Origin of the sequence: Kitasatospora sp. NPDC004745 (genome assembly GCF_042873275.1) — a bacterium.
Taxonomy (GTDB): domain Bacteria; phylum Actinomycetota; class Actinomycetes; order Streptomycetales; family Streptomycetaceae; genus Kitasatospora.
The window spans coordinates 575,936-633,606 of sequence record NZ_JBIALK010000001.1; the positions used below are offsets into that span (position 1 = coordinate 575,936).

At 76.0% G+C, this 57,671-nt stretch carries 48 protein-coding genes (2 of these 48 running past the window's edge); 27 read left to right on the forward strand and 21 right to left on the reverse strand.

The annotated features are described in order from the left end of the window. The 7 genes from ACFYUY_RS02625 to ACFYUY_RS02655 form a co-directional block, all read left to right on the forward strand. Positions 1–946, forward strand: the 3' portion of a protein-coding gene (locus tag ACFYUY_RS02625; RefSeq protein ID WP_360214018.1) for a substrate-binding domain-containing protein. 74 nt of this gene lie to the left of the window's left edge; the window shows 946 of its 1,020 coding nt (coding positions 75–1,020); its start codon lies off the left edge, out of view; it ends in the stop codon at positions 944–946. Beyond that, positions 943–1,974, forward strand: coding sequence for an ABC transporter permease (locus ACFYUY_RS02630; protein ID WP_360214020.1), 1,032 nt, complete (start codon positions 943–945; stop codon positions 1,972–1,974). Before ACFYUY_RS02625 ends, ACFYUY_RS02630 begins: the two co-directional genes overlap by 4 nt. Continuing rightward, entirely contained in the window at positions 1,971–2,786 is an 816-nt protein-coding gene (locus tag ACFYUY_RS02635; RefSeq protein ID WP_360214022.1) for an ATP-binding cassette domain-containing protein, read from the forward strand. The genes ACFYUY_RS02630 and ACFYUY_RS02635 overlap by 4 nt, the downstream gene beginning before the upstream one ends. After that, a complete protein-coding gene (locus ACFYUY_RS02640; protein WP_387897258.1) occupies positions 2,783–3,892 on the forward strand; it encodes an ROK family glucokinase in 1,110 nt (369 codons plus the stop codon). Before ACFYUY_RS02635 ends, ACFYUY_RS02640 begins: the two co-directional genes overlap by 4 nt. Before the next feature lie 256 nt (positions 3,893–4,148). Further along, positions 4,149–5,936, forward strand: a complete 1,788-nt coding sequence (ggt, locus tag ACFYUY_RS02645) for a gamma-glutamyltransferase (protein WP_387897260.1) — start codon at positions 4,149–4,151, stop codon at positions 5,934–5,936. Positions 5,937–6,032: 96 nt separating this feature from the next. Continuing rightward, on the forward strand, positions 6,033–6,836 hold the full coding sequence (locus tag ACFYUY_RS02650) for an exodeoxyribonuclease III (protein WP_387897262.1): 804 nt from the start codon (positions 6,033–6,035) through the stop codon (positions 6,834–6,836). A 262-nt stretch (positions 6,837–7,098) separates the two neighbouring features. After that, positions 7,099–7,686, forward strand: a complete 588-nt coding sequence (locus ACFYUY_RS02655; RefSeq protein WP_363362972.1) for a hypothetical protein — start codon at positions 7,099–7,101, stop codon at positions 7,684–7,686. A gap of 83 nt (positions 7,687–7,769) precedes the next feature. Here the strand turns inward: ACFYUY_RS02655 and ACFYUY_RS02660 are convergent, their stop codons facing one another. Next, positions 7,770–8,528 carry a lysoplasmalogenase gene (locus ACFYUY_RS02660; RefSeq protein WP_360219896.1) on the reverse strand — a complete coding sequence of 253 codons (759 nt, stop codon included), beginning with the start codon at positions 8,526–8,528 and terminating at the stop codon, positions 7,770–7,772. A gap of 311 nt (positions 8,529–8,839) precedes the next feature. Between ACFYUY_RS02660 and ACFYUY_RS02665 the strand changes: the two genes are divergently transcribed. Next, positions 8,840–10,744: a DUF2398 family protein gene (locus ACFYUY_RS02665; RefSeq protein WP_387897265.1), complete on the forward strand. Its 1,905-nt coding sequence runs from the start codon at positions 8,840–8,842 to the stop codon at positions 10,742–10,744. 148 nt (positions 10,745–10,892) lie between these two features. Here the strand turns inward: ACFYUY_RS02665 and ACFYUY_RS02670 are convergent, their stop codons facing one another. From ACFYUY_RS02670 to ACFYUY_RS02685, 4 genes are all read right to left on the reverse strand, one after another. Then, positions 10,893–11,072, reverse strand: a complete 180-nt coding sequence (locus ACFYUY_RS02670; protein ID WP_387897267.1) for a hypothetical protein — start codon at positions 11,070–11,072, stop codon at positions 10,893–10,895. A gap of 120 nt (positions 11,073–11,192) precedes the next feature. Next, positions 11,193–12,836 (reverse strand): BCCT family transporter, encoded by a 1,644-nt coding sequence (locus ACFYUY_RS02675; protein WP_387897268.1) that lies wholly within the window; start codon positions 12,834–12,836, stop codon positions 11,193–11,195. 134 nt (positions 12,837–12,970) lie between these two features. Next, positions 12,971–13,354 carry a MerR family transcriptional regulator gene (locus ACFYUY_RS02680; RefSeq protein WP_360219884.1) on the reverse strand — a complete coding sequence of 128 codons (384 nt, stop codon included), beginning with the start codon at positions 13,352–13,354 and terminating at the stop codon, positions 12,971–12,973. Between the two features lie 81 nt (positions 13,355–13,435). Then, positions 13,436–14,206 (reverse strand): alpha/beta fold hydrolase, encoded by a 771-nt coding sequence (locus ACFYUY_RS02685; RefSeq protein WP_360219881.1) that lies wholly within the window; start codon positions 14,204–14,206, stop codon positions 13,436–13,438. Positions 14,207–14,672: 466 nt separating this feature from the next. Between ACFYUY_RS02685 and ACFYUY_RS02690 the strand changes: the two genes are divergently transcribed. After that, on the forward strand, positions 14,673–16,022 hold the full coding sequence (locus tag ACFYUY_RS02690; RefSeq protein ID WP_387897270.1) for a sulfite oxidase: 1,350 nt from the start codon (positions 14,673–14,675) through the stop codon (positions 16,020–16,022). A 186-nt stretch (positions 16,023–16,208) separates the two neighbouring features. Here the strand turns inward: ACFYUY_RS02690 and ACFYUY_RS02695 are convergent, their stop codons facing one another. Further along, positions 16,209–16,868 (reverse strand): TetR/AcrR family transcriptional regulator, encoded by a 660-nt coding sequence (locus ACFYUY_RS02695; protein WP_360219875.1) that lies wholly within the window; start codon positions 16,866–16,868, stop codon positions 16,209–16,211. Positions 16,869–17,025: 157 nt separating this feature from the next. Continuing rightward, on the reverse strand, positions 17,026–17,925 hold the full coding sequence (locus tag ACFYUY_RS02700) for an acyl-CoA thioesterase II (protein WP_360219872.1): 900 nt from the start codon (positions 17,923–17,925) through the stop codon (positions 17,026–17,028). 136 nt (positions 17,926–18,061) lie between these two features. On the opposite strand from ACFYUY_RS02700, the gene ACFYUY_RS02705 reads away from it, so the two are divergent. Together ACFYUY_RS02705 and ACFYUY_RS02710 are read left to right on the forward strand one after the other, a co-directional pair. Further along, positions 18,062–19,477 carry an SWIM zinc finger family protein gene (locus tag ACFYUY_RS02705; protein ID WP_387897272.1) on the forward strand — a complete coding sequence of 472 codons (1,416 nt, stop codon included), beginning with the start codon at positions 18,062–18,064 and terminating at the stop codon, positions 19,475–19,477. A gap of 65 nt (positions 19,478–19,542) precedes the next feature. Next, positions 19,543–22,272, forward strand: a complete 2,730-nt coding sequence (locus ACFYUY_RS02710; protein WP_387897274.1) for a DUF6493 family protein — start codon at positions 19,543–19,545, stop codon at positions 22,270–22,272. 84 nt (positions 22,273–22,356) lie between these two features. On the opposite strand, the gene ACFYUY_RS02715 is transcribed toward ACFYUY_RS02710, so the two are convergent. From ACFYUY_RS02715 to ACFYUY_RS02725, 3 genes are all read right to left on the reverse strand, one after another. Next, positions 22,357–23,559 (reverse strand): MBL fold metallo-hydrolase, encoded by a 1,203-nt coding sequence (locus ACFYUY_RS02715; RefSeq protein ID WP_387897509.1) that lies wholly within the window; start codon positions 23,557–23,559, stop codon positions 22,357–22,359. 398 nt (positions 23,560–23,957) lie between these two features. Further along, entirely contained in the window at positions 23,958–24,410 is a 453-nt protein-coding gene (locus ACFYUY_RS02720) for a MaoC family dehydratase (RefSeq protein WP_360219863.1), read from the reverse strand. 194 nt (positions 24,411–24,604) lie between these two features. Then, positions 24,605–25,048: a pyridoxamine 5'-phosphate oxidase family protein gene (locus ACFYUY_RS02725; protein WP_360219860.1), complete on the reverse strand. Its 444-nt coding sequence runs from the start codon at positions 25,046–25,048 to the stop codon at positions 24,605–24,607. 198 nt (positions 25,049–25,246) lie between these two features. Between ACFYUY_RS02725 and ACFYUY_RS02730 the strand changes: the two genes are divergently transcribed. From ACFYUY_RS02730 to ACFYUY_RS02795, 14 genes are all read left to right on the forward strand, one after another. Next, complete coding sequence (locus ACFYUY_RS02730) at positions 25,247–26,101, forward strand: hypothetical protein (protein ID WP_360219857.1); 855 nt, start codon at positions 25,247–25,249, stop codon at positions 26,099–26,101. Between the two features lie 281 nt (positions 26,102–26,382). After that, positions 26,383–26,862, forward strand: a complete 480-nt coding sequence (locus tag ACFYUY_RS02735) for a hypothetical protein (protein ID WP_360219855.1) — start codon at positions 26,383–26,385, stop codon at positions 26,860–26,862. After that, positions 26,856–27,830: a hypothetical protein gene (locus tag ACFYUY_RS02740; RefSeq protein ID WP_360219852.1), complete on the forward strand. Its 975-nt coding sequence runs from the start codon at positions 26,856–26,858 to the stop codon at positions 27,828–27,830. The genes ACFYUY_RS02735 and ACFYUY_RS02740 overlap by 7 nt, the downstream gene beginning before the upstream one ends. 180 nt (positions 27,831–28,010) lie before the next feature. Continuing rightward, on the forward strand, positions 28,011–28,958 hold the full coding sequence (locus ACFYUY_RS02745; protein ID WP_387897277.1) for an SAF domain-containing protein: 948 nt from the start codon (positions 28,011–28,013) through the stop codon (positions 28,956–28,958). After that, a complete protein-coding gene (locus ACFYUY_RS02750; protein WP_360219847.1) occupies positions 28,958–30,595 on the forward strand; it encodes a hypothetical protein in 1,638 nt (545 codons plus the stop codon). Before ACFYUY_RS02745 ends, ACFYUY_RS02750 begins: the two co-directional genes overlap by 1 nt. Next, entirely contained in the window at positions 30,585–32,240 is a 1,656-nt protein-coding gene (locus ACFYUY_RS02755; protein WP_387897279.1) for a CpaF family protein, read from the forward strand. Before ACFYUY_RS02750 ends, ACFYUY_RS02755 begins: the two co-directional genes overlap by 11 nt. Next, positions 32,240–33,199, forward strand: coding sequence for a type II secretion system F family protein (locus ACFYUY_RS02760; protein ID WP_360219841.1), 960 nt, complete (start codon positions 32,240–32,242; stop codon positions 33,197–33,199). Before ACFYUY_RS02755 ends, ACFYUY_RS02760 begins: the two co-directional genes overlap by 1 nt. Further along, positions 33,196–34,077 (forward strand): hypothetical protein, encoded by an 882-nt coding sequence (locus tag ACFYUY_RS02765; RefSeq protein WP_360219838.1) that lies wholly within the window; start codon positions 33,196–33,198, stop codon positions 34,075–34,077. The genes ACFYUY_RS02760 and ACFYUY_RS02765 overlap by 4 nt, the downstream gene beginning before the upstream one ends. A gap of 49 nt (positions 34,078–34,126) precedes the next feature. Further along, the gene (locus ACFYUY_RS02770) at positions 34,127–34,411 is read left to right on the forward strand and encodes a hypothetical protein (RefSeq protein WP_360219835.1); all 285 of its coding nucleotides are present in this window, start codon (positions 34,127–34,129) and stop codon (positions 34,409–34,411) included. Between the two features lie 35 nt (positions 34,412–34,446). Further along, positions 34,447–34,824: a TadE/TadG family type IV pilus assembly protein gene (locus ACFYUY_RS02775; RefSeq protein WP_360219832.1), complete on the forward strand. Its 378-nt coding sequence runs from the start codon at positions 34,447–34,449 to the stop codon at positions 34,822–34,824. Further along, positions 34,821–35,312: a TadE/TadG family type IV pilus assembly protein gene (locus ACFYUY_RS02780; RefSeq protein ID WP_387897280.1), complete on the forward strand. Its 492-nt coding sequence runs from the start codon at positions 34,821–34,823 to the stop codon at positions 35,310–35,312. Before ACFYUY_RS02775 ends, ACFYUY_RS02780 begins: the two co-directional genes overlap by 4 nt. A 325-nt stretch (positions 35,313–35,637) precedes the next feature. Beyond that, entirely contained in the window at positions 35,638–36,084 is a 447-nt protein-coding gene (locus ACFYUY_RS02785; protein WP_387897282.1) for a hypothetical protein, read from the forward strand. Continuing rightward, positions 36,084–40,193 (forward strand): LysM peptidoglycan-binding domain-containing protein, encoded by a 4,110-nt coding sequence (locus ACFYUY_RS02790; RefSeq protein ID WP_387897284.1) that lies wholly within the window; start codon positions 36,084–36,086, stop codon positions 40,191–40,193. Before ACFYUY_RS02785 ends, ACFYUY_RS02790 begins: the two co-directional genes overlap by 1 nt. A gap of 121 nt (positions 40,194–40,314) precedes the next feature. After that, positions 40,315–40,599, forward strand: coding sequence for a hypothetical protein (locus tag ACFYUY_RS02795; RefSeq protein ID WP_360219820.1), 285 nt, complete (start codon positions 40,315–40,317; stop codon positions 40,597–40,599). Between the two features lie 74 nt (positions 40,600–40,673). Here the strand turns inward: ACFYUY_RS02795 and ACFYUY_RS02800 are convergent, their stop codons facing one another. After that, the gene (locus ACFYUY_RS02800; RefSeq protein WP_360219817.1) at positions 40,674–41,207 is read right to left on the reverse strand and encodes an HAD domain-containing protein; all 534 of its coding nucleotides are present in this window, start codon (positions 41,205–41,207) and stop codon (positions 40,674–40,676) included. A 411-nt stretch (positions 41,208–41,618) separates the two neighbouring features. On the opposite strand from ACFYUY_RS02800, the gene ACFYUY_RS02805 reads away from it, so the two are divergent. Continuing rightward, entirely contained in the window at positions 41,619–43,784 is a 2,166-nt protein-coding gene (locus tag ACFYUY_RS02805; protein WP_387897286.1) for a hypothetical protein, read from the forward strand. 206 nt (positions 43,785–43,990) lie between these two features. Here ACFYUY_RS02805 and ACFYUY_RS02810 read toward each other — a convergent pair whose 3' ends face one another. The 4 genes from ACFYUY_RS02810 to ACFYUY_RS02825 form a co-directional block, all read right to left on the reverse strand. Then, complete coding sequence (locus ACFYUY_RS02810) at positions 43,991–45,361, reverse strand: S53 family peptidase (protein ID WP_360220731.1); 1,371 nt, start codon at positions 45,359–45,361, stop codon at positions 43,991–43,993. A 287-nt stretch (positions 45,362–45,648) separates the two neighbouring features. After that, complete coding sequence (locus tag ACFYUY_RS02815; RefSeq protein WP_360220728.1) at positions 45,649–46,428, reverse strand: beta-ketoacyl-ACP reductase; 780 nt, start codon at positions 46,426–46,428, stop codon at positions 45,649–45,651. Positions 46,429–46,441: 13 nt separating this feature from the next. Beyond that, positions 46,442–47,644 carry an acetyl-CoA C-acyltransferase gene (locus ACFYUY_RS02820; protein WP_360220725.1) on the reverse strand — a complete coding sequence of 401 codons (1,203 nt, stop codon included), beginning with the start codon at positions 47,642–47,644 and terminating at the stop codon, positions 46,442–46,444. Positions 47,645–47,921: 277 nt separating this feature from the next. Next, on the reverse strand, positions 47,922–49,085 hold the full coding sequence (locus tag ACFYUY_RS02825; RefSeq protein ID WP_360220722.1) for an acyl-CoA dehydrogenase family protein: 1,164 nt from the start codon (positions 49,083–49,085) through the stop codon (positions 47,922–47,924). A 168-nt stretch (positions 49,086–49,253) separates the two neighbouring features. Between ACFYUY_RS02825 and ACFYUY_RS02830 the strand changes: the two genes are divergently transcribed. Next, complete coding sequence (locus ACFYUY_RS02830; protein ID WP_387897288.1) at positions 49,254–50,012, forward strand: TetR/AcrR family transcriptional regulator; 759 nt, start codon at positions 49,254–49,256, stop codon at positions 50,010–50,012. Between the two features lie 137 nt (positions 50,013–50,149). On the opposite strand, the gene ACFYUY_RS02835 is transcribed toward ACFYUY_RS02830, so the two are convergent. From ACFYUY_RS02835 to egtA, 6 genes are all read right to left on the reverse strand, one after another. Further along, complete coding sequence (locus tag ACFYUY_RS02835) at positions 50,150–51,253, reverse strand: nitric oxide synthase oxygenase (protein ID WP_360220734.1); 1,104 nt, start codon at positions 51,251–51,253, stop codon at positions 50,150–50,152. Between the two features lie 399 nt (positions 51,254–51,652). Next, complete coding sequence (locus ACFYUY_RS02840) at positions 51,653–53,077, reverse strand: sugar porter family MFS transporter (RefSeq protein WP_387897289.1); 1,425 nt, start codon at positions 53,075–53,077, stop codon at positions 51,653–51,655. Positions 53,078–53,250: 173 nt separating this feature from the next. After that, entirely contained in the window at positions 53,251–54,222 is a 972-nt protein-coding gene (gene egtD, locus ACFYUY_RS02845) for an L-histidine N(alpha)-methyltransferase (RefSeq protein ID WP_387897291.1), read from the reverse strand. Between the two features lie 44 nt (positions 54,223–54,266). Next, entirely contained in the window at positions 54,267–55,016 is a 750-nt protein-coding gene (gene egtC / locus ACFYUY_RS02850) for an ergothioneine biosynthesis protein EgtC (protein WP_360220710.1), read from the reverse strand. After that, positions 55,016–56,368, reverse strand: coding sequence for an ergothioneine biosynthesis protein EgtB (gene egtB, locus ACFYUY_RS02855; RefSeq protein WP_387897292.1), 1,353 nt, complete (start codon positions 56,366–56,368; stop codon positions 55,016–55,018). The genes egtC and egtB overlap by 1 nt, the downstream gene beginning before the upstream one ends. Beyond that, positions 56,365–57,671, reverse strand: the 3' portion of a protein-coding gene (gene egtA, locus ACFYUY_RS02860; protein WP_387897294.1) for an ergothioneine biosynthesis glutamate--cysteine ligase EgtA. The gene runs 46 nt beyond the window's last position; 1,307 of the gene's 1,353 nt are visible here — the last part of the coding sequence; its start codon lies beyond the right edge, outside the window; its stop codon occupies positions 56,365–56,367. Before egtA ends, egtB begins: the two co-directional genes overlap by 4 nt.

Genomic DNA, 57,671 nt, shown 5'->3' on the forward strand with positions numbered 1-57,671 from the left:
GGCCGGTTGCAGCAGTACCGGAGGCAGACGCGCCGAGGAGGCCCGCGCCAAGGCGGCGGCCGCCGCCGGCAGCGCCGTCACCACCCCGCGCTGGAAGGTCGCCATGGTGACCCACGCCGGAGCCGGCGACGCCTTCTGGGACAGCGTGCGCAAGGGCGCCGAGCAGGCCGCCGCCAAGGACAACATCACCTTCCTGTACTCCAACGACGCGCAGACCCAGAACCAGGTCCAGCTCGTCCAGGCGGCCATCGACCAGAAGGTCGACGGCCTGCTGGTCACCCTCGCCAAGGGCGACGCGATGGCCGACGTCCTCGGCAAGGCCAGGGCCGCCGGCATCCCCGTGATCACCATCAACTCCGGCCAGGAGTTCTCCGCGAAGTTCGGCGCTCTCACCCACATCGGCCAGGACGAGTCCACCGCCGGCCAGGCCGCCGGCACCGAGCTGGCCGGCCGCGGCCGCAAGAACGTGCTCTGCGTCATCCACGAGCAGGGCAACGTCGGCCAGGAGCAGCGCTGCGCCGGCGCCCAGGCCAAGGCCGGCGGCACCTTCCAGGTGCTCTACGTCGACGGCGTCAACATGCCCGACGCCCGCGCCGCGATCTCCGCCAAGCTCCAGGCCGACCCGTCCGTCGACACCGTCCTGACCCTCTCCGGCCCGATGGCCGCCACCGGGCTGCAGGCGATCCAGGACGCCCGTCGCCCCGTCGAGCTGGACACCTTCGACCTCGGGCAGCAGGTCGTCGCCGGCCTCAAGTCCGGCAGCGTCGGCTTCGCCGTCGACCAGCAGCCCTACCTGCAGGGCTACGAGGGCGTCGACCTGCTCTGGCTCTACCGGAGCAACCTCGACATGCTCGGCGGCGGCAAGCCCGTCGCGACCGGACCGCAGATCCTGACCAGGGACGACGCCGACGCGCTCGCCGAGTACGTCGCGAGGGGGACGCGGTGACCGCCACCGACGTCCTCGCCCAGGACCGCCCGGCCGCGCTGCGCCGCCTGCTCGCCCGCCCCGAACTCGGCTCGCTGATCGCCGCCGTCGCGGTGTTCCTGGTCTTCGCCGCCGCGGCCGGGCCCTTCCTCCAGGTCTCCTCGCTGGGCACCGTGCTCTACGCGGCGTCCACCATCGGGATCATGGCCGTCCCGGTCTCGCTGCTGATGATCGGCGGCGAGTTCGACCTGTCGGCCGGCGTGCTGGTCACCACCGCCGCGCTGACCTCCTCGATGGTCTCCTACCAGTTCACCGCGGTGACCTGGGTCGGGGTGGCCGTCTCGCTCGCCGTCACGCTGGCGGTCGGCGGCTTCAACGGCTGGATGCTCGGCCGCACCCGGCTGCCCAGCTTCATCGTCACCCTCGGCACCTTCCTGATGCTGACCGGTGCCAACCTGGGCGTCACCAAGCTGGTCTCCGGCACCGTCTCCACCAAGCCGATCTCCGACATGCAGGGCTTCGCCTCCTGCCGCTGGCTGTTCGCCTCCGAGGTCACCGTCGGCGGACTGACCGTCAAGGCCACCGTCTGGTGGTGGCTGGGCCTGCTCGCGGTCGGCACCTGGATCCTGCTGCGCACCCGCTTCGGGAACTGGATCTTCGCCGTCGGCGGTGACGCGGCCGCCGCCCGTGCGGTGGGCGTGCCGGTCGCCCGGACCAAGACGCTGCTCTACCTCGGCGTCGGCTTCGGCGCCTGGGTGCTCGGCCAGCACCTGCTGTTCTCCTTCGACACCGTGCAGTCCGGTGAGGGCGTCGGCAACGAGCTGATCTACATCGTCGCGGCCGTCATCGGCGGCTGCCTGATCACCGGCGGCTACGGCTCGGTGGTCGGCTCGGCGCTCGGCGCGCTGATCTTCGGCATGGTCAGCAAGGGGATCATCTACGCCCAGTGGAACCCGGACTGGTTCAAGTTCTTCCTCGGCGCGATGCTGCTGCTCGCCGCCCTGCTGAACGCCTACGTCAAGCGCCAGGCCGAACGGGGGCCGCGATGAGCAGCGAAGAACTCCTCGCGCTGGAGGGCGTCGGCAAGACCTACGGCACCGTCCGCGCCCTCCAGGACGTCTCGCTCACCCTGCACGCCGGCGAGATCAGCTGCGTGCTCGGCGACAACGGGGCCGGCAAGTCCACCCTGATCAAGATCATCGCCGGACTGCACCAGCACGACGAGGGCACCTACACCGTCGGCGGCGAGGAGGTCCGGCTCACCTCCCCGCGGCAGGCCCTGGACCTCGGCATCGCCACCGTCTACCAGGACCTCGCCGTCGTCCCGCTGATGCCCGTCTGGCGCAACTTCTTCCTCGGCTCCGAGCAGGGCCACCGCCGCTGGGGCGGGCTGCGCCTGGACGCCGAGGGCATGCGCGCCACCACCCGCGAGGCGCTCGCCCGGATGGGCGTCGACCTGCACGACGTCGACCGCCCGATCGGCACCCTCTCCGGCGGGCAGCGCCAGTGCGTGGCGATCGCCCGCGCCGTGCACTTCGGCGCCAGGGTGCTCATCCTGGACGAGCCGACCGCCGCGCTCGGCGTCAAGCAGTCCGGGGTGGTCCTCAAGTACGTCACCGCAGCCCGCGACGCCGGGCTCGGAGTCGTCCTGATCACCCACAACCCGCACCACGCGTACCTGGTCGGCGACCACTTCACCCTGCTCAAGCGGGGCCGGATGGCCGGCAGCCACCCGCGTGCCGCGATCGGCCTCGAACAGCTCACCACCGAGATGGCCGGCGGCTCCGACCTCGCCGAACTCTCGCACGAGCTGGCCCGCCCCGACCCCACCACCCCTCGTGAGGAGCGTCCGCAGCCGTGAACAGCCCCCAAGGCGGCACCCGGCCGGCCGTCCTGCCCACCCTGCTCGGCCTCGGCCCGCGGGCCGAGCGCCGCCGCCGTGCCCTGCCCGCCGGGATACTGCGGCTGCCCACCATCGGCGTCGACATCGGCGGCACCAAGGTGGTCGCCGGAGTGGTGGACGGCGAGGGCAACGTGCTGGAGAAGCTGCGCACCGACACCCCGGACAAGAGCAAGAGCCCCAAGGTCGTCGAGGACGTCATCGTCGACCTGGTGCTGGAGCTCGCCGACCGGCACGACGTCCACGCCGTCGGCATCGGCGCGGCCGGCTGGGTCGACGCCGAGCGCTCCACGGTGCTCTTCGCCCCGCACCTCAACTGGCGCGGCGAACCGCTCCAGCAGGCCCTCAGCGAGCGGCTGCGCTTCCCGGTGATCGTCGAGAACGACGCCAACGCCGCCGCCTGGGCCGAGTGGCGCTTCGGCGCCGGCCGCGGCGAGGACCACATGGTGATGCTCACCCTCGGCACCGGCATCGGCGGCGCCGTGGTGCGCGACGGCTACGTCGACCGCGGAAAGTACGGCCTGGCGGGGGAGTTCGGGCACATGCAGGTGCTGCCCGGCGGCCACCGCTGCCCGTGCGGCAACCGCGGCTGCTGGGAGCAGTACTCCTCCGGCAACGCGCTGGTGCGCGACGCCCGCGAGCTGGTCGCCGAGGAGTCCCCGGTGGTGCAGCCGCTGCTCGCCCGGGCCGGCGGCGCGGTCGAGGGCATCACCGGCCCGCTGGTCACCGAGGCCGCCCGGGCCGGGGACCCGACCGCCACCGAACTGCTCTACGAGGTCGGCACCTGGCTGGGCGTCGGCATCGCCAACCTGGCCGCCGCGCTCGACCCGGGCCGCTTCGTCATCGGCGGTGGCGTCTCCGAGGCCGGCGACCTGCTGCTGGGCCCGGCCCGGGACACCTTCCGCCGCACCCTCACCGGGCGCGGCTTCCGCCCGGAGGCCGCCATCGTGCACGCCGCCCTCGGCAACGAGGCGGGTCTGGTCGGCGCCGCCGACCTCGCCCGCCAGGTCGCCCGCCGCTTCCGCACGATCAAGCGGCGCCGGGTCGAGCGCAGCGCGTCGGGCTGACCGGTCCGGCGGACGGGTTTCGGCGAACAGATTTCAGCAGACAGATTTCAGCGAACAGATGACGTTATCTGTTCGCTGAAATCTGTCATCTGAACTCTGTCATCTGTTCCCTCTCCGCCCCTCTCCGCCCCTCTCCGCCCCTCTCTGCCTCGCCTCGCCCGACGCGCAGGCTACCCGCCGGTAGTGTCGCGGTGTGGTTGTCGGATCCATGTCGCCTGTGGAACAACTGAGTTGACGTCGACTCAGGAGGACTCGGATGAGGGCGCTGGCCCGTCTCGCACCGTCACTGCTGCTCGCCACCGCGCTCGTCTGGTCCACCACCGGGCCGGCCGGGGCCGCCGCGCCGCCGCCGAAGGTGCCGGAGGCGGTCGGCTGGGGAGGCGCCGTCGCGAGCGTCGACGCCGACGCCACCGCCGCGGGGATCGAGGTGCTGCGCAAGGGCGGGAACGCGGTCGACGCGGCGGTGGCCGTCGCCGCCGCGCTCGGGGTGACGGAGCCCTACTCCTCCGGCATCGGCGGCGGCGGGTACTTCGTCTACTACGACCACGCCACCGGCCGGGTGCACACCGTCGACGGCCGCGAGGTGGCCGGCCGCACCGCCGGCACCGGGCTGTTCCTGGAGGACGGCAAACCGCTGCCCTTCGCCGACGCCGTCACCAGCGGCCTGTCCGTCGGCGTCCCCGGCACCCCCGCCACCTGGGACGCCGCGCTGCGCCAGTGGGGCAGCCGCCCGCTCGCCGACGTCCTGGAGCCCGCCGAGCGGATCGCCGAGAACGGCTTCGTCGTCGACGACACCTTCCGGGGCCAGACCTCCGACAACTACAGCCGGTTCAAGGACTTCCCGGCCACCGCGAAGACCTTCCTGCCGGGCGGGAACCTCCCCGCGGTCGGTTCCGTGCTGCGCAACCCCGACCTCGCCGCGACGTACCGGCTGCTCGCCAAGGACGGCGTCAAGGCCTTCTACCAGGGCGAGTTGGCCAAGGAGATCGCCGACACCGTGCAGCACCCGCCGGTCGACCCGGCCTCCGGCCGCAACGCCCGCCCGGGCAGGGTGGACACCGCCGACCTCGCCGCCTACCAGGTCCGCCGCCAGGCCCCCACCCACGTCGCCTACCGCGACTACGACGTCTACTCCATCGCCCCCTCCAGCTCCGGCGGCACCACCGTCGGCGAGGCCCTCGGCATCCTGGAGGACGGCGAGCTCTCCGCGTACGACGGCACGCAGTACTACCACCACTTCCTGGACGCCTCCCGGATCGCCTTCGCCGACCGCAACCGCTGGGTCGGCGACCCGGCCTCCGAGGACGTCCCGACCGCGCAGCTGCTCTCCCCGCGCTACGCCGCCTCCCGGGCCTGCCTGATCGACCCCGGCCGCGCCCTCACCAGCCCGCTCGCCCCCGGCGACCCGCGCCACCCCGCCGACTGCGCCTCGGCCGGCCCCGCCGTCGCCGAGCCCTACGAGGGCCCCAACACCACCCACCTGACCGTCGCCGACCGTTGGGGCGACGTCGTCTCGTACACGCTCACCATCGAGCAGACCGGCGGCAGCGGCATCACCGTCCCCGGCCGCGGGTTCCTGCTCAACAACGAGCTCACCGACTTCGACTTCGCCCCGCTCACCCCCGGCGTCCCCGACCCCAACCTGCCCGGCCCCGGCAAGCGCCCGCGCTCCTCGATCTCCCCGACCATCGTGCTGCGCGACGGCGAACCGCTGCTCGCCACCGGCAGCCCCGGCGGCGCCACCATCATCACGACCACCCTGCAGGTGCTGCTGGGGCGGCTCGACCGGGGCCTGAGCCTGGAGCAGGCCATCGCGGCGCCGCGCGCCAGCCAGCGCAACACCGCCGCCACCCAGGCCGAGCCCGGCTTCCTCGCGCTGCCCGAGCGGCCCGCGCTGGAGGCGCTCGGGCACGTCTTCGCGCCCGTCGCCGAGATCGGCGCCGCCACCGGCGTGGAGCGGCTGCCGGACGGGCGCTGGGTGGCGGCCGCCGAGCCGGTGCGGCGCGGCGGCGGCTCGGCCGCGGTGGTGCGGCCCGCGGGCTGACCGGCCGGGGCCGTCGGTGCCGGGCGGTATGTTCGGGGTGGGCCTCCCGCGGGGCCCACCCCTGTCCGTACCGAACCACCGGGAAGGCCGCCCGCCGTGACCGTCCGCATCGCCACCTGGAACATCAACTCCGTCACCGCCCGGCTGCCCAAGCTCCTGGAGTGGCTGGAGAGCGCCAAGCCCGACGTGCTCTGCCTCCAGGAGCTCAAGTGCGCGGCCGACGCCTTCCCGCACGACGAGGTCCGCGCCCTCGGCTACGAGACGGCGGCCCACGGCACCGGCCGCTGGAACGGCGTCGCCGTCGTCTCCCGGCTCGGCCTCGAGGACGTCGTGCGCGACCTGCCCGGCCAGCCCGGTTACCTCGCCGACGGCGCCCTGCTGCCCGACGTCGAGCCGCGCGCCGTCGCCGCCACCTGCGGCCCGGTCCGGGTCTGGTCGGTCTACGTGCCCAACGGCCGCGAGGTCGACCACGCGCACTACCGCTACAAGCTGGAGTGGCTGGAGGCGCTGCGCCTGGCCGCCGCCGGGGACGCCGCCGGCGAGCGCCCCTTCGCCGTCCTCGGGGACTTCAACATCGCCCCCACCGACGAGGACGTCTACGACGTCGCCGCCTTCGAGGGGCTCACCCACGTCACCCCGCCCGAGCGGGCCGCGCTGGCCGCCCTCGGCGAGATCGGCCTGCACGACGTGATGCCCCGTCCGCTCAAGTACGACCGCCCCTACACCTACTGGGACTACCGCCAGCTGGCCTTCCCGAAGAACCGCGGCATGCGGATCGACCTCACCTACGCCAACAAGCCGTTCGTCGACGCCGTCACCGACAGCTACGTGGACCGCGAGGCCCGCAAGGGCAAGGGCACCTCGGACCACGCGCCGGTCGTGGTGGACCTCGACCTGTGAGTCGCCGACGGTGAGTCGCCGCGCGCGGGCCGCAGCAGGTGGGCCGCAGCAGGTGGGCCGCCGAGGGTGAGCCGCCGTCGACGCGCCGCAGGGCCGTCGGCGGCGGCTCACGCACGGTGAGGGGTGCTCACCCGGACGGTCCAGACCGGGTGGCCGGGCCCCGGTGGCCTCCCTACCGTCGGTGAGTAACCGGGTGCAGTCGTTCGACCACGTGGACATCGGAGTTCCCCCGGCTGCGCCCGAGAATCCCGGAGGTTCCGGCATGCGCCCCACGCGTACGGCCGCCGCCGCCCTGATCGGCGCGACGGTGCTGACCGGCCTGACGGCCCCCCTCGCTTCCGCCAGGGACGGCGCGGCCTCGGTCAGTCCGTCCCAGGCCGCACCGGGCCAGACCGTGACGGTCACGGTCTCCTGCGAGAAGTCGGACAAGCCCGACGCCAAGACCATCACCGCCCACTCGGCGGCCTTCGAGGGCGGCCCGGCCACCCTCACCCTGGGCGCCGACGGGAAGCACACCGGTTCCGCCCGGCTGGCCGGCCAGCACGCCGGGGACAGCAAGGTCGACGGCACCTGCCCGGACGGCGGCACCTTCTCCACCAGTGTCACCGTCGCCACCGTCGCGGCCGCCACCCCGGACAAGACCCTCGGCGAGTGGGGCCAGGCCGCCGGCGAGTGGGCGGGCTCGCTCGGCCAGTCCGGCGCCGGCAGCCAGCAGGTCGCCCCGCACGGCGCGGTGAAGACCGGCCTCGGCGGTTCGGTCGCGGCCGATCCGGCGGAGCTCGCCGGCGGCCTGGCGCTCGTCGCGGGCGGCATCGGCGGCTTCTGGCTGCTGCGCCGGCGAGGCGCCTGACGGCCCCGCCGCCCCGTCCGCGCGCCCCCGGACCCGTCCGCGCGCCCCCGGCCCCGACGGGTGCGGCGGCGCGCGGACGGGTCTCAGACGGTCTGCGGGGAGAACCGGTGACCGGCGGCCGTGCCGTCGCCCGCGTCGGACCGGTCGGGGCCGCCGTGCTCCTGCTCGTGCCGGAGCGTGCCGCTCGCCAGCAGGTACTGCGCCAGGACGTACGTCGCCATGATCCAGAACTGATGCCCCGGCAGCTCCTTCCACTTCGCCAGCTGGGTGGCGATCAGCGTGTCGGAGAGCAGGAACAGCGCACCGCCCAGCCCGGTCCGCCAGCCCAGGCCGGCCGAGGTGACGGCCGTCGAGGCGAGCAGCAGGCTGTAGCCGGCCACCGGCACCTGGAGGTCCCCCAGGTCCGGCCAGAGCCGCCCGATCACGGCCGCCCAGGCCGTCGCGTACGCGGCCGCCACCACCAGTGCCCGGCGGCGCTCGTTCAGCGCCCCGCGCTGGACGAACATCGTCACGTAACACACGTGCGCCGCCGCGAACGAGCCCATGCCGGCCAGGAACGCCGGGTCGGTCTTCAGCTGGAGCAGCACGTCCCCGCCCGCGCTCAGCAGCAGCGCGGGCGCCAACTGCCGCGGCGCCCGGCGCCCGGCGGCGGTGGCGGCCGTCACGCTGTGGGCGGCCAGCAGCGGCATCAGGGCCGGCTTGGTGGCGTTGCGCAGCACCGGCGAGCCGGACAGGATCGCGCCCAGGTGCGCCGCCGAGGTGGCCGCGAAGCCGCCGAGCAGGCCGGCGGCCGGGCGCAGGCGCCCGCCGAGGACGGCACGGGTGGTCGTACGGATGCTCATGCGGCTGCGGACCTCCGGGGTGGGGTGGGACGGCACGGGGGTGGGACGTAGAGGGACGGGACGTCGCGGGGTGGGACGTCGCGGGGTGGGACGTGCGGGCGGGACCGACCCTAAGCGACCGGCAGGTGTGGCGGAAGACCGGGGTTACCGGTGCGTAACCCCGGCGGGGAAGGGCGGATGACGGCGCGGCGGCGCGGCCCGCCCGGGCACGGGAGGTGGCGGAGGGCGGGCGGCCACTTTCGCGGCCGCCCCCGGCGCACGACCGGTAGCCGCCACCGGCTGCGCGGCCACCGTCTAGTCTGGTCTCCGACATGGAGCAGCAGGACTACGCGGTCGGCGCCACCCGGGTGGCCGCCGACCGGCCGGACGGGCGTGCGGGCGGAACGGGGCGGGGGAGCGCCGACGCCCTGCTCGCCGTACGCGGACCCGCTGCCGCGAGCCCCGTGGAACCCGCGGCCGCAGCGGCCGCCGCCGGCCCGCCGGCCCGCACCGGCGAGGGCCCGTCCGATGCCGTGCCCGGCCCCCGCGCTGACGCCCCGCAGGCGCCGGCCGCCGCAGGCCGCACCCCACGGCTGTCCCCCGACCCCGGACTGCTCCGGCTCGCCCACTGGTTCGCCGCCGCCGCCCCCGGCGCCGCCGACGACCTCTGCACCGCCGCCTTCGGCCTCTACCCGGCCCGCCACCTCGGCGCCGCCGCCGAAGCGGCCGCCGACCCCGGCGTCAGCTGGTGGCACGGCCCCACCGCGCACGCCGCCGCGGCTCTGCGCGCCCGGGAGGCCCGCACCGCCGGCGCGCTGCGCCGCGCCCGCCGGGACGCCTCCGCGCTGCCCGTCGTCCGGTCAGGCGCCAAGCCGGGCGGGCCCGGCCGGCACCGCAGGCCCGAACGGCCCCGCCCGGTGCCGGGCGGCCGGGACGGCGCCGGCCAGGACGCCCCCGCGCCCGGCCCGGCCGGCCCGCCCGCAGCGGACCCGCTCGCCGCCGAACGCCGGATCGCCGCACGCCTGTTGCTCGCCCACCCGCTGGTCACCGCGGCCGGCCCGCACGCCGACGGCTTCCCGCTGATCCACCGTCACCGCGACTGGCTCACCGAACGCTTCGACACCCTGCTCGGCTACCGCCTCGCCGTCGGCCCCCGGCACGCCCGGCTCTACAAGGCCGGCCTCGGCCCGGGCACCGCCCGCCGCCTCGTGCACCCCGCCACCGGCGTGCCCTTCACGCCCGCCGGCTACGCCCAACTCGCCCTCGCCCTGGCCCTGCTCGTCGACGCCCCGGGGCAACTGCCGCACGGGCGGCTGCTGGACGCCCTGCGCACCGCCGCGCCCGGGCTCGCCGCCACCGCGGCCGAGCGCGCCGCGGCCCTCGCGGTGCTGGCCGACTGGCAGGTCCTCGACGGCCTGCCGGCGGACCCGCAGGACCGGGGAGACGGCCGGGACGAGGCCGACGGGCCGGATCCGGCCGGGCCGCCGGACGGGGCCGCCCCCACTGCTGCGCGCGGGGCCGTGCTGCTCACCGTCGACCGCGAACTCGCCCGCGCCGTCCCGGTCGGCCCGCCCGCCCTCGCCGCCGACGCCGCCGACCTCGTCCGCCGGGCCGCCGAGGCCGAACCCGCCACCGCCGTGCGCCGCCTGCTCGCCGAGACCCCCGCCGTCCTCGCCGCCGACCTGCCCGAGGACCGGCGGGCCTGGCTGCACGAGCACCGGCTCAGCGGCCCGGCCGCGCTCGCCGAGTTCCTCGGCCTGGAGACCGAGCTGCGGGCCGAGGGCGTCGCCCTGCTCGACCCGGCCGGCGAACTCACCGACCTCGCCCTCCCCGGCGCCGACACCCACGCCCAGGCCGCCCTGCTGCTGCTCGAACGCCTCGTCGAGGAGGTCCGCCCGCTGCCCGGCGAGCCCACCTGCGGCGACGGAGTCCCCATCCCCGACGCGCTGATAGACGGGCTCCTCGGCGACATCGCCGACGAGTACGCGCTCCCGGCCGGCTGGCGCCGCGACTACCTCGCCGACCGCACCGCGCTGCGCCGCGACGCCCTCGACCTGCTCCACGGGCTCGGCCTGATCGCTCCCACCCCGCGCGGCACGTGGCCCCCGGGCTGGCTGCTGCGCCCGCCCGCGGCCCGCTACGCGCCCGCTCCGGACCTGCGCCCCGCCCCCGGCACCGGCCGCCACTCCCGCCCGGCCGGAGCCGACGCGGGCTGCGGCGAGGCCGACCCGGTCTGAGACGGCCGCAGCCCCCGCGGGCCTCTCCCGGTCGGGTGGCGGCGTGCGGGGGCTGCGCAGGACTGCGGCGCGTGCCCGGTGCGGAGCCCGGTCCGGGCCGGACAGCGGAGGGGACGGCCGAGGGGACGGCCAGGGGGGGGCGGGGCCGCTATCTGCTCGCGGTGGCGGTGGCCACGGTCCCGTGCGCGACGGTTTCCACGGTGGCGCCGACTCCGAGGGCGCCGAGGGTGATGGAGGCGAGGACGGCGGTGCAGGCGAGCAGGCGGCGGTGGCGCTGGGGGAGCGGGAAGCGCGGTTCCTGGTCGGGCGCCTGAGGGCTGGCGTTCATGACAGGGAGGGTTCCAGGGCGGTGTGAACGGTCGGTACGCGCGGGTGAAGTCCGGACGGGGGTTGGGCGTCGGTTGGCCGCGTACGCCCCACCGCGGCCCGGGCGGGGCGTACGGGCTGGTCAGCGGGGTGGCGTCCGTTCGGCGAGGGCCTCCCCGACGGCGACCTTGACGGCGTCCCGCAGGCCGTGCGCGGGGTGCAGCCGGGACGGCCCGGCGGCCGGGTCCTCGCGGAGCTCCTTGATCAGGCAGACGCAGAGCAGCAGCATCACCACCACGAACGGCAGCGCGACCAGGATGGTGGCGTTCTGCAGCGCGGTGAGCCCGCCGGCCAGCAGCAGGGCGGCGGCGACCCCGCCCATCAGCACGCCCCAGACGACCACCAGCCAGGTGCGCGGGTGCAGCGAGCCGCGGCTGGAGAGCGAGCCGAGCACCAGGGACGCGGAGTCGGCGCTGGTGATGAAGAAGGTCATCACCAGGAGCACGGCGACCACGCTGGTGACCGAGCCGAGCGGCAGCGAGCGCAGCATCTCGAAGAGCGAGGCCTCGGCGCCCTGCGGGATGGTCGCGACGAGGTCGGCCGCGCCGGTGGTGACCTGCCGGATCGCGGTGCCGCCCATCACGCAGAACCAGACGACGGTGGCCCCGCTCGGCACCAGCAGCACGCCGAGCAGGAACTGCCGGATGGTGCGGCCGCGCGAGATGCGCGCGATGAAGGTGCCGACGAAGGGAGCCCAGGACAGCCACCAGGCCCAGTAGAAGACGGTCCAGGACCCCAGCCAGGTCTCGTCGGTGAAGGCGCCGGTCTGGGTGGACATGACCAGCAGGTCCGAGAGGTAGCCGCCGACGGAGGACGGGATCGCGTCGAGCACGAAGACCGTCGGGCCGAACACGAAGACGAACAGCATGATCAGCGAGGCCAGCACGACGTTCGAGGTGGAGAGCCACTTGACGCCCTTGTGGACGCCGGAGAACGCCGAGAGCACGAAGGCGGCGGTGAGCGAGCCGATGATGACCAGCTGGGCGTTCTGGGTGTTGCGCACCGAGGAGATGTAGCCGAGGCCGTCGGCGACCTGCAGCGCGCCGAGGCCCAGGCTGGTCGCGGAGCCGAAGACGGTGGCGAGGACGGCGAGCAGGTCGATCGCCCGGCCGGCCCAGCCGTCGGCGCCGCGCTGCCCGATCAGCGGGACGAAGGCGGCGGAGACGCGGTTGCCGCGGCCCTTGCGGAAGGTGGTGTAGGCGAGGGCGAGCCCGCCGACCGCGTAGATCGCCCAGGGGTGCAGGGTCCAGTGGAAGAGCGAGAACTCCAGGGCCTGCTGGGCGGCGGCCGCGCTCTGCGGCTCCACGCCGGAGCCGGGCTGCGGGGCGGCGAACAGCTGGAGCGGCTCGCCGACGCCGTAGAACATCAGGCCGATGCCCATGCCGGCGCTGAACATCATGGCGACCCAGGCGAGGGTGGAGAACTCGGGCACGTCGTCGTCGCGGCCGAGCCGGATGCGGCCGAAGCGGCTGAACGCGAGCAGCACGGTGACCGCGAGGAAGACGTCCGCGGCCACCACGAACAGCCAGCCGAAGTTGTGCAGGACCCAGCCGAGCGCGGTGGAGGAGGTCCGGCCGAGGGAGTCCTGGGCGAACACGCCCCAGGCGACCACGCCCAGCACCAGGACGGCGCTGATCCCGAAGACCGCCCGGTCGGCGGGCAGGGTCGCGGCGGGCTCGTCGGGCTCCTTCACGCGCGGCGCGGACGGCGGCGACTGGCTGCTCATCGGGCGGACCTCTCGTACCTCGGGGGCGGAGCTGGGGTGCCGGCACGGTCGGAGCCGAGCCGTATGTCGCACTATGTCCAGTTCGCGCCGCGAGGGGCGGGAGGGCGCGCCGGGTGGGCGGGCCCTGCGGTCCGTCAGGCCGCCCGGCCGGCCGCGTGGTCGGCGACCGGGGCGTGCGCGGTGGCCAGGTAGCGGGAGAGCGCGCGGCGGCTGCGGCTGAGCTCCTCGATCCGGGTGTCCAGGTCGGAGAGCTCGCCGCGCAGGGTGGCCAGCAGGTCGGGGCAGGCCTCCAGGACCGGGACGGGGCCGCTGGCGCAGGGGAGGAGCTCGGCGATCACCCGGGTGGTCAGGCCCGCCCCGAGCAGACTGCGGATCTGCCGGACCCGGACGGTGTCCTCCTCGCCGTACTCGCGGTAGCCGGCCGCGGTGCGGGCGGGCCGCAGCAGGCCCTGCTCCTCGTAGTAGCGGAGCAGACGGGTGGAAACCCCGGTCAGCCGGGCGAGTTCTCCGATGCGCATGACCGGGCGAACACCCGCCGGACGTAGGGCATTCCCGCCGGTCGCGGTCCGTCCCGGCCGCCGCCGTGCACCGCCGCGGGCTCAGTCCTCGACGAACTCCAGGACCAGTTCCCGCAGTCGGGGCAGTTGCTCGACCATCGGCAGGTGCCCGCAGGGGAGTTCGACGAAGCGCGCGCCGGGGATGCCCTCGGCCAGGGCGCGGTGCTGGGACGGCGGGACGAGGCCGTCCTCGGCGGTGCCGACCACCAGCGCCGGGACGGTGACGGCGGCCAGCTCGTCGCGCACGTCGGCCCGGCCGGCCAGCCGGAACTGCTGCTTCAGGCCGGCCGGGACGGGGCCGCCGAGCGCCTCCTGGAGGGCGGCGAGCCCGTCGGCGGGCAGCGCCTCCACCCAGGTCTCGCCGAGGACGACCGTCAGCACCAGACGGGCCAGGTCGGCGGGCCGGTCGGCCAGTTCGGCGACGAGGTCGGCGAGCAGCCGCAGCCGCGCCGAGCCGCCGGCCACGCCCGAGAGCAGGAACAGCGAGCGGACCCGGCCGGGGTGGCGGGTCGCGGCCCGGACGGCGACGGCGGCGCCCAGCGAGTAGCCGGCCAGGTCGAAGGTGTCCAGGCCCTCCTCGACGGCGGTGGCGACCAGCCGGTCGGCGAGCCCGTCCAGGGTCGGCTCGTCCGGTTCGCCGGGGGTGTCGCCGGAGCCGGGGAAGTCGGGGGCGACGACGGTGCGGTGGGCGGCGAGGTCGGCGATCAGCGGGCCCCAGTTGTCCCGGGCGCTGCCGCCGGCGCCGTGCGCGAGCAGCAGGCCGGGGCCGGAGCCCTGGACGATCCGGGCGAGCGGGGCGGGGACGGACGGCATGACGGCTCCTCGGGGGCACTGTTCGGGGCGGCGGCGGACCTGCGCCGACGACGGAACGGTAGGTGTTCACACCGGTGGGAAGGTCAAGCCCCGGATCGCGGATCCGCCTGACGGGCGGTCGGCCACGCCGTAGGATCCGGGACCGTGACCGGGGGACGCCGCGCCGTGGTGCCGACCGGGCGGACCGCCGCCCGGGCCGGCGGGATGCCGCCGCGCCGTCCGCTCGGCTGTTGTCCGGGCCGCCGCGCCCGCCGCCAGGCCTGTCGATCCGGCCGCTGACCCGCTCCGGGCCCCCTCGAGGCCCCCTCGAGCGGCCCGCTGCCGAATGACCCTGCCGAACGACCCCCCGAGGGCCCTGACGCACCCCGCCGCACCCCGGGCCGGGGCGGGCCCGGCCGGCCCCGCCCCGGCCCGCCGCGCGTCCACCGCCGAACCGCCTACCCTGAGAAACGAAGGAGTGCCGCCGATGGCAGCCGAGGTCCAGACCCCCGCCACGCCGTCCGACCGGGCCCCCGCGCTCGACGAGGCCGCCTACGACCGCCTGCGCCGGCGCCAGTGGCTGGCCGGTGAGGCCCGGGCCGACGGCGTGGACCGCCGGACGCTGCTGCGGATGCTCGCCGCCGCCGGGGCGCTCGCCGCGCCCGCCCTGGCCGCCCCGGTGCTGGCCCCGGCCCGGGCAGCCGCCGAGGAGGTGCCCAGGCCCGTGCCCGGGATCGTCAAGCCGCTGCCCGCCGAGTGGTTCGTCCCGCGCGGCACCAACGCCGAGATGCGCTGGGACGCGCTGCGCGACGCCGACGGCGACGCCGCCGTCGGGCGGCACGTCCCGGTGGAGCGGTTCTTCGTCCGCAACCACACCGGGACTCCGCTGATCGACCCGGACACCTGGCGGCTGAAACTGTTCGGGACCGGCCTGCGCGGTGCCCCGGCGGCCGGGCAGCCGGTGGAGTTCGGCCTGGAGGACCTGCAGGACCTGCCGTCCACCCGGATCAGCGCGCTGATCGAGTGCGCCGGCAACGGCCGCAGCTTCTACGCGAGCCAGCAGGGGCAGGCCGTCCCGGGCACGCCGTGGACCCTCGGGGGCATCGGCTCGGCGAGCTGGCGGGGCGTCCGGCTGGCCGACGTGCTTCGGGCGGCCGGGCTGACCCGGGCGGCCGTGGACGTGCTGCCGGCCGGTCTCGACCCGCACTACGTCACCGGCGGCACCGACCTCGGGCCGGTGCGCCGGCCGCTGCCCGTCGCCAAGGCACTGGACGACGTGCTGCTCGCCTACGAGATGAACGACGAGCCGCTGACCCCCGACCACGGTGCGCCGGTGCGCCTGGTGGTGCCCGGCTGGGTGGGGATCGCCTCGATCAAGTGGGTGGGCACGATCGAGGTGGCCGACCACCCCCTGTACTCGCCCTGGAACACCGACTTCTACCGGCTCTGGGGCCCCGACTACCCGGCCGCCGGCACCGCGCCGATCACCACCCAGGTGGTCAAGAGCGCCTTCGAGCTGGCCCGGGGCGCGGTGCTGGAGGCCGGCCGCGGCCACCGGCTGCACGGGCGCTCGTGGTCCGGCGCGGCCCCGGTGCGCACGGTCGAGGTGAGCACGGACGGCGGCCGCAACTGGCGGCGCGCCGACCTGCGGGACGAGCCGCGCGCCCACGACTGGACGCGCTGGAGCGTCGACTGGCGCCCCGAGGGCCCCGGCGCGTACGAGCTGCGGGCCCGGGCGACCGACCGCCGGGGCAACGGCCAGCCGGAGCGGGCGGTGTTCAACCGGGAGGGCTACCTGTTCGGCGCGGTGGTGGCCCACCCGGTGACGGTGGCGTAGCCGCCGCGGGCGCCCTGACCGGGGTCGGGGTCGGGGTCGGACCGGGGCCGGGGCCGGGACCGGTGTCGTGCCGCGCCCTGCCGCCCGCGCCGGTTCCGGCCGGGGCGTGCCGGTTCCCGCCCGCCGCCCCGCGGCGGCCCGGTGCCGGTCGCCGGGCCGCGGCGCGGGCGGGGCCCGGCGGAGCCGTCAGGTGCGGTGGCCGGTGGGCTGGACCTCGTACGGCACCGGGTACGACGGCTCGTACGGGTTCAGCACCAGCCGCACCACGTCCTCCAGCCGCCGCCTGGCGTCTCCGAGGGTCGTGCGGCCGGTCACCCAGGCGGTCAGCTCGCCCTGCCAGGCGTGCGCGACGATGTGCCGCACCAGTTCGCTGGCCGCCGCCGGCACCTCCGTCGTCACGGCCTGGAGGGCGGTGCTGTCGGCCCGGGCCATGCCCTGCAGCGCCTCGCTGGCGAACGGGTCGGTGGAGGCGGCGACGGCCACCCGCAGCCGGGCCAGTTCGGGCTGGCGCTGGTAGGCCCGCATGCCGCCGCGGACGAAGCGCACCGCCCGGTCGGTGGCGCCGAGCCCGGCGCGCGGGCCGCGCAGCTCCGCCACCAGGTCGGCCAGCAGTCTGCGGTGCCACTCGGCGATCGCGGCCGCCAGGAGGTGGTCCTTGGAGGAGAAGTAGCGGTACGCCGTCCCCAGGGCGACTCCGGACCGCTCACAGACCTGCTTCATCTGCAGCCGCTCGACGCCGATCTCGTTCACCAGGGCGAGCGCGGCCGCGATCAGGCTTTCGCGGCGTTCGAGCTGACGCGGAGACATCGCCTCCACCGGCCGTGGTGACAGGTCAACCTTGGTCACCCGCACCATGATACGGGCCGGGGCCGCTCAGGAGTATGACGCCGACCGGCCCCCTTCCGTTCGCCGGGTGGTCACCGGCGTGCCCGGGGGGCCCGGTCGTGCCCGGGGGCGGGCCGGTTCCGCGGGCCCGCCGGGCCCGCGCCCCGGGCGGCGCGGGTCAGCGCAGCCGGCGCAGCAGCGCCTCCTGGACGGCGGAGGCGACGAGGTTCCCGTCCCGGTCGTAGAACTCGCCGAGCGACAGCCCCCGGCCGTCCGAGGAGGACGGGCTGCGCTGGGCGAACAGCAGCCACTCGTCGGCGCGGAACGGGCGGTGGAACCACATCGCGTGGTCGAGCGAGGCGATCAGCAGCCGGGGCGGCTCGCTGCGCTGGAAGAAGTTCGGCTGCTCGTGCAGCCCGGAGGTGGAGGCCAGGGTCAGGTCGGACAGGTAGGTGAGCGCGCAGACGTGCAGCAGCGGGTCGCCCTCCGGCAGCGGGGAGGCGATCCGCATCCAGACGAACTGCTGCGGCATCCCGGGCACGGCCGGCGGCACCCCGGGCGCGTCGGACGGCACGAAGCGCAGTTCGAGGTCGCGGAAGCCGCCGGTGCGCAGGATCGCCGCGCGCAGCGCCGGGTCCCAGGCCGAGAAGGCGTCCGGCAGCGACTCGGGGCCGGGCACCGGGGGGATCGCCCGGTGCCGGTCGCCGGCCGGCTCGGCGCGCTTGAAGGAGGCGGAGAGGCTGAAGATCGCGTTCTGGTTCTGCAGCGCCGTCACCCGGCGGGTGGTGTAGGAGACGCCCTCGCGGACCCGCTCGACCTCGTAGCGGATCGGCTGGGTCGGGTCGCCGGGCAGCAGGAAGTAGCCGTGCAGCGAGTGCACCGCGCGCCCGCCGTCGCAGGTGCGCCCGGCGGCGACGAGGGACTGCGCGGCGACGTGTCCGCCGAAGGCGCGCATCGGGGCCCCGGCGTGGCAGTGGCCCCGGAACGTGTTCTCGTCCAGGCGCTCGATCTCCAGCAGTCCGGCGAACGAGCCGGTGGGCCGGGTGGCGCGGATTTCCTGTTCGGTCAGGTCGGTCACGGGCCCATAGTGGCAGAAGCCAACCGTGCCGCGGTGTGACCTGGGTAACGTCCAGGGGTCCTTCCGTCGGGTAGAACCTGTTTCAGTGCGGTCGCGGGCCGACGGATTGTCAGTGCCCTCACCTAGCGTGCTCGGCATGACGCAATCCGCACACGCGTACGCCTATCTGCGTCCGTCCGCCGTCCTCGACGGCGCCGGCGGGCGGCACCTCGACCTGGCCACCTCCGGCGGCGCCACCCCGCTCGGCGCGGCGGCCAACCCGCGCTTCTTCGCGGGCTTCCTGACGGACCCGGCACCGGCCGCCGCCGCGCTGCTGGCCGTGGCCGACGTCGCCGCCGCCCGCTACTACCAGCCGCAGCTGCGCGCCTCGCTCGACCCGGTCGTGACGGCCAACGGGGACCGGCTGCGCTTCGAGTCCTTCTCCGGCTGCTGCGGCGTCTACGCCCGGCTCGACGTGCTCGGCGCCGGCCTGGACGGCGACGACATCGGGCACGGCACCACCAACGTCGACGTCAACAACCCGCTGCGCGAGGCCCTGACCAGGATCGGCCCCGCCGACCCGCTGCACCTCGCGGTCGGGCCGGACGCCCTGGAGGTCACCACCTTCGACGGGCCGCTGGTCGAGAAGAAGGTCCCGCTGCCGGAGCGCTGGCTGCGCGGATTCGCCGAGACGCAGGTCGTCGCCGCCGGCTTCGACCTGCGCGCCGAGCTGCCCGCCGCCGAGGCGGTGCGCTTCCTGCGCTCGCTCCCGCGCGGCGGCCGCAGCAGCGTGCTGCGGGTCGTCCCCGCCGGGCGGACGCTGCGGCCCACCACCCGGCCGGTGCCCGGCGCGGTCTGCCTGCCCGGGCCCGAGCGGCTCGCCGCGCTGCAGCGCGTCCTGCGGCACGCGACGGCCCTGCGGGTCTACGGGCCCGCCGCCGGCGACGCCCCGGCGGCCTCGGCCTGGGAGGTGGTGCTGCCCGGCATGCGGCTCACGCTCACCCTCTCGCCCGACGCCTCCCGGGGCTTCTCCGGCGAGGGCGGGGTGCTCGGCGCGCTCGCCACCGGCACCGTCGACCAGGACGCCGAGCTGGTCGCGGTGCTGCTCGCCTGGGAGCCGCGGATCGAGGTCGCCGACCTCGCCGAGCAGTCCGGGCTCACCCCCGCGCGGGTGCGCGCCGCTCTCACCAGGCTCGGCACCGCCGGGCAGATCGGCTACGACACCGCCGAGGCCGCGTTCTTCCACCGGCAGCTCCCGTACGACGCGGGGCGGGCCGAGGCGGCCAACCCGCGGCTGCGGGCCGCGCGGGCCCTGGTCGCCGCGGGTGCGGTGCGGCTGGAGCCGGGCGGCGCGACGGCCGTCGTCACGGTGGACGACCACATCCAGCGGGTGCGCACGGACGACACGGGGCGCGCCTCCTGCACATGCCTGTGGTGGGCCAAGTACCGGGGCGGGCGCGGGCCGTGCAAGCACGCGCTGGCCGTCGGCATGGTGCGCGAGGCGGCCGGCCGGGGCGCACAGCAGGGGCGGGCCGCCGGCGAGGCGCAGGGGGCCCGGGGGGTCCGGGCATGAGCGGGGCGGGAGGCGTGACGGTGACGGCGGACGTGGAGACGGGCGTGGCGGCAGGAGGGGCGGGCGTGACGGGTGCCACGGGGGCGGCGACGGCGGAGGCGGAGGGCCGGCCGGACGGCGTGGCGCGCCTGCTCAGGGCTGTCCGGGGCGGGCGGATGTCGCTGATACCCGCCCTGGTCGACGACCTGGACGCGGCCCAGCGGCGGCAGTGCCTGCCCGCGCTCAAGGCCCTGCGCAAGGAGCTGCGCGACGACTGGTCGAACGACGGGATCGGCGCCCGGGGCGCCCTGCTGCTCGCCGGGGCGGGCTGCCACACCGGCCCGGCCGGCGCCGCCACCTGGCTCGCCGGGCGCGACTTCACCGGGCGCGACTGGGCGCGGCACCCGGCCCTCGGCCGCCTCGTCGAGGCGCAGCCGGTGGAGTGGCAGATCGAGGTGGCGACCAGGCTCGCCGCCCGGTCGGCCTCGGGCTGGGGCCGGTCGATGTACCCGCTCGCGGAGGCCGTGGTGCGGCGCACCGGCTGTGCGGTGCCGCAGGACGAGCCCTTCGTCCGCGAGTGGGCGAGCTCCGTGCGCCAGGGCGGCGGCCCGCAGCCGACCGTCGCGGCGCTGCTGCGGGCGGACGCCTTCACCCCGGTGCTGGCGCCCCGGGTGTTCGAACTCGACGACATCGGGTGGATGCTGTCCTGGCAGCGCAGCCCCCGCCCCGGGGACTCCTGGCCGGAGGCGTTCGCCGAGCTCGCCGCCACCGGCGAGCTGGACCGCGCCGAGCTGCTCGACGCCTGCCTGGCCCGGCTGCTGCGCGGCGGGAAGTCCCCCGACCAGCGGGCCTTCCTCGACGTGCTGCGCGCCCTCGCCCCGACCCCCGAGGAGTACGCGGCCCGCGTCCGGGACGTGCTGGCGCTGCTCGACGCGCCGTCCGTGATCGCCGGACACGCCCAGGAGGTGCTGGTCGGGCTGGACGAGGCCGGGCTGACCGAGCCCGAGGTGCTGGCCGAGGCCTCGGCGGTGGTGCTGTTCCGGACGGAGAAGAAGCTGGTGCGCGCCCAGCTCGGCTGGCTGGAACGCGCGGCCAGGCGCGAGCCCGCGCGGTCCGGGCCGGTGGTGCTCGCGGCGTCCGCCGCGTTCGGGCACCCGGACCAGGGCGTCCAGGAGCGGGCGCTGCGGGTGGTCGCCAAGCACCTGCGCGCGGCGGGCGAGGCCGTGCTGCCCGAGCTCCGCCTCGCCGCCGAGGCGCTGAACCCCGCCCACCACCCGCGGGCCGGCGAACTGCTCGGCGCCCCGGTCGGCGGCGAGGACCCGGACACCGGGTGGGACGAACTCCTCCCGCCCGCCCCGCAGCCGCGCCCGCTCGGCGCGCCGATCGCCTCCGCCGCCGAGGTGGCGGAGGAGCTGTCCGCCCTGCTGGCCGCCGAGAGCCCGGACGTCGCGGTCTTCGAACGGGTGCTGGACGGCCTGGTCCGCCAGGCCCACCTGGACCGCGCCGCGCTCGCCGAGGCCCTGGAACCGGTCCGCCGGGTCCACCCGTGGAGCGGCGTGGGGCGCTGGTACGACTGCACGCCCCGCGACGTCCTCCACGTGGCGGCCGCGGTCGCCGGCGAAACCCCGCCGCACCGGGGGGTCCGGGACCTCCCCGGCGGCAAGGGCCGTTCGCCGCTGCGCAGCCAGAACAACACCGTGTACGGCACCGTCCTCGCCGCCCGGATGGAGGAGGCCGCCCGGCAGGTCGCCGCGGACCGGCCGCCGTTCCTGCTGGCCACCCCGACCGACACCACCGGAGCGGTCGCCGCCGGGGTGCTGGTCGAACGGCTCGCCGGGTACGAGGCGGCCGGCGTCACCCCGGGCCCGGCCGACCTGTGCGCCGCGCTGCTGCGGGCCGCGCCCACCGCGGACGCGGAGGTGCTGCGGGCCGCCGGGGAGCTCGGCTCGCCCGCCGGGCGGTGGGTCGCGCACTGGCTGCGCACCGGGGGCCTGCCCGACCAGCCGTCCGAGCGGGTGTACTTCGCCCCCGGGCGGGGCTCCCGGCACGGCCGGATCTACGGGGAGCGCTGGTGGGAGGACCTCCAGCGGGTGGCCGTCGCCCAGCCGGGCGCCGGCGCCGGGCCGAAGGGGCCGGACGGCGAGCGGCTCGCCCCCGAGTTCCGGGCCCTGCTGGAGGGCACCGAACCCAGCGCGGCCCGGGTCCGCAAGATCGCCGAATGGCCCTGGTGGCCCACCGCGCACTGGGCCGCGATGCTCCCGTGGCACCGGGAGGAGCTGGCCGCCCGCTGGCTCGACCACTTCGCCGGCGGCGCCGACCGGGACGCCCGGGACACCGCGCGGCTGCTGCCGGCCCTCGCCGAGGCGGGCGGCCCGGCCGGGCTGGCCCTGCACCTGGCCGTGGCGTACGGGCTGGGCGCCCGGGACGCGGAGGACCGGACGGCGGCCGTCGACGCCCTGCTGGTGCTCGCCGCGCGCGGTGAGCTGGACGGCGCGCTGCTCGGCCGCGAACTGGGCGTGCTCGTCGGCCCCGGTACGGTCAAGGCCACCCGGCTCGCCTCGGCGCTCGCCCTGGCGGCGGGCACCGGCGCCTACGGGACGGTGTGGTCGGTGCTCGGGGCGGCCCTGCCGGGGCTGCTCGGCGGCGCCGAACAGTCCGCGCGGGGCCTCGGCGACCTGCTCGCCCTCGCGGCCGACTGCGCCCGGCGCACCCGCGCCCGCGGCCCGGTGGCCGAGGTGACGGCCACGGCGGAGCGCGCCGGGTCGAGCCGGGTGGTCAAGGAGGCCCGGATCCTGCGGGACGTCCTCGCGGCGTGAGGCACTGACGGCTGGTGGCTGACGGGTAGCGGCTGACAGCTGACAACTGACAGATAACAGATGACAACTTTCAGCGAACAGATTTCAGCGAACAGACTTTGAAATCTGTTCGCTGAAATCCGTTGCCGCCGCCCGCTCGCGCACCGGGGCCGCCGCCGCCCGCCCGTCCCGGACCAGTGGCTCGACGGCGCGCGTCGCGGCGGCGACCGCGACCGCACGCCACCAGAGCCGCAGTGCCGGAGGGTCGGCTGGCTCGAAGGGCTTGCCGGGCCGGGGCACCGCCAGCCGGGCGCCGAGCGTCTGGGCGGCCGTGACCACCCGTTCGGCGGGCTCCTCCCAGGGGTGCGGCGCCAGGCTGAAGGTGCACCAGTGGATCGGCAGCATCAGCTCGCCGCCCAGGTCGAGGTGGGCCTGCACGCCCTCCTCCGGCGTCATGTGCACCTCGGGCCAGAAGTCGCTGTACGCGCCGACCTGCATCATCGTCGCGTCGAAGGGCCCGAGTCGGCGGCCGATCTCGGCGAACCCGGGGAAGTACCCGGTGTCCCCGCTGTGGAAGATCCGGTGGTCCGGGCCGGCCACCACCCAGGACGCCCAGAGGAACAGCGCGCTGGTGCGCGGTCCGCGGCTGCAGTAGTGGCGCGCCGGTGTGGCGGTCAGGGTGAGCCCGGCGACCTCGGCGGACTCCCACCAGTCCAGTTCGACGATGCGCCGGGCCGGCACCCCCCAGTGCTCCAGGTGCGCCCCGACGCCGAGCGGCACCGCGAACACCGCGTCGGTGTCGATCAGCGCGCGGACGGTGGCCATGTCGAGGTGGTCGTAGTGGTCGTGGGAGACCACCACCACGTCCACCGGCCCGAGTTCGGACAGCGGCAGCGGCATCGGGTGCAGCCGCTTGGGGCCGGTCCAGGCGAACGGGGAGCAGCGCTCGCCCCACACCGGGTCGAGCAGCACCCGCCGCCCGCCGATCTCGGCGAGCACGGTGGCATGGCCGAGCCAGGTCAGCCGCAGTCCGGACTCCGGGGGCGTGGCGAGGTCGACCGGCAGCAGCCGGTGCACCGGGACGGCGGCGGCCGGCGCCCGGCGGGTCTTGTCCCCGGTCAGCTGGGCCCGGGTGACCTCCAGCGGGCTGCGCTCGTAGACGAGCCGGCGGGTTGGTACCGGGTTGCGGAAGGCGCCGTCGGCGAACTGCGGGGAGCGGTGGATGCGGGCCAGCCGCTCGCCCTTCGGGTCGGCGCCGAAGGCCTCGGCCCGGACCCGGTGCCAGGCCGCGCGGGGCAGTGCGGCCAGTCCAGGTGCGGCGGGACCGGCGGCAGGGTCGGAGGACGGCGGGGCGAGCTGCGAGGAAAGACCGGCGAGGCGGGCGAACCAGGGGGCTGGGCGGGGCACGGCTCCTCCAAGGACGGTCACGGCTACCGGGCGTGCCGGGGCGCGCACCTCGGTGGCTGGTGAGGCCACTGCGGTACGACAACCATCTCGTCGGAGGTTACTCGCCGCAGGTCGGCCGGACCTGGTGGACGGCTCGAGGCGGGCCAATCGGCGTACCCGACCGCCCTCCACCGCCCCGGACCACCCCGCGGCGGCGCCCCGGACCACCCCGCGGCGCCGGCCGGGGGCGACCCGTGGAGCCGGCCCGGCGCCCCGGCCGTCGGTCCGGGCCGGAACGCGCCGCCCCGGACCCGCGCCCGCTACGCGTAGAACCGCGTGATCGTCTCCGCGACGCAGTGCGGCTTGGTGCTCTCCGCGCTGGTGATGGTGAACCGCACCACGGCCTGGACCCCGCCCGCCACCTCGGTGGCCGAGACCAGCTCGGCGGTGGCCCGGATCGCCGTGCCCACCGGCACCGGTGCCGGGAAGCGGACCTTCTCCGAGCCGTAGTTGAGCGCCATCCGCACGCCCTCGACGCTGTAGCACTCCTTCGCCAGCACCGGGATCATCGACTGGGTCAGGTAGCCGTGCGCGATGGTGGAGCCGAACCGGCTCTCCTTGGCGCGCTCCGGGTCCACGTGGATCCACTGGTGGTCACCGGTGGCCTCGGCGAACAGGTCGATCTGCCGCTGCTGGATGGTGTGCCACTCGCTGGTGCCCAGCTCGGTGCCGACGGCGGCGGTCAGGTCGGCGAGGGAGGCGAAGCTCGTCACGGTGTGCTCCTGGAGGGGGCGTGCCCGGGGGAGAGGTGCAGGACGCCGGAAGCGTATGCCTACCCACCGGTATCTGTCAGGGGGTGACGGCGCGGCACCCGTCTCCCCGCCACCCGTCCGCTCGGCACTCGTCGGCCCGCCGGGCCCCACCGGCCCGGTCGGCCCCGCCGGCCCGGTCGGCCCCGCCGCCGGCCTCAGGACCGCAGCGCCCCGCGTCCCGCGGCGCCCTGCCCGGTCGGGAACAGCCGACGGCCGCTGACCAGCTCCGGCACCAGCGCGACGAACAGCGGTTCCGGATCGCCCACCCACGGCCGCAGGCCGGAGCGCAGCACCCGCCGCACCTGGTCGGGCTCGCGCACCACGTCGGCCCGTCCGTGCACCAGGACGCTCCAGCCGGTCCGGGTGACCGGGTCCAGCAGGTCCGCCTGGAAGGCCACCACCGTGCCGTCCAGCCCGCGCGCGGTCGCACTTCCCCGGCGCACGGCGAGCACCAGCCGCCCGTCCAGGACCTCGAAGGAGACCGGCAGGACGGCCGGAAGTGCGTGCTCGGTGTACACCACGCGCCCGACGGGCACGGTGCTGAGCAGCCGCAGGCACTCGGCCTCGCTCAGGGTCTCCACACGGTCCTCGCGCTCCATGCGACCGATCGTCCTCCGGTCGGCGTGCGCGCCGATAGGGCCCATGGTCCCGGAGCGGGCGGGCCGGGAGCCCCGTCGGCGGACGCCGGGAGCGGTAGCCTGCCCGGCGGTGGAACGGCACCCGCCCCCGCGCGCAGCGGCGGCGGGCGCGGCGGGCGACCCCGGGTGCGCCGGGGCCGGCGAGGGAGGGGCGGGCGTATGGCGGGCGGGGTCGACCTGGTGGTGATCGGGGCGGACGGCGGACCGGACCGGGGCTTCGGCGGTTCGGCACTGGCGCCGGACGGCGCCCGGCTGCTCGCCGAGGTGCTGCCGGGGATGTGCTTCGACGCGGGTGCGGCCGGCTGCCGGGTCACCGGGGTGGCGCCGGACGCGGACGCCAACGCGATGCTGACCGCCGTCCGGGACGCCGCCCAGCACCCGGGCCGCTGGCTGGTGGTGTGCCTGGTCGGCCAGTTGGTGGCCGACCCGCGTGGCCGCAGGCTCGCCCTGGTCACCGGCGGCAGCACCGCCGACAACGCCTACCGGCGCGGCCTGGCCTGGGACTGGGTGGTCAGCGCGATGGTGCACGGGGACCAGGAGGAGGCGTTGCTGCTGGTCGACGCGGTGGCCGACCGGGACACCTGGGCGGCGCTGGAGCGCGGTGGCGGCGAGGACGGGGCCGGTGAGCTGCTGAGCTACCCGCGCGTCCCGCTGTGGGGCCGGGTCGGCCGCTACGCCCCCGGCAGACGCGGCCGGGACGCCGTGCTGCCGGGCGGTGAGGGGTCGTTCAGCCGGGCCCTGACCACCGTCCTGCGCCAGGGTGTCCCGGGTGCTCCGGCCGCCGTCGCCCCGCTGGATCTCCAGCCCTCGGTGGCGGCGCTGATCGACGGTGCCGAACCGGCCGGTAGTTCGGGTGCGCCGGGCGCGCGCCTGCTCGTTCCGCCGCAGGGCGGGCGCCTCCTGATGCGCAATCGGGCCGCGGTCAGGGGCGCATTGGCCGGATTGTCGCTTTCCGAAGAACTGTTGGCCGTTCTGTGGCGGGAAAGTGCCCCGACGGAACCGCCTTCCGCGTAAGGTCAGGGGGCCTGAGGTGTTGCCGTGATGGGGTGGGTTGGCGAAGAATCGATCCCCAGCGGAAACACCGGCGGGACAGCGGAATTCTTCTGGCGGCCACGGATCACTGACCGGGTCGGTCGCGATGAGGTGGGGCGATGCGGCAGCGCGGAAATGTGTTGCGCCCTGGGGCGGTTGGGATCGGCGGGGTGGTTCTGGCGTTGCTCCTCGGGGCGTGTGCGAGCAGTGGTGCCGGTGGTTCCGTCGATCGTCTCGGGACGGCTGCGCCCAGTGTTGCGGGAGTGGATCCGGTAACTCCTTCGGGTGGTTCGGTAAACGGCTCGATCGCGCCGACCGACGGGCCGGAAGGGGCGATGGGGCGGCTTGCCCTGAAGACGTATCAGGACTGGTGGCAGGCCCAGGCGGACGCATTCGGGCGAACGGATTCGGACGGATTCGCTCTGGAGACGTACTCCTCCGGCCGGGCGCTGGCCGATGCCCTGGTCGGTCTCCGCCAACTCCGCGACGCCAAACTGGTGATGACCGGAACTCCGCGGAATTCCGCCGCGGTGAAGACCATTGATCTCACATCCGATCCGCAGACCGCGGTGATCGAGGACTGCGTCGACGTGTCGGACTGGCGCCGCGTCGACGCCGTCACCCGCGCCGCCAAGGATCCGGGCCAGCGGCTGAACCGCTACGTCGCGACCGCGTCCCTGCGCTGGTTCCAAGCACGTTGGCTGATCTACGACTTCAAGCGGGAGGTGGACCGGACATGCTGAACGCGCTGAACACGACGAACCGGAGGAAGCCGAGCCCCAGGAAACCGGCCGGGCGGTTGGCGATCCTCGCGCCGTTGTCCGCCGGGTTGCTGCTGGCCTCGGCGATCACGGCGGCGGCGGACGAACCACCGGGCGGCGGCGCCGAACAGTGCTATCCGGACGTGATCTGTTCGGGGGTCAACTCCGGCGGGAAGAAGCCCGTCCCCGGCCCGAGCCAGCCCGGCGGCACCGGCGGCGGGGCCGAGGACGGCCCGCAGGTGTGCAGCTACCACGACCAGCAGTGGGCCTGCCACGATCCGGAGCTCGGCTGGTTCAACAGCGGCTCCGGCTGCTACTACCGCCCGCTGGACAACCCGCCCGCCGAGGGCGCCCCGGAGTGGCAGGGGCACAAGCCGTCCGAGGGCGCGCTCTACTCCAAGGTCTGCCCGCAGACGGGCGGCGGGATGGGCGGCGCCGAGATCGTGTTCGAGGCCACCACGCCGGCCGGTCCGCCGGTGCTGAACCTGGCGGACATCGGGGTCAGCTACGCCCACGAGATGCGCTTCCCGAAGCCGGCCGCGGGCGTCGCCCCCAAGGGCACCGCCGTGGTGAAGGCGCCGGTCTGGCTCTGGGTCGACAACGTCGTCGCACCGGCGCCCAAGACGCTCTCCGTCCCCGGCGCCTCGGTGACGGTCACGCCCCTGCTGAAGGGCGTGACCTGGGACTTCGGCAAGGACGTCACGGTGAACTGCGACACCGCCGGCACGCCGTACGACCCGAAGTACGGCGCGGCCAAGTCGCCCGACTGCGGCTACGAGTTCGCCGTCGGCTCGGCCAACCGCAAGGACGGCGTCTACGCGGGCACCGTCACGGCGAACTGGGTGGGGCACGTCGTGGTCACCGGGCCGAACGCGAAGACCTTCGACGTCAAGATCCCGCAGTCCACGGACATCAGGCTCAAGGTCGCCGAGGTGCAGGTCCTCAACTGACCCCGGGCCGGTCCACCCCGGGCCGGTCCACCCCGGGCCGGTCCACCCCGGAGCGGTCCGCCTCCGGCGCGGGCGTGGACCGGCGCCGGCACGGACGCGGGCCGAGCACGACTTCGACCCCCACGACTTCGACCCCCAGCACCAACGACCCGGAACGAGCACGAGGAAGGGCGGAACCCGGTGGAGAACCGTACATTCGCGACGCCGGGATCCGGCACACCCGCGGGCGCCGCGGTGTCCGTGGCGGTCCCGGACCAGGGAGCGGCCGCGGGTCGGGCCCGTGGCCGCGGCGCGGGCAAGGCCGGCGGCCGGGGCAAGGGCGCCGGCGCGGGCGGCGGCGCGGGCGGCGAGGACCAGCGCGCCGCGCCGCACACCCCCGGTCGTACCCTGCGGGCCCGGCGCCGCCGCCCGGCCGTGCTGGCGATGGCGGTCGCACTGATCGCGGCCGGCGGCCTGGGCGGCGCGGTGCTCTACAACAGCACCGGCCAGCGGGTCGCGGTGCTGGCGCTCGCCCGGGACGTCCCGTGGGGGCAGGTGATCACCGACGACGACCTGGTGGTGGCCCGGATCGCGGGCGATCCGGCGCTGCGGCCGGTCTCCGCCGTGGACCGGCGGACCGCGGTCGGCATGCGGGCCGCGACCGACCTCAAGCGCGGTGCCATGCTCACCCCGACCGACCTGGCGCAGAACCTGGTCGTCCAGCCCGGCCAGATCGTCGTCGGCGTCTCCGCCAAGCGCACCCAGCTGCCGGCCAGTCGGCTCCAGCCGGGGCTGCAGATCGTCGTCGTCTTCACCCCGGACAACAGTAAGGCGGACTCGATGCCCGCCACCGTCATCACCGTCGGCCGGGTGGACACCGACGGGAGCCAGGTCATCGACGTGGCCGTCGGTGCCGCGGACGGGCCCCGGCTGGCGCAGTGGGTGGCGGGCGGGCGGATCCAGGTGCTGCTGGCGCCGCGCGCCGCCTCGGCGGGCGGCGCGACCGCGGGCACCGGTGGTACCACGGGCACCGGCGGCACGGCCGCGCCGACCGCCCCGCCGACCGGCGCGCCGAGCGGGGCCGCCACCGGGGCACCCTCCGGCGCGGCCACGGCGCCCGTGCCCCCCGCCGGGGCGGGTGGCGCCTGATGGCGGTGATCGCGGTGGCCGGCGGCCCGGGCGCGCCCGGCGCGACCACGACGGCCCTCGCCCTGCTGCTGGCCTGGCCGCTCGAGCCCGGCCGCCGGGTCCTGCTGGTGGAGGCCGACCCGGACGGCGGCGCCGTGCTCGCCGGCGCCCTGGAGGGCCGGGTCGAGGCGGTGTACGGGCTGCGCAACCTGGCCGTCGCCGACCGGCGCGGCCTGCTCGCCCAGACCATCTGGGAGCAGCTGATCGACCTGTCGCCCGACGGCACCGCCGAACGGCTGCTGCTGCCCGGCCTCACCGACCCCACCCAGGCACCCGGTCTCGCCTACACCTGGGAGCCGCTGATCGAGCTGCTGCACGGGCTCGAACCGCAGGGCTACGACGTCATCCTGGACCTCGGCCGCTCCGGCGCCACCGGTACGAGCGCGGTGCTGGCCCGCCGGGCGGACGTGGTGGCGGTGACGGTCCGCACCACGCTGCGCGGCCTGAGCTCCGCCCGCCCCCGGCTGTCCGCGCTCACCGAGGACCTCGCCACGGCGGGCACCGGCTCGGACGCGCTCGGGCTGCTGCTGGTCGGCGAGGGGCCCTACTCGGGCGCGGAGGTGTCGCGCGAGTTCGGGCTCCCGGTGCTGGGGCTGCTGCCGCACGCCGTCCGCACCGCCCGGGTGCTCTCCGACGGAGGGGACACCACCGACCGGCGCTTCATCCGCTCCGAGCTGATGCGCACCGCCCGTTCGGCGGCGGACGAGGTGCAGCTGCTGGTCCGGCGGCGGCGCCAGCGGCTCGCTCCGAACCCGGCGCCGGCGCCGGTGCCCGTGCCCGCCCTGCCCACCGCCCCGGACCGGGCCCAGCCGCAGGGCCCGGGGCCGTCCGTGCCCGGGCCGGTGGCGGCCCCCGCACCGGCGGCCTACCGCCCGACGACGGTCGGGTCACCGGCGGTCCCGGCGGAGGCGGTCCCGGCACAGGCGTACGAGTCGGCCGCCCACGGTGGGACGCCCCAGGCGCCCGCGGCGTACGGCGGGACCGGCTCCGGGGACGCGTCCTCCGCGCCGCCGACCTACGGCCAGGTGCCTTACGGCCAGGTGCCTTACGGCCAGGTGCCGTACGGCGAGGCGACGTACGGCGAGGTCGCGTACGGGCCGGTGACGCAGGGCCCGACGGCGTACGGCCCGGTGGGGCCCGGGCCGGTGGCGTACGGCCCCGTGGCGGGGGAGCAGCCCTCGTACCAGCCCCCGCAGCCCGTCCCGCCGGTGATCACCACCGGACCGGTGGCGCCGCTGGCCGGGCTGGCGCCCCAGCCCGCCGCGCCCGCGCCGTTCCCGGCGCACGTCCAGGCCCCGTACCCGGCGCAGCAGGCCCACCAGCCGTACGGCCGGCACGGCTCGTACGGCCCGCAGGAGCCTCAGCACCCGCAGGACCTGCAGGAGCCGCAGGAGCTGCAGCACCCGAAGGACCCGCCCGATCCGGTGAACGCGTCCGGCCGGGCCGGCCGGTCCGACCCGCAGGACCCCCACGGCCACCCGGCGGCCGCCCGGGACGAGCAGCAGTACCGGCTCCAGCAGCCGGCCGGGACACCCGACCAGCAGTCCGCCGACGGCCGGCGGCCGCAGACCCCCGGGGAGGTGCTCCGTGCGCGGTAGCCCCCTGCACCAGCACCCCACCGCCGACCCGGCCTCCCTGCCCTGGGCGACCCCGGCCTCGGCACCCGCTCCGGCACCCGTGCCCGGCCCCGCCGCGGCGCAGGCGTCCGCGACGGCGCAGGCCTACCGGCCCGGCCCCGTCGCCCCGCAGCCCGTTCCGCAGCCCGCCCCGCCGTACGCCCACCAGGGCGGCGCCGCGGCACCGACCGCCGTCCCGCCGGGGCTGCCCTCGCTGGACCTGCGCGGCGCCGCCACCCGGCCGGCCGTCGACCCGCAGGTGGCGCGCGAGCTCAAGCGCCAGGTCGCGGCCGAACTGCACCAGCAGATCACCCGGTTGACCAGCGCCTCCGGGTCCGAACCGGACCGCGCCACCCGCCGCCAGCGCGGCCGGGCGCTGATCGAGGAGGCCGTCGCCCGCTGGTCCGACGCCTACGCGCAGACCCACGGCATCCCGCCCACCCGCGAGCAGGACCGGGCGCTCGCCGAGGCGGTCTTCGACCTGCTCTTCCGGGCCGGGCGGCTGCAGCCCTACCTGGACGACCCGGAGATCGAGAACATCCTGATCAACGGCTGCGACGACGTGTGGATCTCCCGGGTGCACCAACCCCTGCGCCAGGTCCCGCCGGTGGCCGACAGCGACGCCGAACTCGTCGAGCTCCTCCAGGACCTGGCCCGCCAGCACGGCGGCGGTGAGCGCAGCCTCTCCACCGCCAGCCCGACCCTGGCGCTGCGCCTGGAGGGCGGCATGCGCCTGCAGGCGCTGACCGAGGTCACGCCCCGCCCGTACGTGGCGATCCGGCGCCACCGGGTGGCCTCGGCGACGCTGCCCGAGATGGTCGAACTCGGCACCCTGGACAGCACCCTGGCGGCCTTCCTGGCCGCCGCCATCCGGGCCCGCAAGAACGTGATGATCACCGGCACCCAGGGCGTCGGCAAGACCAGCCTGCTGCGCGCGATGGCCGCCGAGATCCCGCCGGACGAGCGGATCGGCACCCTGGAGTCCGAGTTCGAGCTGTGGCTGCACACCCTCGGGCACCTGCGCCAGGTCGTCCCGATGGAGGCCCGGGAGGGCAACGGGGAGCGCGTCGAGGGCCGGCTGGCCGGCGAGTTGACGATCGGCGACCTCATCCCGGCCGCGCTGCGGATGACCCTGTCGCGGATCATCGTCGGCGAGGTCCGCTCCGGCGAGGTCGTCCCGATGCTGCGGGTGATGACCAACGGCGAGGGCGGCTCGATGTGCACCCTGCACGCGCGCGGCCCGCAGATGGTCGTCGACCGCATCGCCGAACTCTGCCTCGAGTACGGCTCGCACATGACCGACTCGCTCGCCTACCGGCTCACCGCCAACGCCCTGGACCTCATCGTGCACGTCACCATGGTCGACGAGACCGCCGTCGGCGGCCGCCGGCACCGCTTCGTCTCCCACGTCCTCGAGGTCGCCGGCCTCGGCGAGAGCGGCCGGCCCGCGCTGAACACGGTGTTCGGCCCCCGGCTGGACATCGGCGAGCCGCGGGCCGTCCCGCACACCCCGCCGCAGTGCCTGGACGACCTGCGCCGGGCCGGCTTCGACGCCGGCCTGCTCGGCTCCCGGTACGGGAGCTGGGCCTCCCCGCTGCAGCTGCGGATCGGCGGTGGCGCGCGGTGATGCTGCTCTTCGCCCTGTGTGGGCTGGCGGTCGCGGGCGGCCTGGTCGCCCTGGTGGCCTGGGCCCGCGGCAGCGAGCCGGCGGACGAGGACGAGGCGCTCCGGCCGGACAACCCGCTGGCCGGGCGCGCCCACGTCCTCTGGTACGGCGCCCCCGGCACCGCCTCCTCCCGGATGGTGCGGCTGCGCCGGATCCAGCTGCCGGTCGCCCTGGCCGGCGCGCCGCTCGGCTGGCTGTTCACCGGCATCCCGCTGACCGCGCTCCTGGTGCCGCTGGCCGTCTTCGGCCTGCCCTGGCTGTTCGACACCACCCGCCCGGACACCCGCCGGATCGAACGGCTGGAGGCGCTGTCCGAGTGGACCCAGCGCATCGCCGACGTGCTGCTGCTCGGCGTCGGCCTCAACCAGGCCATCGTCACCAGCCGGCGCACCGCCCCCGCCGCCCTGGAGGAGGAGATCGGCGAGCTCGCCGCGCGGCTGCAGGCCCGCTGGCGGCCCGAGGAGGCGCTGCAGGCCTTCGCCGACAGCCTGGCCGACGCCACCGCCGACAAGGTGCTGGCCGCGCTCGTCCTGCGCTCCGGCGACAGCGGCCCGGGTCTCGCCCGCGCCCTGTCCGACATGGCCGACTCGGTGCGCGAGGAGGTCCGCCAGCGCCGCGCCATCGAGGCCGACCGGGCCAAGCACCGCACCACCATCCGCTGGCTGGTCGGCATCATCGTGCTGGTCGTCACGGTCGGCTCCTTCAACAGCGAGTACACCCGGCCGTACGGGACGGTGCTCGGCCAGGTCGTGCTCGCGGTGGTCGCCGCCCTGTTCGTCGCGATCATCGCCTGGATGCGCGCCCTCGCCTCGCACCCGCCGGTGCCCCGGCTGCTGGCGCCGGACCGGCGGAGCAGGAGCGGGCGCCGCACCCCGGCGCGCGCGGACGAGCCCGCCGAGCAGCTCGGGGAGGTCCGGTGATCTCCCCCTGGTCCGTGCTGGCCGGCGCCGCGGCGGCCGGCGGCCTCGCCGTGCTGATCGCCGAACTGCGGCCCGCCCCGCCGGACCTGCGCCAGGCGCTGGACCGGCTGCACCGCGCCCCCGCGGACCGGGCCGTCGACCCGGACGACGAGCGGCCCCGCTGGTACGACCGGATCGGCGAGCGCTCGGTCCACCTGCGCGGGGTGTCCGTCCCGCACCGCGAACTCGCCCTGATCGGCCGCACCCCGGCCCGCTTCATGGTGCACAAGCTGCTGTTCGCCGCGATCGGCCTGGTGCTGCCGGCCTACCTCGGTGCGATGGCCGTGGTGATGGACGTCGGCCTGCCGTTCGCCCTGCCGCTGCTGGCCGGGCCGCTGCTGGCCGGCCTGCTCTGGTTCGTCCCCGACGCCATCGTGCGCGGCGAGGCCAAGGAGGCGCGTACCGAGTACCTGCACGGCATCGCCGCCTACCTGGAGCTCGTCGCGCTGGAGCGGGCCGCCGACTGCGGCCCCGCCGAGGCCCTGCACCGCGCGGCCTCGGTCGGGCGCGGCGCGGTGTTCCGCCGGATCCGCGACGCCCTCGACCGGGCCACCACCGACCGGCTCCCGCCCTGGGCCGGACTGGACGCGCTCGCCGAGGAGTTGGGCCTCAGCCCGCTGCAGGACGTGGCGGACATCATGCGGCTGTCCGGCACCGACGGCGCCGCCGTGTACGACACCCTGCGGGCCCGCGCCAAGGGCCTGCGCGGCGAACTGCTCGCCGAGGACCTCGCCCGGGCCAACGCCGACAGCGAGCGGATGGTCGCGCCGGGGGCCGCCCTCACCCTGCTGATGACCGTCCTGATCGTCTTCCCCGCGCTCCACCAGATGCTCAACTGACCTGCGGAACAGTGCGTCTGCCTCACACCACACCCCCGGGAGACCCGAAATGACCGTCCGACTCGCCCATCTGGCAGGCCGACTGCTGCGGCCCGTCCTGCTGCCCGTGCAGTTCGCCCTGCTGCTGTTCACCCTCCGGCTCGGCCGGCTGCGCGCCGCCCGCGCGCGCGGCGACCGCGGCGCCATCAGCATCGAACTCGCGCTCGCCATCATCGCGCTGGTGTTCGTCGCCGGTGCCGTCGCGACCGCGCTGTACCTGCTGAAGGACAAGGTCGTGACCAAGGTCGAGCAGGACCCGAACCTGCCGGGCGGCGCGGGCGGCGCCACCAAGTGACGTACCGACCTCGCCGCCGGGGCGACCGGGGGTCGATGAGCGTGAGCCTCGCCATCGTCTTCCCGGTCGTCCTGGTGCTCCTGATGCTCGTCGTCCAGGCCGCGCTGATCTGGTACGACCGGCAGCTCGCGCTCACCGCCGCCCGCGAGGGCGTGGACGCCGGGCGGATCCAGGGCACCGGGGCGGACGAGGTGAAGGACGACTCGGCCCGGCGGCAGGCCCGGGACTTCCTGGACCGGCAGGGCGTGCACGAGTACACGGTGACGACCGACGGCAGCACGGCCGGACTGGTCCGGGTCACCGTCTCGGTGCGGCCGCCACTGCTGATCCCGGGCCTGTCCGCGCCGGCCGTCACCCAGTTCGCCGAGGCGCCGCGCGAGCGCTTCGTGCCGCCGCCGGGGGTGAAGCCGTGAGGCGGCGGCCCGGCGCGGCGGGCGGGGGCGCGGTGCGGCCGGGCCGGCGGGGGCGGTTCGCACCGCGCCGCCGGGACGGCGGCGGGATCGCGATCGAGGCGGCGATCGTCGTGCCGGCGGTGGTCGGGCTGGTCCTGGTCGCCATCGCGGCCGGGCGGGTGCAGACCACCGCCGGCACGGTCGAGGCGGCGGCCCGCGCCGGCGCCCGCACCGCCTCGCTGCAGCGCAGCGTGGACGGCATGACCCAGCCGGCCCGGGAGTCGGCGCTCGACACGCTGCGCCAGCAGGGCGTGTCCTGCCGCGGCTCCGACGTCCGCGTCGTCCCGGGCCAACTGGACCTGCCCGGCGGCACCGTGGCCACCGTCAGGGTGACGGTGGTGTGCGACGTCGAGCTCGCCGACCTGATCGGCGGACCGTCCGGGGTGCCCGTGACCAAGCACCTCGTCGGCGAGTTCACCTCGGTGGTGGACCGCTACCGGGGCACCTGACCGGCGGATGGCGGCACGGGACGCGGCAGGGGCCGCCACGGGGGGCGTGGTGCGGCGGGTGACGGGGGACGCGGTGCGGCCCGCGCTGTCGGACGCGGTCAGGCCCGCGGTGTCCGAAGCGGTTCGGCCCGCGGCCGGGGGCGCGGTGCGGCCCGCGCCGCCGGACGAGGTGCGGGTGGTGACGGGGACGCGGTACGGCCCGGGGATTGGGACGGCCCGCGCGGGGGAAACGCAAGCGGAGAGCGCTCGGGGGATGACGCAACGGGACCGGGCGGCGCCCGGTGGGGGCCGGTGGGGAGAACAGGGTGCGGAAGGGGCAGGGGGGATGAGGATGCCCGTCAGGGCGCGGCGCCGCCACCGGTCGGACCGGGGGGCGGTCGCCCTCTTCGTGGCGATCTGCGCGGCCTACGTCGTGCTCGTCATCGCCCTGGTGATCGACGCCGGCGGCCGACTGCGGGTCGCCGAACGCACCGACGCCTACGCCCAGGAGGCCGCACGGGTCGGCGGACAGCAGCTCGACCAGGCCGCCGTCCTGCAGGGCAAGGGATTCAAGGTCCGGCAGGACTACGTGCGGCAGGCCGCCGACGCCTACCTCGTCCTCTACGGCCTGCGGGTCGGCGAGGTCGAGTTCTCCGGCGACGGCAAGGTCGTCACCGTCACCGTGCAGGCCGACTACCGGCCCGTCCTGCTGGGCGCGTTGGGGGAGCGGAAGGTAACGGGCAAGGGCAGTGCGACCCTCGTCCACGGAGTCGAGAAAGCGGAGACCGACTGATGGCCGCGCCACGTGCCAAGGACCAGGCCCGAACCGCCCCAGGCCGGGCCCCGAGCGGACACCGGGCCGCCCGCGGGCCCGCCGCGCCGGCGCCCCGCCCGCCGCGCGGCCGGGGCCGCGCCGCAGCCCTGATCACCGCGCTCGCCGCGCTGGTCACCCTGCTCGCCCTGCTGGTCGGCGTGCCCGCGCTGCTGCTGCACGGCACCCGCGCGGTCGCCGCGATGGGCGAGGTGGCGCCGGACGGCGTCGGCGAGGCGCTCACCGGGCCGGACGACGGGCGGCTGTTCCTGTGGCTGCTGGTGGTGGTCGGCTGGCTGGCCTGGGGCTGCTTCGCGCTCTCCGTCCTGCTGGAGATCCCGGCCCAGCTGCGCGGCCGGATCGCCCGCCGCATCCCCGCCTTCGGCTGGAGCCAGCGGCTGGCCGCCGGCCTGGTCGGCTCGGTGCTCGCCCTGGTGCCGGTCGCCGGCTCGGCCTTCGCGGCCGCGCCCGCCCACACCGCCAGTGCGCCGGCCCAGGTGACGGCCGGCGTGCAGCGCGCCGCCCTCACCGCCGCCCAGGCCGCACCCGCCCTGGCCCCCGCCGCCGAGCAGCACGCCGGCTACACCGTGCGCGACAGCCGGCCCGCGGACAGCCTGTGGTCCATCGCCGAGCGTCAACTGGGCTCCGGCGAACGGTGGACGGAGATCGCCAAGCTCAACGACGGCAGGGTGATGGACGATTCGGGCACCCGCTTCGACGCCGACCGGCCGATCCAGCCCGGCTGGCAGCTGCTGATGCCGGCGGACGCCAAGGCCGACGACGCGGCGACCCCGGCACCCGCACCCGCCGACACGCCCGCGCCGGGCGGGGCCGACGGCTCCGCGCGGGCCCCGCAGTCCGGGACGGAGCCGGCTCCGGCCGGGCACGGCACGGTGACCGTACGGTCCGGCGACAGCCTCTCCGCCATCGCCCAGCGCGAGTTGGGGGACGCCGAGGCGTGGCCGAAGCTGTTCGAGGCGAACAAGGGGGCGCAGGCCCCCGACGGGGAGCGGCTCACCGACCCCGACGTGGTGGTGCCGGGGATGGTCCTCACCGTGCCGGGGGCCGCCGCTCCCGCACCCGCACCCGCCCCTTCGCCGGAGCCGGCTCCCGCGCCGCAGCCGGCACCGCCCGCCGACCACGCCCCCGCCGACCACGCGCCCGCGACCCCGGCACCGACCCCGGCCCCGACGCAGGGCGCGCCCGCCCGGTCCGCGCCGGCCACCCCGGCGCCCGCGCCCACCCACGCGCCGGCCCCCGCCGCCCACGCCGAACCGGCCCCCAGTGACGACTACCGGGTGGCCCTCACCGCCTCCACCGTCGGCGTGCTGCTCGCCGCCATCATGATCGGCACCGTCGCCCACAAGCGCGGCACCCAGCAGCGAGCCCGCCGGCCCCGGCACCGCATCACCATGCCGGACGCCGAGGCCGCCGCCTTCGAGAACGAGCTCAGGGCCCGGCAGGACGACGCCGGCCTCGACCTCCTCGACCGCGCCCTGCGCACCATGGCCCGGCACACCGTGCGCGGCGGCAAGCGGCTGCCCGCCATCGTCGCCGCCCGCATCACCCCCGGCCACACCATCGAACTGCACCTGTCCGGCCCGGCCACCCCGATCACGCCGTTCCGCGCCGCGCACGCGGCCAACGTCTGGTGGTGCGGCCCCGACTCCGGGGACCTGCTCAGCGCCGCGCAGGCCCGCAAGACCGCCGCGCCCTACCCCGCCCTGGTCACCCTCGGCACCTCGCCGGACGGTTCCGTCGTGCTCGCCGACCTCGAGGCCGTCCGGCTGCTCCACCTCTCCGGACACCCCGACGACGCCCGCGACGTGCTGCGCACCCTCGCCGTCGAACTCGCCCACAGCCCGCTCGCCGACCGGCTCCACCTGCACCTCGTCGACCTCGCCGAGGAGATCCCGATCAGCGGTCCGGCCGCCGAACGCGTCCACCGCCACCCCACCCTGGAGGCCGCGCTGGCCGCCCTCGGCCCGCGCACCGCCAAGGCCCGCGCCACCCTGGTCGCCGCCGAGGCCGCCAGCCCGCGCGACGCCCGCAGCCGGGGCCAGGCCGACGAGTCCTGGACCCCGGAGATCGTGCTCTGCGCCCAGCAGCCCGGCGGCGGTGTCCCCGCCGAACTGGGCCGGCTGCTCGACGCCCGCCCGCGCACCTGCGTCGCCGTCATCACCCGCGCCCCCGAGCGCGGCACCGGCCCCGTCGCCCGCTGGACCCTGCCGACCACCGGCCAGGCCGCCATCCCCGGGCTGCACCTGACGGTCGAGCTCCAGCGGCTCGACGACCGGCAGTACGACCAGGTCGCCGAACTGCTGCGGGCCGCCGACGACACCACCCAGCACCCCGCCCCGGCCTGGACCCTGGACGGTCCGGGCTTCGACCCCGACGCCGACGACGCGGACACGGCCGAACTGCCCGCCGCCGTCCCCGTCCTGGCCGCCGTCGGCGCTCCGGCGGCCGGCACCGGGGGCGGCACGGACACGGCCGCCGGCCCGCGGCTGCTGGCCCGGGTCATCGGCACCGGCGCCAGCCCCTTCGCGGGCACCGACCCGGCCACGCCCGTCCCGCCGGCCCCGGCGGGGCCGCTTCCCCCGGCCGTCCCGGTGCTCCCGTCCGGAGTGGCTTCCCCGGTGGTCCCGGTGCCCTCGTCCGGAGCGGTTCCCCCGCCCGGAGCGGGGAGGCACGTGGTCAACGGGCAGGGGCGGCAGGCCGCGGCGGTGGAGGGCGGGAGCGCGTCGGACCCGGTCGCGGCCGCCGGACCCGCCGCCGGCAGCGGCGCGGACGGCGATCCCGCGCCCGGGTCGGCGGCCGAGCCGGCCACCGACGAGACCACCCGGGACCTGCGCCGACCGGAGGCCGTGGAGGGCACCTCGACGGCCGTCCTGCCGGTCCAGCCGGTCCGGCCGGTGGTGCCCGCGCAGCCGTCCGGTCCTGCCCAGCCCTCCGGTCCTGCGCAGCCGTTCGGTCCTGCGGCGCCCGGTGAGCCCGGCGGATCGCAGCCGGGCGCCGAGCCCACCCCGAACCACCAGCCCGTGCCCGCGCCCACCGGCACCGACCCGCGGATCCCGGACCGCCCCGAGCCCGGCACCGAGCCCGGCACCGGGCCCGGGACCGGGACCGGCACGCCCGAGGCCGTCGGGCCCGGCGCAGGCGGTCCCGGCGCCGTCGGGCCCGAGCCCACCGGGCCCGAGCCCACCGTGGACGGGGCGGTTCACGAGCCCGGCCCCGCCGCCGTCGCCCCGGTCGCGCAGACCACCCCCGGGCGCAGCGACAGCGACGACCTGCTCGCCATCCTCCGCTCCCCGGAGGCGCACGCCACCCGCAACGCCCCCCGGATCCGGCTGCTCGGACCGGTCGACGTCGCCGGTGTCCTCGGCACCGCCGAACCCGGCGCCCTGCCGCGGCTCACCGAACTCGCCGTCTACCTCGCGCTGCGTCCCGGTGCCGACCACCACGCGCTGGACCACGACCTCCACCCGGGCGCCGCCCACCTCGACCCGCACCCCACCGCGGCCGACACCGGGAGCCCGCTGCCCGGCAAACTCGCCGACCTGGCCGCCTGGTTCGGCAGCTCGCCCGAGGGGCGCACCTTCCTGGCCACCGACACCACCGAGGGCTACACCTTCGCCCCGGCCGTCACCTGCGACTGGGACGAGTTCCGCAGCCTCTACCGGCGCGGCATGCGCAGCACCAGCGCCACCGCCGACGCCGCCCTCGCCCACGCCCTGGCCCTGGTCCGCGGCGCCCCGTTCGCCGAGGCGCCCCCCGCCTCCTACGGATGGGCCGAGGCCGAACGCCAGGACATGATCGCCGCCATCGTCGACACCGCCCACGAACTGGCCGCCCGCCGCCTGCAGTACGGCGACCACCGCAGCGCCGAGGCCGCCGTCTTCCGCGGCCTCGCCGTCGCCCCGGACGTCGAACTCCTGCACCGGGACCTCTTCTACGCCTACGCCTCGGCCGGCGCCCGCGACCAGCTCCTGCGCGCCGTCAACCGCCTCGACGCCCTGAGCCGCCGCACCGGCCGCGACCTCGACGCCGACACCGTCGCCCTGCTGCGCGACCTCCTGGCCGGCTCCTGACCCCACGACCCGTCCCGCCTGCTCCCGCTGCCCGGTCGCCCCCCAGGGCGCCGGGCAGCGCCGTGCCCGGGCATGATCGGTGGGGGCAGCACGGTGCCCCGACGAAGAGGGGGGGGCAGCCATGACGGAGGAAGCGGACCGGCCGCTCGGTGAACTCCGCCCCGGTGAACGGGTCCGGGTGACGGTCGTCCGCCACCACCCGTGGGGCTTCTCGGCGCGGATCCACGGTTACGAGCCGGTCGGAGCGTCACTGGACCTCATCCGCCGCGGCGGCGAACCCGGGGTGCGCCGTCTCGTGCGGGACCTCCCGGAGGTCGGGAGCTGCGTCGACCTGGTCGTCGGTGAGGTCCGCTCCTGGCACCACGCCCCCTGGATCTGGGTGGACCTCACCGGCCCCGACCGCTGAAGGAGGACCAGGAGGACGGCAGGGTCCGCGGGGCCCGGGAGGCACGGGAGGCCCGCGAGGCTCACGAGTCGCCGTCAACCGGCCCGCAGCCAGGCACTCAGGACGGTGAAGTCGGCGGCGGTGAGCCCCCGTTGGGGGTCGACGCGGTGGAGCAGGGTGCGGGCGGGGGAGTGGGCGGCGACCCAGTGACGGTCCGTCGCGGTGATCTCGTCGTCGACCCAGGCGAAGGGGCGGCCGGCGGCCCGGGCGAGCAGCGTCCGGGTCTTCCAGTGCAGGCCGGGCGGCCCGGCCGGCTCGTCGTCGTCCGTGTCCGGCCAGTCCACCCAGGGGAGTCGGGGGAGGCCGAGCCAGGGCGAGAGGCAGTCGTTGGCGTCGGACCTCCAGGTCGTGGCCCAGACCAGCTCGCAGGGAAGGTCGAGCAGGAGCGGCCCCAGCGCCGGATCCGCCCGGGCCAGCAGCGGGTTGGCGTCCGGGGCGGGAGTGGCGGCGGTGTACGGGCTGCGGTAGGTGCGGTGGCCGCCCGGCGGGGGCGGCCCGAACGGAACGAGGGGTCCGTCGACGTCGAGGAAGAGCAGCGGGAGGAGCGTGGGAACGCCGGAGTCGACCACGAGGGCACCATAACGGGCCGGGCGGGGCGGGATCGGAGACCCGGCCTGGATCGGGTACGCCGGGATCTCGTAGGGTGGCGCGCACGGGAGTGGTGGCAGTCACCACGCAGCAAGGGCATCAGACGCCGCTGGGCGGCGGGGCGGGGCGGTGACCAGAAGATGGCGGCGGAGACGACAGCTGTCCCAGGAGGTCCCGACCCGACGGCGGACCCGGGCCCCTGGGACGCCGTACCGCCGTCCGCCCGCGTCCCCGCCGACGAGCACCCGCCGGGGCCCGCCGCGCTCTACGAGCCGCCTCCGGTGCCGTCGGCCCCGCCGGCCCTGCCGGCCGTCGCGCCGCAGCCCGGGGCGCCTTCGGGGCCGGCGCCCGCCCTGCCGCCGACCGCGCCGACCGGGTGGACCGTCACCGGCATGCCCGCGGTGGGCGCGCCGCCGTCCACGGCCACGCCGCTGCCCTTCCCCGTCCCGGGGGCCGGGGCGGTGGGCGCGTTCGGGGCGGCACCCCGCGGGCGGATCCTGGTCATCGAGGGCGGCTACGGCAACTCCGGCCGCCGCACCTGGGGCCGCGGCGGGCCCGCACAGGCGCCGGTGCTGTCCGCGATGCTCGCCGCCGTGTCCCCGCAGGTGCTGCTCGCCGCGGACGCGGTGGATGCCGTCCACCTGCCCGGCGCCGGCGACCCGCACACCGTCCTGGCCCACCTGCGCGCCGCCTCCCGCCACCCGGGGCCGCTGCTCGTCCACCTGGGCGGGCACATCGTCGCCGACAAGCGCGGCGGCCAGCTCCAGCTCACCCTGCGCGACGCCAAGCAGGACGGGCTGCCCTGGCAGGCCGTCGCGGCCGAGCTGAGCCACCGTCCGGCCGAGTGGCAGACACTGGTCATCGCCGACCTGAGCGCCGACCAGAACGCCTGGCCCTACCTCCAGGGCACCGTCTCGCCGCTCAGCGAGGGCATCCCGCTCTGGGCCGTCGTCAGCCCGGACCCGGAGCAGATCGGCACCTTCACCCGCGCCCTCATCGAAGCCCTGCACGGCGGCCGCCCCGGCGCGGGCGACGTCCTCGCGCCCGAGCAACTGCGGCAGCAGGTGTACTCGGTGCTGCGCCCGGACGTGGTCATCCTGGCCACCCACGCCCCGGACCGTCCCGTCTTCCGCAACACCGCCCGGCGGGGCGACGGCCCGGCGGGCGACGTCCTCGCGCCGGTGGCCGCGGTACCGGTGGATCCGGTACCCACCGGCGCCGCGCTTACCGACGCCCTGCCGGCCGACGCTCCGGCCGTCGCGCCGGTGCCGCGGCCGGTGCGTCAGGACGGGCCGCTGGACGCCGTCGCAGGGCTGCCGGGGTCGGTCCCGGCCCCGGGTTCCGTCCCGGCCCAGGTGCCCGCCGAGGCGTCCGCCCAGGCACCGTCCGACGCGCCGGTGACGGCCCTGGTGGTTCCGGGCGGCATGGTGGACCTGGTCAAGCCCGGTGTGCCGCCGACCCCGCCCCGGCCGGCCCGCCCGGTCAGCCTGCGCAAGGGCGAGCCCGCCGGATCCTCGGGCGTGGTCCTGCGCAAGCCCGCCCCGGTGGATGCCGTGCCCGAGGACGTGGCGGCTGCGGGCGTGGCGGCGGCGGGCGTGTCGCTGGCCAAGCCCCGGCCGCAGGCGGAGCCGGCCGTGGCGGCCGAGCACCCGCCCGTCGACGCCGCCGAGCAGCCCCGGGACGACGTCCCGGTCGACGCCCCGGCCGACACCCCGCCCGCCGTCGCGGCACCGCTGGAAGCCACCCCGACGGACGAGGTGCCGGCGGACCGCGCTCCGGCGGACGAGGTATCAACGGATGAGGCCCTGACGGACAGTGCTCCGGCGGACGAGGCGGCGTCAGCGGACGAGGTGCCGGTGGAGGACCGTGCGCCGGAGGAGCCGGCTCCGACCGACAGCGGTCCGGCTCAGGCGGACGGGACACCGGCGGACGCGCTTGCGGTGGACTCGGCGCCGGCGGACGGGGCACCGGCGGACCAGGCACCCGCCGCCGAGGTACTCCCGGCCGACGCGCCGACGGACGAGGCACCCGCCGAGGCTCCGGCGGCCGTAGAGGCCCCGCTCACCGAGGCTCCGGCGGCGGGCCCCCCGCGCGCCGACTACCGCGAGGTGATCGGCCGGATCGTCCGCAGTGCCGACGCCGGGGAGCACGCGGCCGCCACCGACCTCGCCTTCGCGCTCGAACTGGAGGCGATCGCCGAGCACGGTGCCGTCTCCGAGCCGGTCCTGCAGGTCCGTCAGGTCCGGGCGCACGTGTGCCGCCTCGCGGGCAGGCCCGCCGAGGCCGCGGACATCTACCGGGAGGTGGCGCTGACGCTGCTCCGCTCGCAGGGGCCGGACCACCCGGAGACGCAGCAGGCGGCGACCAACGCCGAGGCGTGCTGGCGGTCCGTCCAGGACCGGGCGGTGGCGCTGCGGATCGCGCCGGAGATCATCGAGCTCCGGGCGTATCTGCCGGGGCCGGACGGTCGCAAGCTCCGCGCGGCCGAGCGCTACCTCGCCCAGCTGGCCGCTGCGGCCCCGGCGCCTGCCGGAGCCGCAGCGGCCGAGCACGCCTGAAGCCGGTGAGGCGCCGCACGTGCGGCGCCTCACCGGCTCCGCCGGGCGTACGGACGGCCCGGGCGGCCTGACGAGCAGGGAACGGCGAACGGATGACGGCAGACAGATGACAGCGGACAGATAACAGATGTTGAAATCTGTTATCTGTCCGCTGTTACTTGTTACCTGTTACTCGTCACCTGTCGATCGTCACCCGCGGTGCGCCGTCACCGACCGGCGATGGCGTGGACGAACTTGTTGCCGTCGATGGTGCCCAGGCCGCTGGCGAGGTCGTAGCCCTTGGCGGCGTTGTAGCCGGTGACGCCGTTCCAGCCGTTGTCCCCGTCCTTGACGTCCACGATGCCGCTCCAGTCGCTCGGGAGCAGGTTGAGGCCGTAGAGGCGCCAGTTGAGCTGGCCGAGACGGTGGCCGGCGAGCTGGTCGGCGAGGGCGACGACGCCGGAGAACAGCGGGGTGGCCTCGCTGGTGCCGCCGGTGAGGTGCCAGCCGACCGCGGTCGGGTCGTAGGACTCGTAGGTCCAGGCGGCGCCGTCGACCGCGGCGCTCATGCTGATGTCGGGCGTGCCGCGGTGGTTGCCGGTGACGTTGGCGACGCCGGCCTGGTACCACGGGCGCTCGAAGATGCCGGAGACGCCACCGCCGCCGGCGCCGTACTGGTCGTGCCAGACCTTGTCGGCCGCGGTGCGCTTGCCGCTGTCGTCCAGGGTCAGCTGGGTACCGCCGATGGAGGTGACCAGCGGGTCGGAGGACGGCCACGAGTTGACCTTGTACGGGTACAGGTCGGTGCCGTTGGCCTGCGCGTCGGTGGCGCCGTTGTCGCCGGAGGCGGCGAGCACGGTGACGTTGTGGTCCGCGGCGGCCTGGAAGGCGTAGCGCAGGTCGGTGAGCGACTTGAAGTCGCCCTTGTCGTAGCCCGGGAAGGTGTTCTCGGTGGCGCCGAAGCTCTGCGAGATGACGTCGCCGCGGCCTTCCTTGATGAGGGCCTTCTCGGCGTCCATCATCTCGGGCAGACCGGTGGTGCCCTCGGTCTCGGCGACGCCGGTCTCGACCAGGACGATGTGCGCGTCGGGGGCGACGGCGTGGGCGTACTCGACGTCCAGGGTGGTCTCGCCGGCCCAGCCGGTGTGGTCGGGGTTCTTCGGGTCGAAGACGGGGACGTTGCCCCACTTGACCACCTCGACGTTGGTGTCGGGGATGCCCCACTGCTTGTCGAAGACCTCCAGGTCGTGCTGGATGGTCGGGGAGCCGAAGGAGTCGACGATGACGATCGTGCGGCCCTTGCCGGTGACGCCCTGCTGGTACAGCGGGTCCAGGTTGTAGGCGGTCCGGTACTGCAGCGGCGAGTAGCAGTGGATGCCGATCTGGCTGACGCACTGGGTGGTGCTCAGGGGCACGGGGCGCGCCTGGGCGTTGTGGTGCCCGAAGGAGGCGGGGCGGACGTGGACGCCCGTGAGGTCGTGCGAGGGGGCGGCGGTCGCGGTGCCGACGGCCGGTACGGCGATGGTGCCGGCCGTGAGGGCGGTGGCCCCGACGGCGAGCAGAGCCAGGGCGCGGCGGAGGGTGGCGGGGCTGCCCATGGGACTCCTTGGGACGCTGGGCCCGACCTGGTCCGGTCGGGTCGGTGCGGCCATCCCATCGACTGTCGCATGATCATGCCATAGTCATTTGGTGGGGTCGTCCCACCGGACCATGGTCATGGTCGGCCACGCGAAAAGGTAAAGGCCGTCCCAGGGGAAGGTAACCGCACTCCCCGGACCGCAATGTGATGACACGTCAGCTGAAGCCCGCCGCCGCGGGCGGGCCCGCCGGGACCACCCGACGGGTCCGCCGGGACCACCGGACGGGGCGGGCCCCGCCGCCGGGCCTACCGCGCCCCGCCGTTGACGTACAGCGTCTGCCCGCTGACGTAGGAGGCGTCCTCGCTGGCCAGGAAGGCGACCACCGACGCGATCTCCTCCGGCTGCCCGACGCGGCGCAGCGGGGTCCGGGCGGAGACCTCCTCCTGGTGCTCCTGGGCGGTGCTGCCGACCCGCTCCGCGGTGGCGGCGGTCATCGGGGTGGCGATGTACCCGGGGGCGACGGCGTTGACGTTGATGTTGAACGGCCCGAGCTCGATCGCCAGGGTCGCGGTGAGGCCCTGGATGCCGGCCTTGGCGGCCGCGTAGTTGGCCTGCCCCCGGTTGCCCAGGGCGGAGCGCGAGCTGAGCGAGACGATCTTGCCGTACTTCTGCGCCACCATGTACTTCTGCGCGACGTGGCTGCAGTTGTACGCGCTGGTCAGGTTGACCGTCAGGACGGTGTCCCAGTCGGCCTTCGGCATCTTGAAGAAGAGGTTGTCGCGGGTGATCCCGGCGTTGTTGACCAGGATGTGCACCCCGCCGAGGTCCGCCGCGACCTGGGCGAACACCGCCTCCACCGCGTCGTAGTCGGCCACGTCGCAGCCGTAGGCCCGCGCGGTGCCGCCCTTGGCGGTGATCTCGGAGACCGTCCCGGCCGCCCGCTCGGCGGTGAGGTCGACGACGGCGACGACCGCGCCCTCCTCGGCGAGCCGGCGGGCGGTGGCCGCGCCGATGCCCTGCGCGGCTCCGGTGACGACGGCGACCCTGCCGGCGAAGCGGCCTTCGAACCCGTTGACTTCAGTCACTTCGGTCACTCCCTCAGAGGACGTTCTCGACGAGGACGGCGGTGCCCTGACCGACGCCCACACACATGGTGGCCAGTCCGCGCCGCGCGCCGGTGCGGCGCATCCGGTGCAGCAGGGTTGTGAGGATACGCGCGCCGGATCCGCCCAGCGGGTGGCCGAGCGCGATGGCCCCGCCGGTCGGGTTGACCAGCTCGTCGGCCTGCTCGGGGGTGAACCCGATGCCGTCGGCGGAGGCCAGGGCCTGGGCGGCGAAGGCCTCGTTGAGTTCGGCGGTGTCCAGGTCGGCGAGCGACCAGCCGGCGCGGCCGAGCACCTTCCGGGTGGCCGGCACCGGGCCGATGCCCATGACGTCCGGGTGCACCCCGGCGGAGGCGCCGGCCACGTACCGGCCGAGCGGGCGCAGTCCGAGGTCGTGCAGCGCCTCCTCGCTGACCAGGACGAGCCCGGCCGCGCCGTCGTTCATCGGCGAGGCGTTGCCGGCGGTCACGGTGCCGCCGGGGCGGAAGGCGGGCTTGAGCCGGGCGAGCTTCTCCAGGCTGGTGTCCTCGCGGATGCACTCGTCCTGGTCGACCGTCACGCCGTCCGGGCGCTCGACCGGGATCAGCTCGGCGTCGAAGTGCCCGTCCTTGCGGGCGGCGGCGGCCCGCTGGTGGCTGCGCAGGGCGAAGGCGTCCTGGCGCTCCCGGCCGATGCCGTAGCGGCCGGCCACCTCCTCGGCGGTCTCTCCCATGCTGAGGACGCCGTGGAGTTCGGCCATCCGCGGGTTGGTCAGCCGCCAGCCGAGCCGGGTGTCGTGGGTCTCGATCCGGTGCGGCAGGGCCTCGTCGGGGCGGGGGAGGACGAAGGGGGCGCGGGTCATCGACTCGCAGCCGCCGGCCAGGACGACGTCGGCCTCGCCGGAGCCGATGGCCCGGGCGGCGAGGGTGACGGCCTCCATGCCGGAGGCGCAGAGCCGGTTGACGGTCGCTCCGGGGACGGTGTCCGGGAGGCCGGCCAGCAGGACGGCCATCCGGGCGGCGTTGCGGTTGTCCTCGCCCGCCTGGTTGGCGGCGCCCCAGTAGACGTCGTCGATGCGGGCGGGGTCGAGGGCGGGTACGTCGGCGAGCAGGGCGCGCAGCACGGTGGCCGAGAGGTCGTCCGGCCGGACGGTGGCGAGCGCTCCGCGCAGTCGGCCGATGGGTGTGCGGCGGGCTGCGGCGAAGTAGACGGGACGCACGTCGTCGGGCTCCTATCCGATGGGTCCGGTGGGAGGAACGGTCCGGTGGGGCCGATCGCTCCGGTGGGGAGGTGCGGGGTCGGGGGATGTTCGGTGCGGGGGTGTGGGGCTCTCGGGTGGGCGAGGTGTCCGGGCGGTGGGGCCCTGGACACGAGGCCCTGGACACGAGGCCCGGGACACGGGGTCCGGGCGGTGGGGCCCGGGGCCGGGCCCGGGACACGGGGTCCGGGCGGGTCGGGGCGGCGCGCCCGGGAGGGTTCCCGCGGCACCGCGCGGGTCAGAAGGCGTTGACGCCGGTGAGGGCGCGGCCGATGAGCAGCTGGTGGATCTGGCTGGTGCCCTCGTAGAGCGTCATCACGCGGGCGTCGCGCAGGTACTTGCCGACGGGGTACTCGTCGATGAAGCCGTAGCCGCCGAACACCTGGAGGGCGTTGTTGGCGGCGCGCACGGCGGCCTCGCTGGCGTGGAGCTTGGCGACGGAGGACTCGGTGGCGAAGGGCAGGCCGCGGTCGATGTGGTCGGCGACCTTCCAGGTGAGCAGCCGGGCGGCCTCGACGTCGACCGCGATGCCGGCCAGCAGTTCCTGGACGAGCTGGTGGGAGGCGATCGGCTTGCCGAACTGCTCGCGCTCGCCCGCGTACCGGACGGCGGCGTCCAGGCAGGCGCGGGCGATGCCGACGCAGCCGGCCGCGACCGACATCCGGCCCTTGGCCAGCGCGGACATCGCCACCCGGAAGCCCCGGCCGACCTCGCCGAGCCGGGCGGTGTCCGGCACCCGGACCTCGTCGAAGGCGAGTTCGGCGGTGGCCTGGCCGCGCAGGCCGAGCTTGCCGTGGATCTCGGTGCGGGTGAAGCCGGGCAGGTCGGTGGGCACGAGGAAGGCGGTGATCCCGCGGTGCCCCTGCCGGTCGGGGTCGTCGCCGCCGGTGCGGGCGAAGACCAGGGCGACGTCGGCCCAGGTGCCGTTGGTGATGAAGGTCTTGGCGCCGCTGATCAGCCAGTCCGAGCCGTCCCGGACGGCTCGGGTGGTGAGGTTGGCCGCGTCGGAGCCGGTGCCGGGTTCGGTGAGCGCGAAGCAGGCGAGCGACTCCCCGGAGGTGAGCCGGGGGAGCCAGTGCCGCTTCTGTTCCTCGGTGCCGTGGGCGTTGACCGACTTGGCGACCAGGCCGAGCGAGACCGAGACGATGCCGCGCACCGCGGAGTCGCCGCGGCCGAGCTCCTCCAGGACGAGGCAGTACGCGAGGTGGTCGCCACCGCTGCCGCCGTACTCCTCGGGGATGGTCAGGCCGAGGAAGCCGAGCCGGGCCAGCTTCCCGATGATCGCGCGGTCGACGGACTCGGCGCGGTCCCAGTCGGCGGCGTACGGGGCGATCTCGCGGTCCGCGAATTCGGCGGCTAGGTCGCGGACGGCGCTCTGCTCCTCGGACAGCTCCAGGTTCACGGTGACTCCTCCACGGCAGTTCCCGGGTTCACGGCGCCTCCCGGCCCGTAAACTAGCGCTGCAAGTTTTACGGGTGGACTGTAGCCCCGGCCGGGCCGCGCTGGGAAGGGGCACCTGCCAGAATCGGTCCCCACCCACCCGACCGGACGAACCGGAGGAGGCATCCCGATGGCCCGCCCGCGCACCCCGCTGCTCAGCCGCGAGCTGATCGTCGCCGCCGCGCTGCGGCTGATCGACGCCGAGGGCCTGGCCGCCCTCTCGACCCGCCGACTGGCCACCGAGCTCTCGGTCAGCGGGCCCTCGCTCTACAACCACGTCGCGACCAAGGACGAACTGCTGGACGCCGTGGTGGACAGCGTGATCGGCGAGGTCGACCTGTCGATGTTCGGCGGCCCGGGCGGCACAGGCGGCACCGCCGACGGGGCCGGTCCGGTCCGGCCCGGCACCCCGCCGACCCCCTGGCCGGACGCACTGCGCGACTGGGCCCGCTCCTACCGCGCCGCGCTCGCCGCCCACCCCAACATCGTGCCGGTGCTGGCCCAGGGCCCCGGCCGGCGGCCGAACGCGCTGCGCCTGGCCGACGCCGTGTTCGGCCACCTGGTCGAGGCCGGCTGGCCGCGCGGCCAGGCCACCCGGATCGGCGCGCTGATGCGCTACTTCGTCACCGGCTCGGCGCTGGCCTCCTTCGCGGCCGGCTTCCCGGCGGACGCCGAGGTCTACGACGCGGCGGACTACCCGCACCTCGGCGAGGCGCACCGGCTGGCCGGGCACCGGGGGGCGGTGGACGAAGGGGCCTTCGAGACCGGGCTGGAGGCACTGCTCGACGGACTGGTCCTGCGCTTCGAACGCCTGCAGCGCGTGGAGCGCCCGGAGCAGCCCGAGCAGCACGGGCAGCACGAGCGCGCAGCGCGGTCCAGCGGGCGCTGACGCCTCCGGCCCGGCACCCTCACGCCGGGAGCACCCTCAGGCCGGGACCGCCCTCACGCCGGGACCGCCCTCACCCGGACCGCCGCCCTTACCGGGAGCACCCTCAGGCCGGGACCGCCCTCACGCCGGGACCGCCCTCACCAGGGCTCGCGAGGGACGAAGGCCGGGCGCAGCGACGGGTCCACCGGGTCGTAGTAGCGGTGGTAGACGGGGGTGAGGCCGCCGGAGACCGGTGGCACGATCCAGCTCCAGTCCGCCGGGGTCGGTCGCCCGAGCCGCTTCTCCTGGGCGACGTGCTTGAGGAAACGCTCCGACTCGGTGTGGTGGTCGGCGATCGTCACCCCGGCCTCCTGGAAGGAGTGCAGCACCGCGATGTTGAGCTCGATCAGCGCGCGGTCGCGCCAGAGCGTGCGGTCGCTGGAGGTGTCCAGGCCCAGCCGTTCGGCGACGGTGCCGAGCATGGCGTAGCGGTCGGCGTCGGCGAGGTTGCGGGCGCCGATCTCGGTGCCCATGTACCAGCCGTTGAACGGCGCGGTCGGGTAGCGGACGCCGCCGATCTCCAGCGTCATGTCGCTGATCGCGGGCACCGCGTACCAGCGCAGCCCGAGGTCGGCGAACCAGTCGTACGCGGGGTGGCTCAGCGGCACCTCCAGCGCGGTGTCGTCGGGCAGCCCGTACCAGTCGGGCCGCTCGCCGGGCCGCTCCTGGACCAGCAGCGGCAGCACCTCGAAGCGGTCCTCGGCGCACTTCCAGCCGAGGTCGCGGGCGCGGGCGGTCAGGGCGACGCCGGCCGGGTCGCCGACCACGGCGCCGCCGTCGCGGTGGCCGGCGTAGCGGACCAGCTGCTGGTTGAGGATGCGGGCGGCCGGGCGGCCCGGGCGGTCGGGGGCGAACACCGACACCACCGGGCGGATCCGCCCGCCGTTGCCCGCCAGCCGCAGGTGCTCGAAGCACTCGGCGGCGATGTCGTCGGCCGAACCGAGGTGGCGCAGGTCGCGCACCACCAGGCTGCGCCAGTACAGCCGGCCGATGCAGCGGGCGGCGTTGCGCCAGGCGAGTTTGGCGCCGTAGGCCAGTTCGGCCGGGGTGTGCTCGTAGGTGCCGGTGCGTTCGATCTCGTCGCGGACGGCCCGGAGCCGGTCGTCCGGGGCGCCGGCGGCGGGCTGCTCCCGGTGGAACTGCCGGATGAACTCGGCCGCCTGCTCCTGGTCGGTGAAGGGTGGCGGACCGGCGGGCGGCAGGTCGGGGGACGGCGACGAGTCGGCGCGCGGCGGGCCGGCGTGCGCCGGTTCGGTGGACAGCGGTCCGGTGGACGGAGGTCCGACGGACGGAGGTGCGGTGGACGGCACTCTGGTGGACGGCGGTGCGGTGGACGGCGACGGACCGGTGCGGCGGTCGATCACCGGCGACGGCCCCGGGGCGGTCTGCGGGTGCCCGGCCGGGGCGTGGGCGTACGGACAGGCGCCGGCGGGGGCGGCGGCTGGTCTGCGGGTGCGGAGCCGGTTGAAGATCAAGGACACATCCCTCCTGCCGATCAGGAGTACCGGAGGTGCTCGCGCCACCGCAGGGAGTGAACGATTCGGCCCCCGCACCCGCGCTCATGGCGCTAGGGTGCGGGGGCCGAAGGTCCGACTGTCGGATCAGCCCATGTCCTCCAGCCGGACGCCCTTGGTCTCCTTCATGAACTTCGCGACGAAGACGATCGACAGGGCGGCGAAGGCCGCGTACACCAGGTAGGTCGCGGACAGGTTCCAGCGCGACAGCGACGGGAACGACACGGTGATCGCCCAGTTGGCGAGCCACTGCGCGGAGGCGGCGACGGACAGCGCGGCGGCCCGGACCCGGTTCGGGAACATCTCGCCGAGCATCACCCAGACCACGACGCCCCAGGACATCGCGAAGAACAGCACGAAGGCGTTGGCCGCGACCAGCGCGACGGTGCCCTGCAGGTCGGGCAGCGAGACGCTGTCCCCGCTGCCGGTGGCCGAGGAGAACGCCCAGCCGGCCGCGCCCAGGGCGACGGCCATGCCCGCCGAGCCGATCAGTGCGAGCGGCTTGCGCCCGATCCGGTCCACCAGCAGGATCGCGACCACCGTGCCGAGGATGTTGATGACCGAGCCGACGAAGCTGATCAGCAGCGAGTTGCTCTGGTCGATGCCGACCGACTGCCACAGGATCGACGAGTAGTAGAAGATCACGTTGATGCCGACGAGCTGCTGGAAGACCGACAGGCCGATGCCGACCCAGACGATCGGCAGCAGGCCGAAGCGCCCGCCGAGCAGGTCGCGGAAGCGCGGCCGGTGGTCGGACTCGATCAGCCCCTGGATCTCGGCGATCCGGGCGTCGGCGTCGACGTCCCGGCCCTCGACGTCGGCGAGCACGGCCCGGGCGTCGTCCAGGCGGCCGGCCTGGATCAGGTAGCGCGGGGACTCCGGGATCACCGAGGCGAGCACGAAGTACACGGCGGCCGGGACGACGCAGATCCCGAGCATCCACTGCCAGGCCTCCAGGCCGAGCAGGCGGCCGCGGGTGTCGCCGCCGGCCGCGTCGGCCAGCACCCAGTTGACCAGCTGGGAGATCGCGATGCCGAGCACGATCGCGGCCTGCTGGAACGAGGCCAGCCGGCCCCGGTACCTGGTCGGCGCGACCTCGGCGATGTACGTCGGGGCGATCACCGAGGCGATGCCGATGGCGGCGCCGCCGAGGACGCGCCAGAGGGCGAGGTCCCAGGCGGAGAACGGGAGCATCGAGCCGACGGCGCTGACCGCGAACAGCAGCGCGCCCGCCTTCATCACCTTGATGCGGCCGTAGCGGTCGGCGAACCGGCCGGCCAGTGCGGCGCCGACCGCCGAGCCCAGCAGGGCGGAGGAGACGATCAGGCCGGTCACGCCGTCGCCGACGCCGAACTTCTGCTGGATCCCGGAGACGGCGCCGTTGATCACGGAGCTGTCGTAGCCGAACAGGAAGCCGCCGAGGGCGGCTGCGGCGGTGATGAAGACGACGAAGCCGAGGCGGCCGGGCGCGGAGGCCTCGACCGCCCCGGAGGGCTTCTGGGTGACGCTCACGATCTTGACTCCTGGTACTCAACACTGAGCTCGGTAGCCGAGATCGTAACCCCTGTTCGTTTAAGTCTTGTACACCGGGGCCCGATTGGCCGGTTTCGAGAATTCGTAAGGTGAACAACCAAATTGAGGTGTCCACCGGCCGGCCGGGCCGCCCCCGGATGCCGCCGCCGGCGTCACTGCGGCGCGGCCAGCGACAACCCGAACCGGCCCTCCTCGTCCGTCCACCAGTGGCTCAGCCGCAGCCCGGCCGCCGCCAGCTCGTCGGCCACCCTCTCGCGGCGGAACTTGGCCGAGACCTCGGTGCGCAGCTCCTCGCCCCGGTCGAAGTGCACCGGGAGGTCCAGCGCCGGGATCTTCACGGTCTGCGAGCGCAGCGAGCGCAGCCGCATCTCGATCCACTCCTGCTCCGGGTCCCACCGGGCGACGTGGGCGAAGGCGGACGGGTCGAAGTCGGCGCCGAGCTCGCGGTTGAGCACGTTGAGCACGTTGAGGTTGAACTCGGCGGTCACCCCGGCCGAGTCGTCGTAGGCGGAGACCAGTGCGGCGGGGTCCTTGACCAGGTCGGTGCCCAGCAGCAGGAAGTCGCCCGGGTCGAGGGCGGCGCGCAGGCCGCGGAGGAAGGCGGCCCGCTCCGGGGGCAGCAGGTTGCCGAGGGTGCCGCCGAGGAAGGCGACCAGCCGGGGGCCGCCCTCCGGGGGCAGGCCGAGCCGGGCGGTGAAGTCGGCCAGCACGCCGTGCACGGCGAGCCCCGGGTACTCCGCGGCGAGCGCGGTGCCGGCCCCGGTCAGCGCGCTCTCGCTGACGTCGACCGGGACGTAGGCCTCCAGGCTGCCGAGGGTGCGCAGCGCGTCCAGCAGCAGCCGGGTCTTCTCGGAGGAGCCTGAGCCGAGCTCCACCAGGGTGTGCGCCCGGGTGGCGGCGGCGATCTCGCCGGCCCGGGCGGTCAGGATGGCCCGCTCGGCGCGGGTCGGGTAGTACTCCGGCAGCCGGGTGATCTCCTCGAACAGCTCGCTGCCCCGCGCGTCGTAGAACCACTTCGGCGGCAGCCACTTCGGTTCGGAGGTCAGACCGTGCTGCACGTCGTGGCGCAACGCGGTGCTGAAGTGGTCCGCGGGCAGCAGCCGGGTGAGATCAAAAGTGTCCATGACAGGTTGATCCTCTGTTCAGAAGATGAAGGGGGTGTGGGGGATCAGCGGCGGCGGGGGAGCGGGTGCACGGTGACGTCGCGTCCGTCCGCGAGGAGTAGCGAGCCGTCCGGGACGGCCGTCCAGTCCGGGTCGTCGTCGTAGGGCTCGGAGGCCACCACGGTGCCGAGCCCGGGCAGGGTGCGGTGGTGCAGGGTGTCGCCCCAGGTGGTCGCGGCGACGACCCGCCCGTCGGTCAGCAGCAGGTTGAGCCGGCCGGTGGTGTGCGCGGTGACGTCCGCGACGGTGTCCGCCAGCGCCTCGCCGAGACCGGACCCCGCCCGCAGCCGGTGCAGGACCAGGGCCCACAGCAGCGCCGAGTCCGAACGCGCCTCCAGCTCCAGCAGCTCGGCGGGCGGGAGCAGGGCGGCCAGCGCGTCGAGCTTGCCCGGCCAGCCCGCCACCGCGCCGTTGTGGCTGAACAGCCAGCGCTCGGCGGCGAACGGCGCGGCCGCGCTCTCGCCCGCCGCGCAGCCCTCGGTCGCCGAGCGGACCGCCGCCAGCAGGGCCCGGGTGCGGATCACCCGGGCCAGGTCGGCGAAGGCGGAGTCCGCCCAGATCGGCCCGGCCCGGCGGTAGCGTGCGGGCACCTCGTCACCGTCCGCGTACCAGCCGAGGCCGAAGCCGTCGACGTTGACCGTGCCGTGCTGCTGGGTGCGCGGCGCCCAGGACTGCCGGTGCAGCCCGTGCGGCGGGTGCACCAGCAGCTCCCGCGGCGCCACCGGCTCGCCCAGGTAGGCGATGTGGCGGCACATCAGGCCGACTCCAGGTCGCGGGCGGTGCGGAACCCGGCGAAGATCTGCCGGCGGACGGGGTAGTCCCAGTTCCGGAAGGTGCCCCGGCAGGCGACCGGCGCGACCGCGAAGCAGCCGCCGCGCAGCACCTTGTACTCCGGGCCGAAGAAGACCTCCGAGTACTCCGCGTACGGCCAGGCCCGGAACCCCGGGTAGGGGCGGAAGTCGCTGGCCGTCCACTCCCACACGTCGCCGATCAACTGCCGTGCGCCGTACGGGGACTCGCCCGCCGGGTAAGCGCCCGCCGGGGCCGGGCGCAGATGCCGCTGGCCGAGGTTGGCGTGCTCCGGGCCGGGCGCTCCGTCACCCCACGGGTAGCGGCGGGAGCGACCGCCGACCGGGTCGTGCCGGGCGGCCTTCTCCCACTCCGCCTCGGTCGGCAGCCGCCGCCCGGCCCACCGGGCGTACGCGTCCGCCTCGTACCAGCTGACGTGCAGCACCGGCTCGTCCGCGGGGACCGGCTCCACCGTGCCGAAGCGGCGGCGCAGCCACTGGCCGTCCTCGAACCGCCAGAACAGCGGGGCGCTCAGGTCGGCGCGCCGGCGGTGCTCCCAGCCCTCGGGGGTCCACCAGCGCGGCTCGTCGTAGCCGCCGTCCGCGATGAACCGCTGGTACGCGCCGTTGGTGACCGGCGTGGTGTCCAGCAGGAAGGCCGGCAGGTCGACCACGTGCGCCGGGCGCTCGTTGTCCAGCGCCCACGGCTCGGTGTCCGTGCCCATCGTGAACGGGCCCGCGGGGACCAGCACCTCGGCGGGCAGCACGGCCGCGTCCGCCGGTGCGGGCGGCGGTGCGGGGGCGGCCAGCGCGGGCTCGCCCAGGCGCAGCTGATGGGTGATCAGCATCGTCTCGTCGTGCTGCTGCTCGTGCTGGGCGATCATCCCGAAGGCGAACCCGGCGTCCAGCAGCGGCGCGCCCTCCAGCGGACTGGCGGCCAGCAGGTCGAGCACCCGGCCGCGCACGTCGTGCGCGTACGCCCGCGCCTCGGCGGGCGGCAGCAGCGGCAGGCTCGGCCGCTCGGCCCGGGGGTGCTGGAAGGCGTCGTACAGCGGGTCGATCTCCGGGTGCATCGGGTCGCGGCCGCCGACGTTGCGCAGCAGCCAGAGCTCCTCCTGGTTGCCGATGTGCGCGAGGTCCCACACCAGCGGGGACATCAGCGGCGAGTGCTGGGCCGTGAGGTCGGCGTCCTCGACACAGTCGGTCAGCGCGGCGGTCCGGGCCCGGGCGGCCAGCAGTTCGGCGGCGATCGCCTCGCGCAGCGCCTCGGTGCCCGCCACCGGGTCGGCGGGCGCGGCGGGGGGTCGGACGTCGGTCATGGTGCGGCCTCCTCCGGGAGGGTGCGTCGGGTGCCGGAGCGCAGGGCGTCCAGCTGGTCGTCGGCGGGGCAGCGGCCGCGCGCGGGGTAGCGCTCGGCGAACTCGGCGACGGCGGTGCGCAGCCGTCCGGCGCCGGGCAGCCGGCCCAGCGCGGCGTCGGCGGCGGCGAAGCAGGCCAGGGTGGCGCGGCGCAGCTCGGGGTCGGCGGTGGCCAGCGTGGCGGCCCGGCGCCAGGCGTCGCTGCGCGGCGGACGCGGACCGTCGGCGCACTGCAGCGGCTCCAGGGCGGCCAGCGCGGCGTCCGCGGCCGCCGGGTCGTCCAGCAGCGCGGTGACGAGGGCGGCGGGCACCACCCAGCCGTCGCCGGGCTGGGCGTCGATCATCCGCAGCTCCAGATGGCCGCGCGGGCGCACCGGCGGGAACAGGGTGGTGCGGTGGTAGTCCAAGTCGGCCAGCGTGGGCGGGCGTTCGCCGCCGCCGCGGACCCAGTCGCGGAAGGTCAGCCCGGGCGGGGCCGTCCAGGGCAGGCCCTCGGGCCGGCGCATGCACAGCACCTCGGCGTCGAGCACGTACTGCGCCCAGGCCTCGCCGGGGTCGCCGTGGTCGGGTTGCGGGGCGAGCGTGCGGCTCGGGTCCATCCGGGACCAGACGGTCTGCCGGGTCGACCGGTGGCCGGTCGGCTTCCCGTCCAGCAGCGGGGAGTTGGCGAAGGCGGCGACCAGCACCGGGCCCAGCCGGTGGGTCAGCAGCCAGCGGCGCCGCACCGCGTGCGGGCCGTCCGTGTCGCCGGCGTCCACGCACACCTGCACCGACGCCGTGCCGGTCATCATGATCCGGCCCCAGGGCCCGGCCGAGTCGAAGAAGCGCTCCATCGCGAGGTAGCGGGGGTGGTCCAGCACCATCCGGCGCGGCCGGGCGAGGGGGTCCGTCCCGGTGCCGGTGAGGCGCAGGCCCTGCGCCGCGAAGGCGGCCCGCAGGGCGGTCATGTCGCGTCGGGTGTCCTCGACGCAGGCCACCAGGCCGGTGGCGGGCGGGGAGCTGAGCTCGACCTGCCCGCCGGGTTCGAGCGTCAGGCGCGAACCGGAGGGGAGCGAGGTGCCGTCGGGGCCGCCGAGCGGCATCGACGCCAGTGCGTCACGCAGGAGTTCCGGCCGTACGGGCCGGGTGGGACATCGGTCGTCGTGGACGAACCACTCGACCTCGACCCCGACCAGGCGGGGCGGCCCGATCTTGAAGCAGACGCCCGCCACGTGGCTTCGCGCCCCCGACTCGGTCAGCGGGGTCACCCCCGTCGGGGGCGGCT

What these genes read in the sequence shown, in the direction of transcription:
- ACFYUY_RS02830 (WP_387897288.1), top strand. Translation starts at nt 49,254, where the DNA reads ATGGCCCGCCCGCGCACCCCGCTGCTCAGCCGCGAGCTGATCGTCGCC.
- ACFYUY_RS02750 (WP_360219847.1), top strand. Translation starts at nt 28,958, where the DNA reads ATGGCGGTGATCGCGGTGGCCGGCGGCCCGGGCGCGCCCGGCGCGACC.
- ACFYUY_RS02760 (WP_360219841.1), top strand. Translation starts at nt 32,240, where the DNA reads ATGCTGCTCTTCGCCCTGTGTGGGCTGGCGGTCGCGGGCGGCCTGGTC.
- egtD (WP_387897291.1), bottom strand. Translation starts at nt 54,222, where the DNA reads ATGGACACTTTTGATCTCACCCGGCTGCTGCCCGCGGACCACTTCAGC.
- ACFYUY_RS02790 (WP_387897284.1), top strand. Translation starts at nt 36,084, where the DNA reads ATGGCCGCGCCACGTGCCAAGGACCAGGCCCGAACCGCCCCAGGCCGG.
- ACFYUY_RS02725 (WP_360219860.1), bottom strand. Translation starts at nt 25,048, where the DNA reads ATGGAGCGCGAGGACCGTGTGGAGACCCTGAGCGAGGCCGAGTGCCTG.
- ACFYUY_RS02785 (WP_387897282.1), top strand. Translation starts at nt 35,638, where the DNA reads ATGAGGATGCCCGTCAGGGCGCGGCGCCGCCACCGGTCGGACCGGGGG.
- ACFYUY_RS02810 (WP_360220731.1), bottom strand. Translation starts at nt 45,361, where the DNA reads ATGGGCAGCCCCGCCACCCTCCGCCGCGCCCTGGCTCTGCTCGCCGTC.
- egtB (WP_387897292.1), bottom strand. Translation starts at nt 56,368, where the DNA reads ATGACCGACGTCCGACCCCCCGCCGCGCCCGCCGACCCGGTGGCGGGC.
- ggt (WP_387897260.1), top strand. Translation starts at nt 4,149, where the DNA reads ATGAGGGCGCTGGCCCGTCTCGCACCGTCACTGCTGCTCGCCACCGCG.
- ACFYUY_RS02740 (WP_360219852.1), top strand. Translation starts at nt 26,856, where the DNA reads ATGCTGAACGCGCTGAACACGACGAACCGGAGGAAGCCGAGCCCCAGG.
- ACFYUY_RS02705 (WP_387897272.1), top strand. Translation starts at nt 18,062, where the DNA reads ATGACGCAATCCGCACACGCGTACGCCTATCTGCGTCCGTCCGCCGTC.
- ACFYUY_RS02655 (WP_363362972.1), top strand. Translation starts at nt 7,099, where the DNA reads ATGCGCCCCACGCGTACGGCCGCCGCCGCCCTGATCGGCGCGACGGTG.
- ACFYUY_RS02675 (WP_387897268.1), bottom strand. Translation starts at nt 12,836, where the DNA reads ATGAGCAGCCAGTCGCCGCCGTCCGCGCCGCGCGTGAAGGAGCCCGAC.
- ACFYUY_RS02635 (WP_360214022.1), top strand. Translation starts at nt 1,971, where the DNA reads ATGAGCAGCGAAGAACTCCTCGCGCTGGAGGGCGTCGGCAAGACCTAC.
- ACFYUY_RS02795 (WP_360219820.1), top strand. Translation starts at nt 40,315, where the DNA reads ATGACGGAGGAAGCGGACCGGCCGCTCGGTGAACTCCGCCCCGGTGAA.
- ACFYUY_RS02770 (WP_360219835.1), top strand. Translation starts at nt 34,127, where the DNA reads ATGACCGTCCGACTCGCCCATCTGGCAGGCCGACTGCTGCGGCCCGTC.
- ACFYUY_RS02730 (WP_360219857.1), top strand. Translation starts at nt 25,247, where the DNA reads ATGGCGGGCGGGGTCGACCTGGTGGTGATCGGGGCGGACGGCGGACCG.
- egtC (WP_360220710.1), bottom strand. Translation starts at nt 55,016, where the DNA reads ATGTGCCGCCACATCGCCTACCTGGGCGAGCCGGTGGCGCCGCGGGAG.
- ACFYUY_RS02680 (WP_360219884.1), bottom strand. Translation starts at nt 13,354, where the DNA reads ATGCGCATCGGAGAACTCGCCCGGCTGACCGGGGTTTCCACCCGTCTG.
- ACFYUY_RS02665 (WP_387897265.1), top strand. Translation starts at nt 8,840, where the DNA reads ATGGAGCAGCAGGACTACGCGGTCGGCGCCACCCGGGTGGCCGCCGAC.
- ACFYUY_RS02805 (WP_387897286.1), top strand. Translation starts at nt 41,619, where the DNA reads ATGCCCGCGGTGGGCGCGCCGCCGTCCACGGCCACGCCGCTGCCCTTC.
- ACFYUY_RS02775 (WP_360219832.1), top strand. Translation starts at nt 34,447, where the DNA reads ATGAGCGTGAGCCTCGCCATCGTCTTCCCGGTCGTCCTGGTGCTCCTG.
- ACFYUY_RS02690 (WP_387897270.1), top strand. Translation starts at nt 14,673, where the DNA reads ATGGCAGCCGAGGTCCAGACCCCCGCCACGCCGTCCGACCGGGCCCCC.
- ACFYUY_RS02685 (WP_360219881.1), bottom strand. Translation starts at nt 14,206, where the DNA reads ATGCCGTCCGTCCCCGCCCCGCTCGCCCGGATCGTCCAGGGCTCCGGC.
- ACFYUY_RS02660 (WP_360219896.1), bottom strand. Translation starts at nt 8,528, where the DNA reads ATGAGCATCCGTACGACCACCCGTGCCGTCCTCGGCGGGCGCCTGCGC.
- ACFYUY_RS02670 (WP_387897267.1), bottom strand. Translation starts at nt 11,072, where the DNA reads ATGAACGCCAGCCCTCAGGCGCCCGACCAGGAACCGCGCTTCCCGCTC.